This window comes from Streptococcus sp. E24BD (assembly GCF_041807825.1).
In the GTDB taxonomy this organism is placed as follows: Bacteria; Bacillota; Bacilli; order Lactobacillales; family Streptococcaceae; genus Streptococcus; species Streptococcus entericus.
This window is the reverse complement of the sequence record NZ_JBGTZB010000014.1, coordinates 1-53,704: the sequence shown is the minus strand read 5'-3', so window position 1 is coordinate 53,704 and position 53,704 is coordinate 1. Positions and strand designations below refer to the sequence as shown.

The 53,704-nt window shown below is 45.7% G+C and carries 51 protein-coding genes and 1 pseudogene; 34 read left to right on the top strand and 18 right to left on the bottom strand.

Annotated features, from left to right (window positions below; all coding sequences use genetic code 11):
* The first annotated feature begins 190 nt into the window (after window positions 1-190).
* The 5 genes and pseudogenes from ACERC5_RS05005 (at window position 191) to ACERC5_RS04985 (ending at window position 8,313) form a co-directional block, all read left to right on the top strand.
* Window positions 191-1,094: pseudogene (locus tag ACERC5_RS05005) on the top strand (alpha/beta hydrolase).
* Complete coding sequence (locus ACERC5_RS05000; protein WP_373660314.1) at window positions 1,036-1,473, top strand: hypothetical protein; 438 nt, start codon at window positions 1,036-1,038, stop codon at window positions 1,471-1,473. The pseudogene ACERC5_RS05005 and the gene ACERC5_RS05000 overlap by 59 nt, the downstream one beginning before the upstream one ends.
* An 18-nt stretch (window positions 1,474-1,491) precedes the next feature.
* Window positions 1,492-2,475 carry a polysaccharide deacetylase family protein gene (locus tag ACERC5_RS04995; RefSeq protein ID WP_373658835.1) on the top strand — a complete coding sequence of 328 codons (984 nt, stop codon included), beginning with the start codon at window positions 1,492-1,494 and terminating at the stop codon, window positions 2,473-2,475.
* A gap of 58 nt (window positions 2,476-2,533) precedes the next feature.
* Entirely contained in the window at window positions 2,534-3,079 is a 546-nt protein-coding gene (locus tag ACERC5_RS04990) for a class I SAM-dependent methyltransferase (RefSeq protein ID WP_373658836.1), read from the top strand.
* 158 nt (window positions 3,080-3,237) lie between these two features.
* Window positions 3,238-8,313 (top strand): discoidin domain-containing protein, encoded by a 5,076-nt coding sequence (locus ACERC5_RS04985; protein WP_373658837.1) that lies wholly within the window; start codon window positions 3,238-3,240, stop codon window positions 8,311-8,313.
* Window positions 8,314-8,414: 101 nt separating this feature from the next.
* Here the strand turns inward: ACERC5_RS04985 and ACERC5_RS04980 are convergent, their stop codons facing one another.
* The gene (locus ACERC5_RS04980) at window positions 8,415-9,242 is read right to left on the bottom strand and encodes an exodeoxyribonuclease III (protein WP_373658838.1); all 828 of its coding nucleotides are present in this window, start codon (window positions 9,240-9,242) and stop codon (window positions 8,415-8,417) included.
* A 220-nt stretch (window positions 9,243-9,462) separates the two neighbouring features.
* On the opposite strand from ACERC5_RS04980, the gene ACERC5_RS04975 reads away from it, so the two are divergent.
* From ACERC5_RS04975 to ACERC5_RS04950, 6 genes are all read left to right on the top strand, one after another.
* Complete coding sequence (locus tag ACERC5_RS04975) at window positions 9,463-10,449, top strand: hydroxyacid dehydrogenase (RefSeq protein WP_373658839.1); 987 nt, start codon at window positions 9,463-9,465, stop codon at window positions 10,447-10,449.
* Entirely contained in the window at window positions 10,442-11,833 is a 1,392-nt protein-coding gene (locus ACERC5_RS04970; protein ID WP_373660313.1) for an SLC13 family permease, read from the top strand. Before ACERC5_RS04975 ends, ACERC5_RS04970 begins: the two co-directional genes overlap by 8 nt.
* Window positions 11,834-11,961: 128 nt before the next feature.
* Complete coding sequence (locus ACERC5_RS04965) at window positions 11,962-12,600, top strand: hemolysin III family protein (protein ID WP_373658841.1); 639 nt, start codon at window positions 11,962-11,964, stop codon at window positions 12,598-12,600.
* Between the two features lie 443 nt (window positions 12,601-13,043).
* Window positions 13,044-13,499 carry a CtsR family transcriptional regulator gene (locus ACERC5_RS04960; RefSeq protein ID WP_018367710.1) on the top strand — a complete coding sequence of 152 codons (456 nt, stop codon included), beginning with the start codon at window positions 13,044-13,046 and terminating at the stop codon, window positions 13,497-13,499.
* Between the two features lie 3 nt (window positions 13,500-13,502).
* Complete coding sequence (locus ACERC5_RS04955; RefSeq protein WP_373658842.1) at window positions 13,503-15,947, top strand: ATP-dependent Clp protease ATP-binding subunit; 2,445 nt, start codon at window positions 13,503-13,505, stop codon at window positions 15,945-15,947.
* 142 nt (window positions 15,948-16,089) lie between these two features.
* On the top strand, window positions 16,090-16,926 hold the full coding sequence (locus ACERC5_RS04950) for a PrsW family glutamic-type intramembrane protease (RefSeq protein WP_373660312.1): 837 nt from the start codon (window positions 16,090-16,092) through the stop codon (window positions 16,924-16,926).
* A gap of 94 nt (window positions 16,927-17,020) precedes the next feature.
* Here ACERC5_RS04950 and dusB read toward each other — a convergent pair whose 3' ends face one another.
* Both dusB and hslO read right to left on the bottom strand, forming a co-directional pair.
* Window positions 17,021-18,013 carry a tRNA dihydrouridine synthase DusB gene (dusB, locus tag ACERC5_RS04945; protein WP_373658845.1) on the bottom strand — a complete coding sequence of 331 codons (993 nt, stop codon included), beginning with the start codon at window positions 18,011-18,013 and terminating at the stop codon, window positions 17,021-17,023.
* Window positions 18,000-18,872 (bottom strand): Hsp33 family molecular chaperone HslO, encoded by an 873-nt coding sequence (gene hslO, locus ACERC5_RS04940; RefSeq protein ID WP_373658846.1) that lies wholly within the window; start codon window positions 18,870-18,872, stop codon window positions 18,000-18,002. Before hslO ends, dusB begins: the two co-directional genes overlap by 14 nt.
* Window positions 18,873-19,016: 144 nt before the next feature.
* Here hslO and ACERC5_RS04935 point away from each other — a divergent pair, with 144 nt between their 5' ends.
* The 4 genes from ACERC5_RS04935 (at window position 19,017) to ACERC5_RS04920 (ending at window position 22,882) form a co-directional block, all read left to right on the top strand.
* Window positions 19,017-19,907, top strand: coding sequence for an SPFH domain-containing protein (locus tag ACERC5_RS04935; protein WP_373658847.1), 891 nt, complete (start codon window positions 19,017-19,019; stop codon window positions 19,905-19,907).
* Window positions 19,908-20,003: 96 nt separating this feature from the next.
* Window positions 20,004-20,303 carry a hypothetical protein gene (locus tag ACERC5_RS04930; RefSeq protein WP_373660310.1) on the top strand — a complete coding sequence of 100 codons (300 nt, stop codon included), beginning with the start codon at window positions 20,004-20,006 and terminating at the stop codon, window positions 20,301-20,303.
* A 100-nt stretch (window positions 20,304-20,403) separates the two neighbouring features.
* Entirely contained in the window at window positions 20,404-22,233 is a 1,830-nt protein-coding gene (locus ACERC5_RS04925; RefSeq protein WP_373660309.1) for an SH3 domain-containing protein, read from the top strand.
* A gap of 25 nt (window positions 22,234-22,258) precedes the next feature.
* Window positions 22,259-22,882, top strand: coding sequence for a DUF6287 domain-containing protein (locus ACERC5_RS04920; protein WP_373658851.1), 624 nt, complete (start codon window positions 22,259-22,261; stop codon window positions 22,880-22,882).
* Between the two features lie 79 nt (window positions 22,883-22,961).
* Here the strand turns inward: ACERC5_RS04920 and ACERC5_RS04915 are convergent, their stop codons facing one another.
* The 10 genes from ACERC5_RS04915 to ACERC5_RS04870 all read right to left on the bottom strand — a co-directional run bounded on the left by ACERC5_RS04915 (window position 22,962) and on the right by ACERC5_RS04870 (window position 29,687).
* Entirely contained in the window at window positions 22,962-23,726 is a 765-nt protein-coding gene (locus tag ACERC5_RS04915) for an alpha/beta fold hydrolase (protein WP_373660308.1), read from the bottom strand.
* A gap of 45 nt (window positions 23,727-23,771) precedes the next feature.
* On the bottom strand, window positions 23,772-24,020 hold the full coding sequence (locus ACERC5_RS04910) for a CsbD family protein (protein WP_373658854.1): 249 nt from the start codon (window positions 24,018-24,020) through the stop codon (window positions 23,772-23,774).
* 470 nt (window positions 24,021-24,490) lie between these two features.
* Window positions 24,491-24,733, bottom strand: a complete 243-nt coding sequence (locus tag ACERC5_RS04905) for an HNH endonuclease (RefSeq protein ID WP_373658855.1) — start codon at window positions 24,731-24,733, stop codon at window positions 24,491-24,493.
* Window positions 24,734-25,066: 333 nt separating this feature from the next.
* The gene (locus ACERC5_RS04900) at window positions 25,067-26,050 is read right to left on the bottom strand and encodes a hypothetical protein (protein ID WP_373658856.1); all 984 of its coding nucleotides are present in this window, start codon (window positions 26,048-26,050) and stop codon (window positions 25,067-25,069) included.
* A 1-nt stretch (window position 26,051) separates the two neighbouring features.
* Window positions 26,052-26,432, bottom strand: a complete 381-nt coding sequence (locus ACERC5_RS04895) for a hypothetical protein (RefSeq protein ID WP_373658857.1) — start codon at window positions 26,430-26,432, stop codon at window positions 26,052-26,054.
* A gap of 328 nt (window positions 26,433-26,760) precedes the next feature.
* Window positions 26,761-28,338 (bottom strand): phage/plasmid primase, P4 family, encoded by a 1,578-nt coding sequence (locus tag ACERC5_RS04890; protein WP_373658858.1) that lies wholly within the window; start codon window positions 28,336-28,338, stop codon window positions 26,761-26,763.
* Complete coding sequence (locus ACERC5_RS04885) at window positions 28,335-28,841, bottom strand: hypothetical protein (protein ID WP_373658859.1); 507 nt, start codon at window positions 28,839-28,841, stop codon at window positions 28,335-28,337. Before ACERC5_RS04885 ends, ACERC5_RS04890 begins: the two co-directional genes overlap by 4 nt.
* A gap of 148 nt (window positions 28,842-28,989) precedes the next feature.
* On the bottom strand, window positions 28,990-29,277 hold the full coding sequence (locus tag ACERC5_RS04880) for a hypothetical protein (RefSeq protein WP_018368051.1): 288 nt from the start codon (window positions 29,275-29,277) through the stop codon (window positions 28,990-28,992).
* Window positions 29,268-29,435 carry a hypothetical protein gene (locus ACERC5_RS04875; RefSeq protein WP_018368052.1) on the bottom strand — a complete coding sequence of 56 codons (168 nt, stop codon included), beginning with the start codon at window positions 29,433-29,435 and terminating at the stop codon, window positions 29,268-29,270. Before ACERC5_RS04875 ends, ACERC5_RS04880 begins: the two co-directional genes overlap by 10 nt.
* Before the next feature lie 81 nt (window positions 29,436-29,516).
* The gene (locus ACERC5_RS04870) at window positions 29,517-29,687 is read right to left on the bottom strand and encodes a transcriptional regulator (protein WP_373658860.1); all 171 of its coding nucleotides are present in this window, start codon (window positions 29,685-29,687) and stop codon (window positions 29,517-29,519) included.
* A 221-nt stretch (window positions 29,688-29,908) separates the two neighbouring features.
* Here ACERC5_RS04870 and ACERC5_RS04865 point away from each other — a divergent pair, with 221 nt between their 5' ends.
* Window positions 29,909-30,427 carry a helix-turn-helix transcriptional regulator gene (locus ACERC5_RS04865; protein ID WP_373658861.1) on the top strand — a complete coding sequence of 173 codons (519 nt, stop codon included), beginning with the start codon at window positions 29,909-29,911 and terminating at the stop codon, window positions 30,425-30,427.
* Between the two features lie 621 nt (window positions 30,428-31,048).
* Window positions 31,049-32,221: a tyrosine-type recombinase/integrase gene (locus ACERC5_RS04860; protein ID WP_373658862.1), complete on the top strand. Its 1,173-nt coding sequence runs from the start codon at window positions 31,049-31,051 to the stop codon at window positions 32,219-32,221.
* A 468-nt stretch (window positions 32,222-32,689) separates the two neighbouring features.
* Here the strand turns inward: ACERC5_RS04860 and ACERC5_RS04855 are convergent, their stop codons facing one another.
* A complete protein-coding gene (locus tag ACERC5_RS04855) occupies window positions 32,690-33,055 on the bottom strand; it encodes a hypothetical protein (protein WP_373660307.1) in 366 nt (121 codons plus the stop codon).
* A gap of 175 nt (window positions 33,056-33,230) precedes the next feature.
* Window positions 33,231-35,561, bottom strand: a complete 2,331-nt coding sequence (gene pflB, locus ACERC5_RS04850; protein WP_373658864.1) for a formate C-acetyltransferase — start codon at window positions 35,559-35,561, stop codon at window positions 33,231-33,233.
* A 207-nt stretch (window positions 35,562-35,768) separates the two neighbouring features.
* Between pflB and dinB the strand changes: the two genes are divergently transcribed.
* Window positions 35,769-36,872 (top strand): DNA polymerase IV, encoded by a 1,104-nt coding sequence (gene dinB, locus ACERC5_RS04845; RefSeq protein WP_373660305.1) that lies wholly within the window; start codon window positions 35,769-35,771, stop codon window positions 36,870-36,872.
* Window positions 36,873-37,209: 337 nt separating this feature from the next.
* On the opposite strand, the gene ACERC5_RS04840 is transcribed toward dinB, so the two are convergent.
* From ACERC5_RS04840 to rnhC, 3 genes are all read right to left on the bottom strand, one after another.
* On the bottom strand, window positions 37,210-39,687 hold the full coding sequence (locus ACERC5_RS04840; RefSeq protein WP_373660304.1) for an ATP-dependent RecD-like DNA helicase: 2,478 nt from the start codon (window positions 39,685-39,687) through the stop codon (window positions 37,210-37,212).
* Window positions 39,688-39,770: 83 nt separating this feature from the next.
* The gene (gene lepB / locus ACERC5_RS04835) at window positions 39,771-40,364 is read right to left on the bottom strand and encodes a signal peptidase I (RefSeq protein WP_373658867.1); all 594 of its coding nucleotides are present in this window, start codon (window positions 40,362-40,364) and stop codon (window positions 39,771-39,773) included.
* Between the two features lie 7 nt (window positions 40,365-40,371).
* Window positions 40,372-41,319 carry a ribonuclease HIII gene (rnhC, locus tag ACERC5_RS04830; protein WP_373658868.1) on the bottom strand — a complete coding sequence of 316 codons (948 nt, stop codon included), beginning with the start codon at window positions 41,317-41,319 and terminating at the stop codon, window positions 40,372-40,374.
* Window positions 41,320-41,983: 664 nt separating this feature from the next.
* Between rnhC and ACERC5_RS04825 the strand changes: the two genes are divergently transcribed.
* From ACERC5_RS04825 to ACERC5_RS04750, 16 genes are all read left to right on the top strand, one after another.
* The gene (locus tag ACERC5_RS04825) at window positions 41,984-43,438 is read left to right on the top strand and encodes an aminotransferase class I/II-fold pyridoxal phosphate-dependent enzyme (RefSeq protein WP_373660303.1); all 1,455 of its coding nucleotides are present in this window, start codon (window positions 41,984-41,986) and stop codon (window positions 43,436-43,438) included.
* A 122-nt stretch (window positions 43,439-43,560) separates the two neighbouring features.
* A complete protein-coding gene (locus ACERC5_RS04820; protein ID WP_373658870.1) occupies window positions 43,561-43,980 on the top strand; it encodes a T6SS immunity protein Tdi1 domain-containing protein in 420 nt (139 codons plus the stop codon).
* Window positions 43,981-44,193: 213 nt separating this feature from the next.
* A complete protein-coding gene (gene speE / locus ACERC5_RS04815) occupies window positions 44,194-45,054 on the top strand; it encodes a polyamine aminopropyltransferase (RefSeq protein ID WP_373658871.1) in 861 nt (286 codons plus the stop codon).
* A complete protein-coding gene (locus ACERC5_RS04810) occupies window positions 45,051-46,310 on the top strand; it encodes a saccharopine dehydrogenase family protein (protein WP_373658872.1) in 1,260 nt (419 codons plus the stop codon). Before speE ends, ACERC5_RS04810 begins: the two co-directional genes overlap by 4 nt.
* Window positions 46,310-47,437 (top strand): carboxynorspermidine decarboxylase, encoded by a 1,128-nt coding sequence (gene nspC, locus ACERC5_RS04805; protein WP_373660302.1) that lies wholly within the window; start codon window positions 46,310-46,312, stop codon window positions 47,435-47,437. Before ACERC5_RS04810 ends, nspC begins: the two co-directional genes overlap by 1 nt.
* Before the next feature lie 40 nt (window positions 47,438-47,477).
* Window positions 47,478-47,690 (top strand): DUF6572 domain-containing protein, encoded by a 213-nt coding sequence (locus tag ACERC5_RS04800; RefSeq protein ID WP_373658873.1) that lies wholly within the window; start codon window positions 47,478-47,480, stop codon window positions 47,688-47,690.
* Between the two features lie 14 nt (window positions 47,691-47,704).
* Window positions 47,705-48,805, top strand: coding sequence for an agmatine deiminase (gene aguA, locus ACERC5_RS04795; protein WP_373660301.1), 1,101 nt, complete (start codon window positions 47,705-47,707; stop codon window positions 48,803-48,805).
* A complete protein-coding gene (locus ACERC5_RS04790; protein WP_373660300.1) occupies window positions 48,798-49,163 on the top strand; it encodes a GNAT family N-acetyltransferase in 366 nt (121 codons plus the stop codon). Before aguA ends, ACERC5_RS04790 begins: the two co-directional genes overlap by 8 nt.
* Window positions 49,164-49,181: 18 nt before the next feature.
* Entirely contained in the window at window positions 49,182-50,057 is an 876-nt protein-coding gene (aguB, locus tag ACERC5_RS04785) for an N-carbamoylputrescine amidase (protein WP_373660299.1), read from the top strand.
* Between the two features lie 12 nt (window positions 50,058-50,069).
* Window positions 50,070-50,303, top strand: coding sequence for a GlsB/YeaQ/YmgE family stress response membrane protein (locus tag ACERC5_RS04780; protein ID WP_373658878.1), 234 nt, complete (start codon window positions 50,070-50,072; stop codon window positions 50,301-50,303).
* A 166-nt stretch (window positions 50,304-50,469) separates the two neighbouring features.
* Entirely contained in the window at window positions 50,470-51,096 is a 627-nt protein-coding gene (locus tag ACERC5_RS04775; protein ID WP_373660298.1) for a GntR family transcriptional regulator, read from the top strand.
* A gap of 350 nt (window positions 51,097-51,446) precedes the next feature.
* Window positions 51,447-52,019 carry an alkaline shock response membrane anchor protein AmaP gene (gene amaP / locus ACERC5_RS04770; protein WP_373660297.1) on the top strand — a complete coding sequence of 191 codons (573 nt, stop codon included), beginning with the start codon at window positions 51,447-51,449 and terminating at the stop codon, window positions 52,017-52,019.
* 9 nt (window positions 52,020-52,028) lie between these two features.
* Window positions 52,029-52,229 carry a DUF2273 domain-containing protein gene (locus ACERC5_RS04765; protein WP_373658882.1) on the top strand — a complete coding sequence of 67 codons (201 nt, stop codon included), beginning with the start codon at window positions 52,029-52,031 and terminating at the stop codon, window positions 52,227-52,229.
* A gap of 14 nt (window positions 52,230-52,243) precedes the next feature.
* The gene (locus ACERC5_RS04760) at window positions 52,244-52,768 is read left to right on the top strand and encodes an Asp23/Gls24 family envelope stress response protein (RefSeq protein WP_373660296.1); all 525 of its coding nucleotides are present in this window, start codon (window positions 52,244-52,246) and stop codon (window positions 52,766-52,768) included.
* Between the two features lie 23 nt (window positions 52,769-52,791).
* A complete protein-coding gene (locus ACERC5_RS04755) occupies window positions 52,792-52,983 on the top strand; it encodes a CsbD family protein (protein WP_018367743.1) in 192 nt (63 codons plus the stop codon).
* Window positions 52,984-53,004: 21 nt separating this feature from the next.
* The gene (locus ACERC5_RS04750) at window positions 53,005-53,553 is read left to right on the top strand and encodes an Asp23/Gls24 family envelope stress response protein (protein ID WP_373658884.1); all 549 of its coding nucleotides are present in this window, start codon (window positions 53,005-53,007) and stop codon (window positions 53,551-53,553) included.
* Window positions 53,554-53,704 lie beyond the last annotated feature (151 nt).

The window sequence follows — 53,704 nt, the reverse complement described above, 5'->3', positions numbered from 1 at the left end:
TCCACTGGTGGAACCATCATCGCATTCACGGTAGTCTCGATTACCAAACACCTATGGTTAAGCGAGTTATCGCTTAACAAAAACACTTTATAAAAATTGTACAGAAAAGGGGTGCCTTTTCAGGCTTTTTCTTGTTATTCTACCATATCGGTGGTACATTTGTACAGTCAAAACTAGAAAGGACGCTCTTATGAACTATCTTTACCTCATCGACAGCCTCATCCTCACCCTCAGCCTCGGGCTGTATGTCCTTTTCCACCAGCCTGCGACTATCGTTCCATTCCTGCTAGCCCTCCTCACCTACCGCTTCCTGCGTAGCCAAGCCCTCTGGCAAAAAGGATTCAGCCTGGCAAGTTCCCTTGCTCTAGTCATCGATTGGTGGAGCGACCGCTACCCTCTCGCCATGCTGGCAGCGACCTTGACAGGCGTGACAGGCCTGAGCCTTGTCCTCTCTCATCTTTTGAAAAATGGCAGAGCTCCTCAAACCGTTTGGGGCAAGGTCAGACGTGGTTTAGCTAGCCTTGCTCTACTAGGTCTTGTAGTTGGTCACCTCTTTTTAACCTACAATGTCATCAACCCAGACGTCATGACCCGCCAAGCTCCGCTATTGTTCAGCGAAAAAACACCCCCAAAAGAAGCCGACCTCCAGCGCACCGAAAAGCTATCAAAGGGCAGAATCAACTACTCCAACCTAACCTATCCATCTCATCTGCCCAACAACACCATGGACATTTACACCACACCACAAGCTAAGGTAACGCTGGTCTACATCCACGGCGGCGGCTACGCTACTGGCGACAAGTGGAACCGTGAGAATTACCTCTTTCGCTATGTCAAGGATGGCTACAACGTGGTCAATATCAACTACCAGCTCTCACTACCCTGACGGTCTCACACAAGTCGACCAAGCACTGGCTGATGTCGTCGCACAGGCGGCCACCTATAGTATTGATCCCGATAGCATCATCTTGTCAGGCGATTCGGCTGGTGGGCAACTGGCAGGACAGTTAGCACTTGTCTTGACGAATAAAGACTATGCCAAAGCCATTGGCTTTACGCCCAAAACTCATTCCCAAAGCCTATATTGGTGCTAGCTCTTGGTCAGATATTCAAGTGGGCTTAGAGACTGGTTGGGCAATCTTTGATTGGTTCATTCAACCACTTGCCCGTTCCCACTTCCAAGTGCTGGATGTGGAGCAGGCAGCTATTGCCGAAGAAGCCTCAATCGTTAAGCATGTGGATGCCAACTTTCCAGCCAGCTTTATCAGCGATGGCAACACAGGCAGTTTCACCACTGCCAATTTGGCGCTGGTTGACCGCTTGAAGGCACTTGGAGTGAGGGTTGAGAGCCAGTTTTACGACAAAAAAGACATCGAACTCCACCACATCTTTGAGCTGGACATTAAAAACCCTTACGCTCAAGAGGTCTATGCCAAGCATTTAGCCTTTTTGGACAAGGTCTTAAGCAACTAATCTGAAAGGACAACTCACATGAAAAAATATCTCTCACCAGCTTTACAAACCTTAGCAATCCTTATCGTCTTCCTCCTGCTACTAACTGCTGCTCTGTTGACCGAGCACCCTTGGTGGAGCTTGACAGGTTTGAGCCTACTCGGTGTCGTTTCTCTCTATCAGGTCTATCACCCATTTTGGACGAAAAGCCTGACTCTTTTGTCGCTGACCATTTTAGCTCTTGGACTATTTGCCCTCGGCAGACCTTATAAAGACCATAGCCCGATGAATGACGTCACCGAGGTTGTTCTTGATGGACTAGCTGTTAAGACCCAAATGACCAGCCCTATCGGTCAGACAAAAATCCCTGTCTTGGTCTACCACAAGGTTGTTGAACAACCAGCTGCAGATGATCCTTTTGAGTATCCTCTATCGCTCTTTGAGGCACAAATGACCCACCTCAAAAAAGAAGGCTACACGACGCTGAGTCTAGCAGACTACAAGAACATCTTGTTAGGCAATCAACCCGCACCAGATAAACCCATTTTACTAACCTTTGATGACATCACCGCAGACTTTTATGACAATGTCTTGCCTATCCTCACTGCAAATGAACAAACAGCGACCCTCTTTGCCGTCAGTGATTGGGTGGATAAACCAAACTACCTAACCAAAGAGCAACTGCTAGATATTGAACAAGCAGGCTTTGCTATCCAAAACCATACCAAAAGTCACCCACGCCTCAGCCAGTTAAGCCTATTAGACCAAGAGCAGGAACTTATAACAGCTAAAAACAGGCTTAAAGATTTCCTGAAACAGGACATCACCACCATCGCCACTCCTTATGGCAATCACAATGCAGATACCCTGACTGTTGCTAAGTCCTTACAAACAGATTTGGTCTTCACTGGTCAAACAGGCATTCCCTCATCAAAACTGTCTGATCCCTATCAATTACCACGGATAAGTCTTTTGCAGAGCCACAGTTTTGAGGAGTTTTTGGATTTTTTGTTAAACCACTAGAAGATTAGCTAAAAATAAGGTAAAATGAATCGATAGTTCAATGTATTTGGAGGAAAAAATGATCCAACGACCAATTCATCTGTCGCACGAATTTTTAGCAGAGGTTTTAGATAAGGATGCGGTAGCAGTTGACGCTACTATGGGTAATGGTAATGATACTGCTTTTCTGGCTGGTTTGGCTGGTCAGGTCTATGCCTTTGATGTGCAGGAGTTAGCCTTAGTCAAGACTCAAGAGCGCTTGGCTAGTCTTGGCTTGACCAATGTACGCCTTATCCATGCAGGCCATGAGCAAGTTGACCAATACGTAACCAGCTTGAGGGCAGCTATTTTCAATCTAGGCTATCTACCTAGTGCGGACAAGTCAGTTATTACACAACCTGAAACAACGATTAGTGCTTTGGGAAAAATTCTTGACCGCCTAGAGGTTGGAGGTAGAGTATCGATAATGATTTACTACGGTCACGAGGGTGGGGAGATGGAAAAAGACAGTGTTCTTGCCTTTGTTAAGCAGTTAGATCAGACGGTGTTTACCGCTATGCTTTACCAACCGCTGAATCAAAAAAATCATCCGCCCTTTTTAGTCATGATTGACCGCCTGAAGTGAGGCTATCAACGATAGAGGACATGCCACTTGATAGAGTAGGCATGTTTTTTGTTGGGAAATTCAATATATAATCAGTTGACTTTTTGCTTGGTAAGCTTTATAATAATGGTGTATACGTTTACAATATCTATATTATCATCAAAAGGAGCAAGTGTGAGATGAAAGCTAAACATCGGTTATTTGATGAACGGCAGCGTTATGGTATCAGAAAATTAGCTGTCGGGACAGGTTCTATACTGATCGGCTCTTTCTTGCTGGGGGTCAACACTGCCTTTGCTCAAGAGCAAGCGACCAGTGAAACCACAACTAATTTAGGAGCCGTAGCAGTTGATGAGTATAATCAACTAGCTGAACCCTCTCTGTCAACATCGACGCGACTAGCTAATTTGGAGGAGGGAGAACCTCTTGTTGAAGATTTAATTCACCATAAACAAGGGCAGGTCATGAGTTCAGGTGTTGATTTGAATGATCTGGAGCGTTTTTCCCACGATTATGCTTTTGACCACAATCCTGAGACACGTTATGCTGCACCTAAGATGAAAGAACAGGGGAGTTCAGCAACTGACCCACAGACTCCGCAGTGGGTGCAGATTGATTTGGGGCAGAAAGCTAAGTTGATCTCAGGGCGTGTTGATTTCTATCGTCTCGTTTATTCAACTGATTATGAGGTTTTAACAGCAAGCCAGTCGGATGCGCAGGAGGCTGATTGGCGGCAGGTCGTGCATCGGACTGCTCTGGCTGACTACGGTCCTGCAGATCAGAGTGATTACTTTACTCTAGAAACACCACAAGACCTCGATCGCCATGTCCGTATCCGTTTCAATCGTGTGAATGCAGGAGCCAGTGGCTATGCTGTTTCGGTCAAAGATATTCGTCTTAACGGTTACTTGCTTGCTAATAGCACCACTGAACCAGAAAAACCAGCGACAGCTATTGCCCTAAACCGTCCAGTAACCGCATCGGGAGTGGAGGCAGGGACGAACACGTCACCTGAGCAGGCGTTTGATGGGGATGCTAGTACACGTTGGGCAGGCTTGCCGATGAAGCAATCTAACCGTCCAGACGATATGCAGACACCTCAATGGCTACAGCTTGATTTAGGATCAGATGGCAAGCTAGCTGCTATAGAAATTGATTTTTTTCGTAAGGTTTATGCGACAGACTATAGTCTCCTCACCTCTGCCACAGGTCAAGAGGGGAGCTTTAGAGAGCTTCATCGGTCGACCAATCTAGCTGCCAGTGCTACGGCTGCCGATTTGACAGACCGCCTAGTATTTGAGCAACCTTTAGCGGTCAATCGCTATCTTCGTTTCCAGTTCAATCGGATCAATCACCATGCTGGTGGCAATTCGGTGTCGGTCAAGGATATCCGCGTCAATGGTTGGTTGGCAGAAGACGCTAAAGAACCTGTTGATCCTGTCACCAAGCTAGAAGCAGCTCATCTGATTGTTCGTGATGGGCGTGTGGTGCTGGTTGGGGCAGATACCGATGACGAGTATAGCTATGAGGTTATCGGCTCTGCTAATCAATATGTCGTGGATAACCAAGGACGTTTGGCTACCTACCGCCTCAATGATATGGACGTGGTCATGGTTGTCGCTGCTAGGCATCAAACGACGGGTGAGTTGGTCATCCCATCTAAAATGAATAAGACCATTCATATCCCTGCTAGCCATCAAGAAACAGTGACAGGAACAAATGCTAAGCCTTTGCTAGCTTTGGACATTCAGGAGTTTTTACCTGGCGAAGGGATTCTGACCCTAGACGAACAATCAACCTTATATGTCGCTGATGGCTTGGCTAAGCAGGCAGCCTTGTTTAATAAGGACCTGCAAACGATTCTGGGCTACCAATTGTCTTCAGCACCAGCAGACCAGGCGACAATTAGTTTCACACTTACGGATGAGTATGACCTAAAAGACGAGGGCTACTTGATGCGGATTGGGGACAAGGTTGACGTTTTTGCCAAAGACGCCAAGGCTTTCAACTATGCCGCCGTGACCCTTGCTCAGATGTTACAGGCGCAAGGGCACTTGACCAAGGGTGTTTATCGCGATTATCCTAATTATGCCATCCGTGGCATGTTGCTTGATGTGGCTCGGATTCCCATGCGACAGGACTTTTTAGAGGAAGTTTCCCACCTCTTTCGCTGGTATAAACTCAATGAATTGCACCTGCATATCAATGATAACCAGTGGCCGGATGGGTCGCGCTCAAGTGCTGAAGCATGGGCTAAGACGGAAGCTGCCCATCGCTTGGAATCTACCGCATTTCCAAGCCTTAACAAGTCAGCGTTTAAGCATGACCGTTATGAGGGAGAGTACGATTTTTACCGTGATACCTATGGCAATCCTGCCTATTCTTTGGAGGAATTCAAGAAATTCCAAGCTCAAAATGGCGTAGCTGGGATCAACACACTGGTGGAGTTCGACACACCAGGGCATTCGGCGGTGTATTCACTCTATGCCTTGAACAATCCTGACCAGATTGATTATCTTGGTCAACCCATTCACCACCCGAATGATTTAGAAGCGCTAGCCATTAACGAACAAGTGTATCCGGAAGAAACGGCTCGCGCTAAGCGTTTTGTGCGAGAATTATTGAACAGTTATCTGGATGCAGGTATTTTTACCTATGACCATATTCATCTCGGTGTTGATGAATATTGGCAAAAAAACGGTAATAAAGAAGCCTTTAGAACCTATCTAAATGAGCTGAATGAATTAGCAAGAGAGCATGGTAAAACACTCAGAACTTGGGGAGCGTTGAGCATTTTCCAAGGAAATACCCCAGTCTCCAAAGACATTATCTTTGATGAGTGGGCTCAGTACGAATCAGTGAGTGTTGACCGTATCAATGAAGGTTTTAGAGTGGTCAATGTGCCACAGCCCTTCACCTATGTCACACCCGGGCGTAATCATAAAGACATCATCAACGAGCAGTATGTGTTCGACCACTGGAAGCCTTACGTGTTTAATTTGGATGTTGCCAGTCACCAGCGCCAGGCATTGGAGGGCGAGCCCTTACTTTTAGGAGCCAAGGGAGCGATGTGGGGCGATGAACATGCTGAAGGGATTGAGGAGAGCGATTTATACTACCGTTTGGAAAAATCTCTCGCTATGATTGGTTTTAAGACTTGGAATGGGAAATCACCTCGGAGTTTTTTGGAGTATCAGAAAGCCCTTGAAGCCACACGCCTCCGCAACAATTACCTGCCTTACCAGACAAAGACAGAAGTTCTGTTAAATATTGATGCGACCTATGCTCAGGATAATCAGGTCAGTGATTTGTCAACCAACGGCTTGGGGATTCGCTCTGAAGGTCGGACGGCTATCGTTGAACTTGATGGCGAAAAATGGCTAAAATTTGACGGAGACAATCATCTGGTGACTGATGTGCAGACCTTGGGCTTGCCTTACACCCTTGAGATGACCTTTAAACCGACTAATGTTGACAAGGGGAGTTTGCTTTTATCAGAAGATGGGGCTTTGTTCCTCAACGCCAAAGGTCGAACACAAGCAGGTGAAGTTGCTGAAGGTTTCAATCTTAATCGCTATTTTTATTCACAACACATCGCACCAAAACTGGAGAGCGGTAAGGTCTACAAACTGACCTTAACAGGGACCAGAGAAGTGCTCAATGTTTACTTGAACGATGAGCAGATTGCCTCTTTTAGTCATACAGAAGGGTTGCCTCTAGGCACGCGTGGGAACTTTAGAACCTCATTTAACCTCCCAATCAAGGAAATCGGCAAGGGATTTGAGGGTTACATCAAAACTATCACGGTTTATAATCGAACTCAGGAAGCAACTGAAGTTGGCAATGAACATCTGGAACGGGTCAATGTTGCCTTGCACAAGCCTGTCTATGATTACCGTCATCAGTCAGCTTTTTGGAACCAGCACATCAAACCTTACCATCGTGGTCGCTTGACCGATGGTGACACAGACGGTCCAGAAGGGCGCTGGCAGTCATCGAATCATGACCATGATTACTTTATCGTTGATTTAGGTGAACAAACTGATTTTGATACTGTACAGGTAGTATTTGATGCTTCTAGAGCGGCAACTGCCTTTAACATCGCCGTGTCAGATGACATGACTAATTTTAGGGACGTTAAGCAAGTTACCCAAAACACGACGACAATGGTCACGCTTGACCTTGGACCTCAGAAAGCTCGTTATGTGAAGTTTGCATCTGTCACCAGAAAACCTGGCACTAACGAAGTAGGTATCAAGGAATTCAGAGTTTATCAACCACGAACAGTTGATAAATCAGCCTTAGCTCAGCTATTAGCCACTAAAGAAATTACGATTGAAAACGATACTTGGTTGTATGCAACAAATGTGCTCGCCAATAAGTTTGCGACTGTTCAGGACGTTAGCGACGCCTTGGCCTTGGTGGAGAAGTTGAAAGACCGTACAGCAGAAGATGACGATTCAACAGTAGCCCCTGAGACCCCAGAGGATGCAGGCAAACAAGATGAAACTCCAGCACCAGATTCGTCAGATGGTGCTGATACACCTGACGTGTCCGCTCCGACCTCACCAGAAGATTCATCGGACAGTGGTGCTGGTTCAGATAGCGCAAGTGAATCAGCTGATACGCCAGCTAACTCGGTGGACAACGGTTCTGGTTCAGAGGATGCAGGCGAACAAACTGAAACTCCAGCACCAGATTCTCCTGATATGTCTGCCCCGACTTCACCAGAAGATTCATCGGAAAGTGGAACTGATTCAGGTAGCGCAGGCGAATCAACTAATGCGCCAGCTGACTCGGTAGACGATGGCTCTGATTTAGACGGTTCAAGTGAACATGCTGAAACTCCTACTCCAGATTCGTCAGATGGTGCTGCTTTACTTAATGTTGGCATAGCTCAGCGCTTGATGAATGCTGATAGAACAAGGCCATCAGAACATAATCTGACAAGCAGTCTCTCTCTGTCTGGAGAATTTGCTACAAAAAGTGATGAAAATAGTCAAATATCAGCTGCTTTCCCACAGTCAAGGAATGTAGAAACAGCGCAAGCAATTACTCAAAATCACCAAGCGAGTGAACGTGCCAAAAATCCAATAACTACAGAATCTAAGAAAATGAAGAGCGCAAATTCCTCTCCTAAAGCGTCAGCAACTCAAGCAGAAACCAGTGATTTTCCCGCTTTACTCGTTTTAGGTGCTGGCGGTATGCTTGCGGCACTCGGACTACTGAGCGTCAGACGTCGCGGTACAAAGTAGGTAAGAAATATCAAGGATGACTTGCACCGTTGCCTAGTGCAGACTAAAGAACAAAACACCCTTCAGCCTTATTGCTGAGGGGTGTTGATGGTGTTGCTACTTTACCACTTAATCTCCATGACAATTGGAGTGTGGTCTTGGCGAGTACCAGAGTCAATCATATCAGACTTAGTGACCTTGCCAGCGATGCGGTTGCTGACAAGCCAGTAGTCGATTCTCCAGCCTGTGTTGTTGATTTTGCTGGTGCGGCTGCGCTGTGCCCACCAAGTGTAGGCGCCTGTCACATCACCGTGGAGGTGGCGGAAGGTATCTGTGAAACCTGTTGCCAGCAGATTGGTAAAGCCAGCACGCTCTTCATCAGTAAAGCCGGGTGACTGGCGGTTGCTGGCGGGGTTGGCAAGGTCGATTTCCTTGTGGGCAACATTGTAATCCCCTGTGGCAAGGACGGGTTTGATAGCATCCAGCTTAGCGAGGTAGTCAGCGTATCTTTCGTCCCAGATTTGGCGGTCAGCCAGGCGACGGAGACCATCGCCAGCATTTGGGGTGTAGACTTGCGTGACAAAACAGTCATCAAACTCAAGGGTGATGATGCGCCCTTCGCTGTCCATGGTGGTTGGTGAGCCAATTTCTGGGTAGGTCACGACTGGATTTAAGTCCTTGCGGTAGAGAAACATCGTCCCTGCGTACCCCTTACGAGCTGGTTCGCAAGAAGAACGCCAGACGATGGCATGGTCTGGGAAATAGCTTTCAAGGACCTCTAAGTGTTTTTTGGTCGGTCCCTTGTCGGATAATTTGGTCTCCTGAATAGCGATGATATCAGCATTTTCAGCGACGAGCGTGTCTATCACCGCTCGAGACAGCAGAGCCCGTGGGCTGTCAGATGTCAGGGCGGCGTTGAGGGAATCAATGTTCCAAGAAATCAGTTTCATGAAATGTCCTTTTCTAAATTAGAAGTTCCTTTCTATTATATCAAAAAAATAAAAAAATGAGCATAACGCCTGCTTACAGTTGTTGTGTTTATCATAAAAACAAGAAATTCTAGTAGTTGTTAACCTGATGTCATAATTTTTCCATGATTGAGAAAGCGGTCGCTTAACAGTTGTGTTTGTGATATAATTATTTTGTAAAAAAGATGAAAAGGAGTTTCAAATGACGAAAATTTTGTTAAGTGAACCAATTAGTTCTAAAGCTGAGCAGTTGCTTGTTGATAAGGGATTCGAAGTGGTAACCTCACCAGCAACAGATATTGTGACAATGGCTGAACAGATTGTCGATGCCGATGCAGTTATTCTGCGATCTAGTCCCATGCCTGCAAGCGTTATTGAAGCTAGTAAGCAACTCAAGCTCATTTCTCGTCATGCGACGGGAATCAACAATATTGACCTGGCCAGTGCTAATCAGCAGGGTGTTTTGGTTGCCAAGGTTAATGGTGCCAATGCCTACTCAGTGGCAGAATACCACCTGACCATGATTTTGGCATTGTCTCGTCGGATTTATAAGTCTGATCAGCATTTCCGTGCAGGTAAGATGACTGGCGATGGCGTATCGCTGATTGGTCTGGCTAATACCTACGGTCTCAATGGTTCTGAAATCCGTGGTAAACGCTTGGTGATTTTAGGTTACGGAGCTATCGGACGTGAGTTGAGCAAGATTGCACAGGCTCTAGGGATGTCAATTGTGGCTTACGACCCATTTGTCAAGGAAGCCGATATTGAGATTTCAACGGATTTAAAAACCCTTTATAAAGAAGCTGATTTTATCTCCATCTGCATGCCTCTGACACCTGAAACGCACGACTTTATCAGTACCAAAGAGCTGGGTTGGATGAAAGAGACTGCTTACCTCATCAACGCTGGACGTGGCGGCATTGTCAACGAAATTGCCCTTGCTAAGGCTTTAGAAGATGGCGAAATCGCCGGTGCTGCTTTGGACGTGTTTGAAGTTGAACCGCCACTGCCAGATAACCCTATTTTAACAGCACCGAACGTACTTCTCACTTCCCACATTGCAGGGACAACAGTAGAAGCGACGGAAGCTCTTTCCTTTGGAGCTGTACAAAATGTCATCGACTTCTTTAACGGGACTATTCCAGCGTCAGCTGTTAACCCAGAAGTAATAGGAGGAACGTATGAATAAGAAATTAATAACAGGTATCTTAGGAATTTTAGCAGGAATTCTGGTCGTCTTTTTACCAGCTCCAGAAGGGTTGAGCAGGGAAGCTATGTTGGTTTTAGGAACGGTTGTGACGGCCAATGTCTTTTGGATTGCAGACTTGATTCCAAACTTTGCAACAGGTCTCATCATGATTTCCCTCTGGGCAGGTCTTGGTATTGTTCAGTTCAATGAAGCTTTTGGTGTTTTTTCAGGTTCAGCCTGGTGGATTGTTATCGGAGGTCTAGGCATTGGCTCTGTGGCAACGAAAACAGGTCTGGTTAAGCGGGTGGCCTTGAACATCATGCGGTTTTTCCCGCTAAACTATGGCGGTCAAAGTTTGGCACTCTTTGTGGCTGGAACTGCAGTAGCACCAGCTATTCCATCAACCAATGCCAAGGGAGCCATTGCAGCCCCAATCTCTCGCAGTATCAGTGAATCTCTCGGCTATGAAGAAGGCAGTGATCAGAGTGCAGGGATTTTCATGTCCATGGTCTGGGGCTTCTTGGTATCAGGAGCGGTTTTCCTTAGTGCAACGTCGATTAACTACGCCATCAAAGGCTTATTGCCAGAAAATGTTCAAGCTCAGTTGGCTTGGGCTGACTGGTTCAAGGTGGCTATTCCATGGGCTCTTGTGAGCATGGTTGGCGGTTATTTTGCCCTACAATTCCTTTATAAACCCAAAAATGAGCAAACCATGTCCAAGGAGACAATCCTTAAGCAAATTGCTGATTTGGGACCGATGAGCCGTGAGGAGAAAATCACTGCAATTGTGCTAGCTATCACCTTGATTTTCTGGGTGTTGGAACGTCAACTTGGGATTTCAGCTTCTATTTCAGCTATTATCAGCTTGAGCGTTCTCGTTGGGTTTGGCGTCATGAAACCTGCCGAATTTAAAAATTCAATTGGCTGGGATGTGGCAATTTTTATCGGAACAGCGATGAGTTTAGGAACGGTACTTGGCTTGGTCGGTGTCAGCGAATGGCTCAAGGTTAACTTGAGTGGTGTGATTACACCGCTCTTGGACAATCCCTTCCTAACAGTCGTTGTCTTAGCCTTGATTATCTATGCGGCTAAGTTTATCTTGGTGTCTTTGATTACTTCAAGTACCATTTTCCTCTTAATCCTCATTCCATTCTTTGAGGGTTTGTCTTACAATCCAGTTATTCTGGTCTTTATCGTAGCGACAAGTATCAACATCTGGTTCTTGCCTTACATGAACCCACCTTACTTGACAACGTCAGCCGCTGTTAATAATAAGATGGCTCTCAACAAACACGCCATGGTAACCTCTGTTGTTTATATGATTTTAAATATCTTAGGTCTGCTCATCAGCCTTCCCTACTGGCAGATGATCGGCTTGATATAAGACATAAAAGTTAGGCTCCGGTCTAACTTTTTAACATAGTTACCATAAATGTCCCAGCTGATAGTAAAATTCTCTCTTTGCTCAGCTATTATGGTAAAATAAAATGAACACAATAAAGAGGAGGTCGTATGAATTTATCGCAACGCCTGACGTTCGGTGAGGAGCTGGCTAATGCTATTAGCCATGGTGTCATGTTTTTACTGCTTTTGGGCTTATCGCCTTGGGTGGCCGTTCATACCTACCTCAAAGGAGGCGTCACCTTAGCTTTTGGTGCCAGTGTTTTTATCGTTGCTCTCAGCCTCATGTTTCTCTCCTCGACCCTCTACCACAGCATGGCCTACGACTCGCCACACAAACGAGTTTTCCGCATCCTCGATCATTCCAGCATTTTTATCGCCATTGCAGGCTCCTACACCCCAGTCCTTTTGATGGCTTTGGAGAAATGGCAGAGCTGGCTCATGGTGGGGTTACAGTGGTTTTTGGTCATCGGTGGGATTTTGTATAAGGTGTTAGGCAAAAATCGCATTCCAAAACTCAGCCTTATCATTTATTTGGTCATGGGCTGGCAAGCAGTCTTCTTTCTACCTCAGATTATCCGTGCAACTAACGCGGTCTTTCTCAGCTTGATCGTCGCAGGTGGCCTGATGTACACGATAGGGGCGTATTTTTACAGTAAGAAAAATATGCCCTACCATCATCTGATTTGGCACCTCTTTATTAACGCCGCCTCTATCTGCCATATCATTGCTATTGTGGGCTACCTATAAACTCATGTGAAAGGATGATAATGTGAAAAAACGAGTTCTATTGCTAACGTTACTTTGCCTTTTTTGCTACCTCAGCTTGCGCCTTTTTCCATCACTAGAAGAAGCTTTACACGACTTTTTGGGTTGGTACTGACGACTTGGTGGTCTATAGCCCTTCGGGAGCAATCCAGAGGGCTTTTTGCGTGTTCTAAACGCAGTTGGTATTTTTTAGGAAGCCCTTGTCCAAAGGTCGTAAACTCATCTTGTCTATCGAAAAATTTATTACTCCATTCGTGTGCTAAAATAGACTAAAGTGGTTTCGATAGCAGTTGAAAAGCCTTATCTGATGCAGTTTGTAGCTTGTGGTGGCGCAAATCGGTCATTCTATGGTATAATGGTCAAAGATAGTCAGATGAAATCAGGTCTTACATGAAGCACCTGATTTCCAAAGAAAGGGTGTTGGCATGCCACTAAAAAACACATCGGATCATATTGAAGAATACATAAAAGAAATTTTAGAGAGAACAGGAATGGCTGAAATCAAGCGTTCCCATATAGCGGATACCTTCCGCGTGGTGCCTAGTCAGATCAACTATGTTCTTAAAACACGCTTTACGGAGAGTCGAGGATACTTGGTCGAAAGTAAGCGAGGCGGCGGAGGTTATATTCGGATTGCGCGGCTGACCTTCTCAGACCAGCACCATTTGCTCTGCAATTTAATGGAAAGCATTGGAGACCAGCTCAGTGAGCAGATTTTTGCTGAGTTGTTGGACTATTTAAGTGATGAAAACCTCATCACACGACGAGAAGGCCAGCTTGTTCTCAGTTTAGCAACAGACGACCTGTTAGGCACTGAAGGACCACGTCTACGCGCAGAAATGTTGCGCCGTCTGCTCCAACGCTTAGATAGAAAAGGATAGGTTATGGATTACTCATTAAAATTAAAGGAAATTCTTGATTTTGCCCAATATCAGGCAACACGGTATAAGAGCCAGTCTATTGAAAGTTGGCATTTATTGTTAGCCATGGTGGTGATTCCTGATTCTGTAGCAAGTTTAGCGTTCGCAGAATTTGACGACGTTGTTTCCTATAAGGAATTTGAAGCCGTGGCCCTACATGTTTTAGAGAAACAACCTGAATTGAGACGCCCCAAAAGTGCCAAACACCTATTGCCCTTATCCAAAGGCAGTCGCCTTCTTTTTCAAGATGCGGAACAAATTGCTACCTTGGTTAATGATAAGGAAATCGGTAGTCAGCACCTGCTATTTGCCATGTTGCTTAACAAAGACCTCTTGCCCTACCAAATTTTAGAGGCTGTTGGCTTTGTTTCTGGAAATAGCAAGACATCTGGTTTACGCCTATCAGCCCTTAGAAATGTTTTAGCAGGTCATTCTGGACTGACCAAGGACCAAGTGAAAGAGATTTACGACCTCAAGCATGGGCGTAAAGCTAAGATGAGCCAGTTTCATATGATGGGCGGAGCCATGACAACTCCTGTCGGGGATTTGGAAGATTACACCCGAGATTTGACTGAGGAGGTTAGACGTGGGAACCTTGACCCAATCATCTGTCGTGATGAGGAAATCACTCGAATGATTAAGGTGCTGAGCAGAAAGACCAAAAATAATCCTGTTTTGGTGGGAGAAGCAGGTGTCGGAAAGACAGCTCTTGCTTACGGTTTAGCGCAGCGGATTGTCCACGGAGAAGTACCTTATGAGCTACTGGGTAAACGTGTGCTGGAGCTTGATATGATGAGTGTTATTGCTGGCACTCGTTTTCGTGGTGATTTTGAGGAGCGAATGGAAAAAATCATTGAGGAAATTGAGACAGCAGGCGATATTATTCTCTTCATTGATGAGCTGCATACCATTATGGGGTCAGGTTCAGGCATTGACAGCACACTTGATACCGCTAACATTTTGAAACCTGCTCTATCTCGTGGCACTCTGCATTTGGTTGGGGCAACGACACTCAATGAGTACCAAAAACACATTGAAAAGGATGCCGCTATTGCACGCCGTTTTGCGAAAATTATTGTTGATGAGCCTAGTTTGGCTGATAGCTTGGCTATTCTCAAAGGAATCCGTGAGAGTTATGAGCGCTATCACCGTGTAACAATCAGTGATGAAGCTCTGGAGACTGCTGTGAAATATGCGAAGCGGTATTTAACCAGCAAGCAGCTCCCTGATTCAGCCATTGATTTGTTAGATGAAGCGAGTGCTATGGTGCAGCAGATGGTCCAGCAAGAGGAACAGCCCCTTTTGTCTGTGGCTGATGAAGCCCTTATAGCAGGTGACTTTAAGCAGTTGAAGGCAGCCTTAGCTGAGGTCAAAGAGCCAGTACGCCCTACTCAGGTCACGACAGAAGATATTCTGCTGACCCTCAGCAAACTATCTGGGATCCCTGTTAGCAAGATGACACAGGCGGATAGCCAGAAATACTTGCAGTTAGAGCAAGAGTTGCATAAGCGCGTGATCGGTCAAGATGAAGCCGTATCAGCGATCAGCCGTGCTATCCGTCGCAATCAGTCAGGGATTAGGCTTGGCAAACGCCCAATTGGCTCCTTTATGTTCCTCGGTCCAACTGGTGTCGGCAAGACTGAGCTTGCCAAGGCCTTGGCTGAAGTTCTGTTTGATGATGAGCAGGCTCTGATTCGTTTTGACATGAGCGAGTACATGGAGAAATTTGCAGCTAGTCGCCTAAACGGTGCGCCTCCTGGCTACGTCGGTTATGATGAAGGCGGTGAATTGACTGAAAAGGTACGCAACAAGCCCTATGCTGTCCTTCTCTTTGACGAAATTGAAAAAGCACACCCAGATGTGTTCAACATGTTCCTACAGATTTTGGATGATGGTCAGCTAACCGATACTAAGGGACGAAAAGTTGATTTTTCAAATACCTTAATCATTATGACTTCAAACCTCGGAGCGACAGCTTTGCGTGACGATAAGACAGTTGGTTTTGGGGCAAAATCAATGGCACATAACCATCACGCCATGGCACAGCGGATTGCTGAAGAAGTGAAAAAAGCTTATCGCCCAGAATTTCTCAATCGGATTGATGAGCAACTGGTCTTCCACAGCTTAACCGAAGATGATATGCAAGCCATCGTCAAGATTATGGTAAAACCACTCGTTAACCATCTGGCAGAACAGGGGATAACACTCAAAATCCAGAAATCAGCCCTGTCGCACTTGGCGACTGCGGGTTATGATGCCACATTGGGTGCTCGTCCCTTGCGTCGAACCTTGCAAACCAAGGTGGAGGACAAGTTGGCAGAACTCCTCTTGTCAGGTGACCTAGTTGCAGGCAATACGCTCAAAATTAGCTACACAAACGAGAAACTAAAATTTATAGTGACGGCATAAAAAGAGAACAGCTACTTATTATACAGGTAGCTGTTCTTTTTTGATTGTCGTGATGAGTTGTTGGTGTCATGAAGGCCATTAAGGTTTCTTTAAGACGATTGCCTTACAATGACAATACAAAAACATAAAACGGAGGAACATCATGAAAAAACTATTGAGCATTTTTTTGCTGCTGATTGTTGGTCTTGGGCTGGTCTATGAAGCATTTATTGTTATCAGTATTGGGTTAAACGGGTCGCAGATTGTTCAACTCCTTAGCGCATGGGGGATTCTATTCATTGCCTATGCCCTGCCTTTGATAGTTTTGGCAAGGCATTATTTGAAAAAACATCATCAGCCCGCTTGGATTTTGCCGATTGCTATCTTGGTAGGTGCAGGAGCAATTGGTTCCCTGTCAGGATTACTCAATTTTCAATTGATTGCGGTGCTTAAGCAGCTTTTAGGCAACAATACCGTATTAGATGCTTGGGCAGCAAGTATTGCTCCGCCAATTGTTGAAGAAACGCTGAAAATGGGCGTAGCCCTGCTTGTTATTGTCCTGTTTTCGTTGCGCCATCGGGTGTCGTGGTTGGTAACAGGGTTGGGCGTTGGACTCGGTTTCCAACTGTTAGAGGACCATACTTATTTTATAGGAACTTTTGTGGAAAAATCAGGTTCACCAATCAGTCAGGCAATCTCCCGTCTGGATATGGCTTACGCTTCTCACTGGTTGTTAACTGCTGTGATGACTTTGGGTGTGGCTACATTGATTTTTGACAAAGCTTCTCGGCGTTCGGTTCTGCCTTATCTGTGGGTCATCGGTCCAAGCTTGCTCCATGCTTTTGGAAATAATCCATTTACAGACGAGCATAAATGGTTACTAGTCATCTTTGTTCTTCTAGGTTGGGCATTGTTGTGGACAACGCGAAAACAAGCTGAGGGGTGGAAAAGTAGTCTTTCTCCGAAAAAGCAAAGCCCATCACTTTTTGGTCTCTTCTAAGGCCATAGGAACAATAATTTGTGAATAATCAAAAAGGCTGACGTCAATGTCAGCCTCTTTTACTGTTCAAATCTTGTTGGTTAAGCCAGTGACATCACTCCGTAGCAAACCCATCAATAGTTGCAAACAGTGTTTCAACTTGTTCTAAGGTTTCTGCCTTAGCGACGCTACCTCGGATTTTGGCGGCGCCAGATGTGCCACGGAGGTAGTAAGGGGCGAGACCTCGAAATTCGCGAACCGCCACCTTTTCTCCCTTGAGCGCCACCAAACGCTTGAGGTGCTCATAGGCAATGCCCAGTTTTTTCGCAAAAGGTAAATCAGGCAAGACCTCACCAGTCTCGAAATAATGGTTAATCTGGGTGAAGAGGTAAGGGTTATTTAGAGCGCCACGACCAATCATCACTGCATCTGCACCGACCTCGTCAATCATAAACTTAGCTTCATCAACGGAGCGAATATCACCATTACCGATAAAGGGAACTTTGGTGATGGCCTTGGCTACCCGAGCCAGGGTCTCATGGTCGCAGGTTCCGGTGTACATCTGCTTACGGGTTCGACCGTGCATGGCGAGGGCTGACACACCAGCAGACTCAGCTGCAAGGGCATTTTCAACCGCTAGAGAACTATCTGCCCAGCCTGTCCGCATTTTGACCGTCAGTGGGATGTCAATTGCTTTTTTAACCGTACTGATGACAGAGTAAATCTTCTCGGGGTCTTTGAGCCAGATGGCTCCTGCTTCATTTTTCACGATTTTGTTGACAGGGCAGCCCATGTTGATGTCTAACATATCTGCTTTGGTGTGTTTTTGTAAAAACTCAGCTGCTCGAGCGAGACTATCCCCATCACTACCGAAGACTTGGATAGACATGGGGTGCTCATTCTCATCAATGTGGAGCATGTGCAGGGTTTTGGCATTGTTGTAGAGAATCCCTTTATCAGAGACCATCTCCATGACCACTAGCCCTGCACCAAACTCCTTAGCGATGGTGCGGAAAGCGGAGTTGGTTACCCCTGCCATGGGGGCTAAAACAGTACGGTGGGGAATCTCAACGTTCCCAATCATAAAAGAGGAATTAAGTTTGCTCATTAATCAATCTTTCTAGGTCATTTTCAGTAAAGGAGTAGGTGGTCTGGCAGAACTGACAGACAATCTCTGCACCGTGATCCTGCTCTGCCATGTCCCTTAAATCGCTGGTCGAAAGAGTCATCAACACCCCCTCGAAGCGCTCGCGAGAGCAATCGCAAGCAAAGGCAATCGGCTCCTCGCTTAGGCGTTTATAGGGGTCGTCGCCATAAATGGCGGATAGCAGAGCATCGAGTGGTTGGCTACTACTGAGGAGGGTGGAGATGGCTGGCATCTCTTGCAGGCGTTTTTCAAAGCGGGCGATGTCAACTTCCTTGGCACCAGGCAGGACTTGGAGCATGAACCCTCCTGCGACCTTCACCTGGTCCTTATCGTCCAAGAGGACGTTGAGACCGACAGCAGATGGGGTCTGCTCACTTTCTGTCAGGTAGTAGGCAAAATCTTCACCAATTTCACCTGTGATGAGTGGTGTTGTTGAGGTATAAGGGTTGCCTGTCCCATAATCAGTGATGACGATGAAATGCCCCTGTCCCATGAAAGGTCCGACCAAGACCTCGCCAGTAGAGGTCTTTTTAATATCCACTCCGCGATTTTGAATGTAGCCCTTGCCTGTCCCCTTGGTGTCCGCAACGGAGATGATGTGACCAAAAGAACTATCACCGATGACTTTAAGGGTCACCTTGCTGTCTCCTTTTTGGTTGGCTGCTAGAATGAGGTTAGCAATCAAGGCACGCCCTAAGGCAACAGTGGACGATGACATGGTTTGGTGAGCGGTTTGAGCAGCTCTAACGGTTTCGGTGGCGTCCAAGACATAAGCTCGGAAAGCCCCGTTTTCTGCGATTGTTTTTATCAATTTATCCATAAGGACTATTATAGCATACCTTGGTTATTTTGCCACATAGAGACACTTCATCTAAACACTGGCAACCGGTTTTTACTTGCAAATTTTTGTTAAAAAGCGTATACTAAATCTATCATCATAACTAATGAAAAGGAGGACAGTTTGATGCCATTTCAACTCATTTTTCTCATCTTATTCCTATTTTTTGTGATAGGGATTATCGCTAGCACCCTTTATGTGGTGCGCCAGCAGACGGTGGTTATCATCGAGCGCTTTGGTAAATACCAAAAAACAGCAACGTCAGGTATTCACCTGCGTTTACCCTTTGGTATTGACAATATCGCTGCCCGCATCCAGTTGCGTGTCTTGCAAAACGATATGGTGGTGGAAACCAAGACCAACGACAACGTGTTTGTGACCATGAATGTCGCGACCCAGTACCGCGTTGATGAACAAAACGTGATGGACGCCTACTATAAACTCATGCGACCAGAGGAACAAATCAAGTCCTATATCGAGGATGCCCTGCGTTCTTCTGTACCGAAATTAACCTTGGACGAACTCTTTGAGAAAAAAGACGAAATCGCCCTTGAAGTGCAACATCAGGTGGCTGAGGAAATGTCCAGCTACGGCTACATCATCGTCAAAACCCTAATTACCAAGGTTGAGCCAGATGCCGAAGTTAAGCAGTCCATGAACGAAATCAATGCTGCCCAACGTAAACGTGTGGCCGCTCAGGAGCTTGCCAATGCAGACAAGATTAAAATCGTAACTGCTGCTGAGGCAGAGGCTGAAAAAGATCGCCTACACGGGGTCGGTATTGCTGAGCAACGTAAGGCTATCGTGGACGGTTTGGCAGATTCTATTCAAGAACTCAAAGATGCTAACATCAGTTTGACTGAGGAGCAGATTATGTCTATTCTCTTGACCAACCAATATCTGGACACGCTCAATACTTTTGCTAGTTCTGGTAGCCAGACCATTTTTCTACCGAGCACACCTCAAGGGATTGATGACATTCGGACACAGATTTTATCAGCACTGAAAGCGAAATAATGTTTGTCTGAACAGTAGTCCATATTTTTTATCTTGATGTTTTGGGAAATAGCAGAGCGCTAAAATCGTCAGTAACTAAGAAAACAGGAGGTTTCTATGCTTGAGCCAATTCTCTCACAACCTAATAGCCCCTTGTGGTACTGGTATGTGATGTTCATTTTTGGTCCTGCCTTTGTTTTGGGCTGGTGGGGATTGCTGGGTATGTTGCTATTGCACCTCATCATCTTTGCAGGCCTCTATGCCAGTTATCGTAAACGCCAAGCAGGGAAAACTCAGCCTCTCTGGCAACGTTTGTTAAGCCTGTTAGGCTTGATCATTTTGACCAATATCCTCTCTGGGGTACTCGTCTATGGCGGTCTTTGGCTCTACAGAGGGGTGGTGAGTCTATTAAGTTAAGTTAAAACTAGAACTAAAAAATTTCCTTAACATTGATTTTTTTAACGGCCTTTTACGAATAGTTAGGTGTCAACAGAAAAAATCAATAAAAGGAGATGACATGTTCACACATTCTCAACTTAATCGCTTTGCTATCCGCAAGTATGCTGTAGGTGCTTGCTCGGTTTTGGTTGCTAGCTTAACCTTTTTAGGAGCAGCTCATGTTTCAGCTGATGAGCTTTCCTCATCAGCCAATTCGGCAACAATAAGCCTTGTTCAAATCGGAGAGGCTACCACTGACCAGTCGGAGCCTGTAGCTGGTTTAGATATTGCGTCAGCTGGGTCTGCGACGAATGACTCACCACAAACAACTCTTGAAGAGGTCAAAAAAGATGGGCTAGTTGTGACGAATCAGCAGGATACCAAAGAAAGGTCTGAATATCAGACCCCAGTAGTTACCCCATCAACCCAGTCACTAGAAACTGACGCAGCAGCTAGCGTAGCAGAAGTTGCTACGTTAAAAACGAGTGGAACAGTGGCCAATCCAAAAGAGCTGAGCTCTGCTATTGACAAAACGGTTGAGACGATAGACCACAAGAAGGAATTGTCGAAACCAACCGAAACGGTAGCACCAACAGTTCCAGTGACTGAGCAACAGCAAACTCCAGACCAACAGCCTAAACCAGCTCCAGCAAGACAAACCGTTCAGCCGAGTCTGACGCCGTCTAGTCGCACCGCTTTTCGAACATCAACCAGAGCAGCTGGCGCCCTAGGTGATACCTACCCAGCAAAATGGAAGAACTTAGATCCAGATAGCAACATTGATGATTGGGGCATGTATGTGCGCAATTGCACTTCCTTTGTTGCTCATCGCCTCAGTGCGGTCAATAAATTTGAACTACCACGCGCTTATGGCAATGCTGAGGCCTGGGGAAATCGGGCAAGATCAGAAGGTTATCGTGTTGACGAGTCTCCTGTTTTAGGCGCGGTTGCCTGGTCAGCTGCTGCACCTGATAACTGGGGCTACGGGCATGTTGCCTGGGTTGCTGCGGTCAATGGTGACATGGTCACTGTAGAAGAATATAACTACGGTAAACGTTATGCCTACAATAGCCGTACTGTTCACAAAAGCAGTTTTACAGGCTATATCCATTTTAAGGATTTAACCTCAAAAACCAATACACCATCAACCCCAGCACCAGCAGCACCTCAGGCCTCACATAACTTGCCAGCTCAGGGCACCTACACCTTTACCCAGCGTTCAGGTGTCAAGAGTGAACCAAAACAGGCAGCGGCGGATTTGGATTTCTACGAGGTTGGTGAAAAAGCCAACTATGATAAATTGGTTGAGAGCGACCAGAAACTGTGGATTAGTTACCTCAACTATAAAGGTAGCCGTAGTTACGTTGCCATTCGTGATTTGGCACCTGTTATCACGACAGGGACTATTAACGTTCAAAATAAAAACAATCAAACCGGTGATTTTGATGTTCTGATTACCAATGTCAATCATTCTCAAGGCATCAAAGAAGTCAAAGTGCCGATCTGGTCAGATAAGAACGGACAGGACGATATCATCTGGTATGTCGCACAAGCTCAAGGGAATAACACCTATAAGGTTTCTGTGAAAAATAGCCAGCACAAGTCTGACACAGGCACTTATCATATTCATCTCTATTACCAGCAAGCAGATGGGCAATTAAAAGGTGTGGGTGGCACAACAACAGTTGTTGAAAAAGTTGCACCAGCTCCAAGCTTGCCATCCAGTGGCACCTATCGCTTTACCACAACTCAGCCGATTAAAAACCAGCCAAGCCTAGCTTCGGCAACTATTGATCACTACTATGCAGGAGAAACGGTTAACTATGACCGTACGTTGACGGCGGAAGGGCGCCAATGGCTGAGCTATATCAGTCGAAGCGGGGTTCGACGCTATATCCCAATTAACTAAATTATTTATGGAAAGGATGACACTCATGTCTAAAGTAGCAAAAATTTCAAAAACCGTCCTACTATTAGGTCTTCTAACCAGCGTTGCAACCTTGACAGCCTGCGGTAAAAAAGAAGCAACCACCACCACAGCCTCATCAAGTGTCACAAAAACGAGTCAGTTATCTTCAAAAGAAAAATCGACCACCTCACAAGCGACTGAGGTCACCTCTAAAGCTACTGACACTGGTTCAACCACTGCTGAAACGGGTTCTTCAAAAACTTCTGAAACGGCGTCTTCAACTGCAACAACCAGTACCTTTAATCTGGATGCTATCGTGGCTGGAGACTTTAGCTCAATTGCAGGAACTTGGGCAAATGTCAACGGTAAAACAGTTGTGATTGAAGGAGATAAACTGATTTTTGAGACAGAAGGAGAGTCAGATCCTAATCAGTATAATCTGATTGAATCACAAAATCTTAATGAGTCGGGGCGTGTAGGTGCTTCCATTGGCTTCTATAACAACGGCGAGCGTCAAGGAGGGATTGTTTTATCAATCGTTCCAGCAGGTGTTCCTAATATTCTTGGTGAAGTAAGTGACCAAGACCATCTTGAAATGGGACACATGCCGACGACTGCTGATTCTGGGGAACATTTTTTCCGTCAATAAAGATTTGACCTGAGATGCTATCATCACGACATCGACATAAAAGCAGTGGGACATCGTATCCAACTGCTTTTTAGATATTTTAGATAAAGTTTTTATCTGTTAGCCAATGCTTGATTACCCGAAGTGTCTGATTTTGGAATTTCCCGGACTCGTACATGTGGTCAGCTCCCGTGATGGAGACGAGTACAGAGTCTTTATGATTTTTAGCAGTTTTTCGGGCAATAGCAGAGACGGTCATCTTGTCCTCACTACCTGTGATGACAAGTACAGGACAAGAGATTTTATGAAAGTCTACCCGACCAGCTCGGCTATTATCCAGAAAAGGAAAGGCTATTTGAGTATAGACCTTACCAGATTCCGGTACCAAATCCTTGAACAAGTCCTCCTTGATGGCGTCGTCTTGGGCATTGAGGCAGTAGCGGAAGAACTCATCCTTATAAGGTGGCATGGCCTTTTTCCAAAAGCCCCAACGCAGAAAATGCTTGATAAAACAGCGAATCATCGTCGGGTAAAGCGAAAAAATATCTGCAGTTGGAGCAGGTCCCATCAGGATCATCCCAGCGACAGGCGTGCGTTCGGCAACCATCTGAGTGAGTAAGCAACCTAAGGAGTGCCCCAGTAAAAGGGGTGGCTGTTCTAAACTGTTGACAAGGTCAACCAAATCATCTGTATAATCTTGGAGACTGAGAGCACCAACTTTTTCAGCAACCTCGTCATAAGGTAGGTCGTGATAACGTAGGCTTGGCGTGTGGACGCGACATCCAAACCGCTCTAGTTGAGTGGCAAAACGTCCCCAGACCTTCCCAGAGCACCATGTGCCATGAATTAAAACAATGTCTTGCATATCCTATTCCCCATTAAAAAGAGCCTTTATCGGCTCTTTTTATGATTAAAGCTTGTTTTTCAAGCTTTCAACAGCACCTTCGACAGCCTCTTTGGCATCGTTGGCCAAGTCTTTAGACTTCTCAACAGCATCTTCTAAGCCTTTTTTAGCATCTGCTGCAACTTCTTTAGCCTTGCCGACAAGGTTGTCAACAATGCCTTCTGTTTCTAATTTTTTATCGCCAAGAACCTTACCAGCTAATTCTTTGGCTGAGCCAGTCACTTGGTCTAATTTTGCATCTAATTTATCAAACATTTGATAACCTCCTTTAGTTGATAGGTCTATTCTATCAGAAACGTCTTATCATAAAGCAAGATATAGGATATAAACCGCATAAAATCAAGGTTATTAAAATTTAGGTATATAGTTATAGGTCATAAAAGAATAGCCAAAGTTCTTAAAAAGTTCCTAAAACAGACACGCAAAACGCAAGCCACACAAGGAAAAACGTTCCTAAAAAATAAAAAACCAGACAAAAAACGAGTTCAGCAGGCAAGAAACTAGCACGGTGTAAACTGTGCTAGTTTATATTAAATCGTTATCTTTACTTAGTGATAGATTTTAGTAAGAGTAAATAGCCTCCCCCCCTAATGCACGTAAAAGGCATCTTTTTGGTCAGAAAAGTATCCGCCGGTTTTCCGCATTGAGAAAACGCCGAATTTGCTTTGACCGGGGGGGATGTTATATGGCTCACAATCTTGACAATCCTGTCAATTATGCTTGTTTTACCACTCAAATCGCTCGTCTTGCCACTGTCTTTTTTTTCTTTGATATCTATTATGTCTCTTGTTGTGACAGTCGCGACACAGCGTCCTCAGGTTGTCAAGGCTGTATGCCAGATCTGGTCGCTTGTCTAGCTCCTCTATGTGGTCTGCCTCAAGCCGTTTCGTTGTCAGTATGCCATCTTTACGACACCAAACACACTGAAAATGGTCACGCTCTAGCGCCTTAAGCCTTGTCTTTCTCATACGACCCCCATAAAAAAAGAGCAAGCAACTGCTCGCTCACTATTTCATACTATCATTCTAACAGACTAAACACGCAAAAAGGGAAAAAAGGCGCAATAAATGATACTAAAATTCAAGCTATTTAGGCTGGTTTTTTCAGGTTTTTTTAGCATTATTTTATATCTAAAAAATGCAACATATCTTACATTCTGTTTCCTTTTCTAAATAGCTCATAACGCTAGTCCCTGCAAGGCTTCTACTTGATTTTCTAAAAATACAATGCAACACTTTTTCAATATGTTTCCTTTTGGGTTAATATAAAAGAGGGATAACCTCCCTCTTTTATATTAAATTTTACATATCCAGTTCATAAGTGATAACCGTTTCTGTACTGTCAAAAATAGATTTAATTTTATTTTGGACGTATTCTTCAAACGGAAGTCCGTTGATGTTATCTTTGTCATGACCATAGTAGTGTTGTTTTAGAGCTTTTTGATCTTCTTCATGACGTTTACGCTCATAGTATCTTGCCTTGTAGCTGGTTGAGTCTGAACCTTCTTTTTGTGCCTGTTGTTCTACTGCCCGTAACCCCTCCTCGTAATAAAAGTTCTCTCTACCTGTTACCTCAATTTTTAACTGATGCATCAGGCGGCTATAACTCTCTCGTTCTCCTAAATTAGAGTAATACTCTATATTCCTTTTGTCAAATGGTGGCGCTGCAGTGTATATACGATCCAGCCAGGTCTTCAGTGACAGAATACCATGTTCTTTAAAAATTGGCTTGTATTCAGAATATTCAAGAGATGACAGTAGAGTATCTGTAGTTTCATATACTTTATGTAGTATGGATACTTCTGATTCTGGGTAATAGTTTGATAGTTTGTCGCAATGTTCTTCCAGTAATTGACGTATGTCTTTCAACCACTCTTTTGTCTTCTTACCTAGATTTTCAGATATCTTATCTGTTTCTTTGCCTACTTGTTTTCTTAATTCGGAACTTAATCGGCGTTTTTCAGGAGAAGTAATATAATCTTCACCATTGAGGTGGTGAATTTTGTAACGAAAATTAGCAATTAAACGCTCCATTTCACTTGACAAATCCATCAATTCTGCTGTTCTAGTTTCAACTTGTTTCTTTTGTCTTTCGCCTTTTAGTGATGCTAATCTCGGAGCTACCTCTAACAAAATAAAGCCGAAATCTATACTGTTTTTATAACCTACTTTTTTGGGGGTTCCATAGAGTTTTGCCTCGTACTCAAGTTCTCTAGCGAGTAATTTCGTTTCTTCAATCGATGCTTTTGTTTCGTTAGGCTGTTTATATAAATTAAAAATGTTCATGTTATTCCTCTTTCTTTATGAATTTTCTAAATGGGCTGCTCCATTGGTTGCTTTGTTTTTTCTTGTTTTGGCTCTTTTGATGACTAGCTTTGTTAAAATAAGCTTTGTTGCCAATCAAACGCCCTTTATCCTTCATAGCTGCTTTTAATTGCATCAAGTCGGTTCTTTCGATACCTTGTTTTTCACCGCGATTATAAAAATTGCTGTCAAAAGTAACGGTATTATCTTTGTTATGTTGCAACTCCTTATCTATAAAGTCTTTTATTTTGGTTCCGTATTTACTAGACAATTCATTAACGATTGTTGCAGTTTTGTATCCATTGTTAAAAGCTGAACCCCAGATAAAAGGTCTTTTCTTTTTCATTTTGATTTTAGATGTCATATTGTTCTCCTCAGGCGTATCAGTTTTTTGCTACACTTTTCAGCTGATTCACTACGCCCTCACTACGCTTTTTTTGGCAAGCGTAGTAGCTAAAACCCTTGATTTTACTAGGTTTCCGAGCGTTTCACTACACTTACTACACTTGCTTTCTAGTCCCTGTATTTTCTAAAAAAGAGAGGAACGCTTTTCTTTATTTACTACACCCCTTAAATAAGTGTAGTAGGTGTAGTAAATAAGGGTAAAGCCTTGCTGTGTCTGGATTTTTTTCACTACACTTGTTTTTTTAAGCGTAGTAAAAAGCGTAGTGACTGCCTTGGTGTGTAGTGACTTACTTATTCTTTCGCCTATAGCCCCGTTGGCGCTTTGTTCTCGCTGGGGCGTAAGTATTAGGCAAATAGGGCGGCATGTCTTCCTGGGGATAGAACCCCTTGGGCAATTCCGCCCCTGTCGGTAAACTGACAGGGTAAGGGGCTTTTTCCCAGTCATCGGGTAGGTACTTTGGAAAGGCGGTATTTAATCCTTGGCTTGTGTACTGATGACTATGATTGTGGTATTCCGCATACTTGGCAAAGCACCACCAAACAAAATCATTAGGAAAAAAACTGGATTGTGGCTGGTCAAAAAGCTCTTGGGCAAATACTAGCACGGGATCAAGCGCCTGCTGGTAGTCGTCTAACAATTCTTGTGAAATTTTAGGACTGATAAAGTCCCCATAGTCTAGGTCAATCACCAGTTTTAGCACATACTCCAGCACCTCGGAGCGTTTGATATAATCGCTCTTGATGGCTCGGTTAGGTCTACCTGCAAACCGTTTGGTAAACGGTAAAATCACCATACGCCGTCTGATGGCTTGGTAGTCCCCTTTGACCTTTGGGAGTTCGTTAGTCGATTGGATAACCACTGTCTTGATAAAAGTACTATAGGCATCCTTACCCTTTTTCTCAACGCTGACAGTGTCCCCACCTACTAGGCTGAAAAGCTTTGACGTGTCCTTGATGACTGCCCCAGCCTGCACATCGTCACCTATAATCGCCTGTTTACCGATAGCTTGTGCTAGGGTAAAACGATTGTTAAGGTCTAAATCTGTGATTTTGATACTAGCGATGTTCTGCCTGCCTACTAGGTTGATAAAAAGCTCCTGTAGTGTCCCTTTACCAGTTCCACCAGCCCCCACAAACCAAAACATCTTACCCAAACTTTCCCCACGGACAACAGCATTTAACAACTGTAAGGCTAGTTGGTAAAGCTCTTTGTTACCGTCAAATAGGTCAAGTAACCAGTCTTCAAACGCCCAGCCCTTGATAGATGGGCTCTTGGCGATCGGTGTGTAATTAGTGGCAATCTTGCTCGTAAACACTTTTTCAGGTGTATAAGGGAGCAGTTGACGGCTCTTCCTGTTATAGAGACCGTTGCCAACGATGACCAAGTCTGGATTGTCTTCAAGTTTACGATACGGAGCTTTTCTAGTCAGAAAATAAATACAGTCATTGGCTCGCCGCTCGTTGTGGCGGTTTTCGATAACGTAGATAAAATCCCTCAAAAATTCCTTATCATGACGATAAATCCCCTTATCAGGATCATAGAAATAGACCGGCTTGTCCCCTTCATCACTCTCAATTCTGCAAACAGTCAAGAGCTCTGCCATTATCCCAGCAACCAAGGTAGGAGCCAATGGTTTGTCAGCTTCTACCTCAGCCTTGCGACGGTCTTTGCCTTTTGCTATCAATTCTGCAAGCAAATCCTGCCGTTTCTTGTAAGCATAGGCTTTGACCTGTTTCTGCCAGCCCTTAAAGGTTGCCAGTTTTTGCTTGTCAACGTCTTCAGGTTGCCCTCTCACCCTGTCGGGGTCTGTCCTCGTTTTGCTCTGCAGGTTATCTGCCAGCAGTTTTTCCGTTAACTCACTCAAACCCTCACCCCCTTATAGCAACGATTTAGCTCGGTTAAAAAGTAGCGAGCTAGGTCTAGTCGTTTGGTTAGACTGGTAAATACTCCGATAACTTGTTCATAGTCATACCCCGTCATAAACATCACCCGAACCAGATAGGCAACTTCCTGCCTGGTATGGATACCAAAGCAAAGGGCATCTAATAACCAACCAGATAGGGCTAGTCCTATCCCTTGGCGCTTCTCGGCTAGCTGGTGCTGTTCTAGGTCTAGTAGCTCCGTCAGCAGCTGATTGCCTGCATAGGCTGGGGCAAAATCTCTCACCAGCTCTCCTCGCTCTGGGACTTGTTCTGCAACCTCTAGCCAGAGTTTAGTCAGCTTAAATGGCATTAGATAGCAACTCAAGGGCTCGCGATAGATAAAGCAGTAGTAGTCGCCTTGCTGATATACTCTCGTTGGGTTATCCTGTAAAAAACCAAACAAGCCCAAATAGTCACGGTGCAGGGTTAAAATCAAATAACGCATTCCCTCTCCTTTCATCTGGTATATTTGAGCAATAACTTGCTCACGTTTTTCTATCGGACAATGTCCAACCACTGTCCAAAAGGTGTCCAAAAAAGTTCTTGATCGCTATTATTGAGGCGAATGTTCAAATTAACTAACATCGACAACCTCAGCTTCTTTCATCTTCTACCCCCAAAAATTCTAATAACTCGCTAACCTTATAAAAAATAGTCCTCGTGTCCTCAAGCGGTGGATGGTAGGCTTTTAGACCTAGCTTTTCCCACTCTCTGAAAGTCTGCGCTCGCTTGATACCCAGTTCTGCCATGGCATCTTGTCGGCTAATCAAGCCCGTTAACCGTGGTTTGGGTTTGGTCTGCAAGTCCAGAAAACGGCTGATCAACTCAAGAATACCTTTGAATAATTTCTTTTCCCCTTGAGGGCTTAGCTCTAGTTGCATGTTGTCCCCTCCTTATCAGTCATAACATCTTTGACCAACATAGCGAACCGCTCAGGATAAAGTAAACCTCGGTCGTAAGAGATGACAAAGTTTCTGATTTTTTCTAGCTTTCGTAACTCGTTAGCCACCTGTTGGGCTAGTGTTTGCTGATTGCTCATGGTCTTACTCCTTGTCTATCTTCCAATTCCTGTAAGAGCTGGGCAAGCTCCGCCTTATCCTCTGGGGTTACTGTCAGCGTCTTATGCCATAAGACCATCACTAGGGGCAACAAAACCGCCATAATCGCCCTGCTCAATCAGCGATAGGGTCTTATAGGTCGTTCCCAGCTTTTGGGCTAGGTCTTTCATGGTCTGACGGTTCACGGCTCGCTTGATACGAATTCGCTCCGCCATATCGTTAGTGATAAGCATTGATGTCCTCCTTTGTCTTTTGATAAATAGCCAAGCGTGAAAGGTAGTAAGGTTTGAGTGCTTGGACAGAAGTATAGAAAACTATCCTTTTCTCTCCTGCAAGTAACAATATAGCATAGTTTTCTATATCTTGTCAACACCTAAATCCAAAAAAAAATATAATTTTCTATACTTTTTTATGGATCATATGATATAATCAAAATGAGAGGTAGTAACAACTTATGAATAGACTAAAAGAATTGAGAGCTGAAAAAGGGCTAACTCAACAAGAGCTAGCCGATATAGTAGACGTGACAAAGCTAACAATAGCAAATTGGGAAAATGAAAAGCATAAAGTAAAATCCGACAAAGCCCAGCAACTAGCGGATTATTTTGAGGTGAGTGTGGGGTATCTGTTGGGGTATAGTGAAAAAGATGACTTCTACGAAGCATTACATGAAACGATAGCTAAAGAGCCCCTTGTGGCTTTTGTAGAATTTTTGCTTGGCAATGAGTTTTATTTATCAGATAAGCAAATAAAAACTTTCTTGGATTTTTTAGAAGCAACTAGTGACTTAAACTATAAATCAGGACTGACAAAATCCGAATTTTTAATCCATTTTAACTATACAGGTAATAGGGATATTTTAGGACGATACGATGAAGCTTATATTCTAAAACAGTACAATCTTATTGAGCAGATATTAAGCGAACAGTATTCTTACCCTCTGCCAACACAAAAAGACCAGCCCATCGGCTAGCCTTTAGTAGGCGGTAACCGTAGCATAACCCTTGACAATTCCATAAAAACCTGTCATAATGAGGGGGTAAGACAAAACGGCTTGCCATACGGCAACGCTAAAAAGCCCCCGACGGTCCTAACGTCAGGGGTTTTTCTTATGCTAGACGGTGCTAGCCTTCGATGCTATCGCTTAAACCACTTATCCAACCAATAACTGATAACATAATCAATCAAGGCAGATAGAATGGCAAGAGCGACAAATGACAAAACGGCTTTAACCATACTCCCTTACCTCCTTTCCAGGCGGTATAGGTCAACGCCGTCATCATTATAACACAAGTCGCCACCCTCTACAAGCCCATAGCAGCCCCGTAGCACGATTTTAGCCCTTGCCCTATGAAATTTACCGACTGACCCAAAATAAACGAAAATAGGGACGGTCTCGTCAATACTAGGGGCATTCTAGGAAAAAAGAAAAGCCTAACCGCTAAATCATTGTTTTAATAACAGAAAAAGCCAGCTCTCGCTGACTCCTTGTGAAATATTAACCTGAATATATTATACCAGATTTTCACCCTGACTTCAATCTAAAACCTTTGATAACGGCTTGCCTGCTGATAGTTAGAAAAGAGGTTAGACAATGAAAATCACAACGTACACTAAAAAAGACGGATCGACCGTCTACCGTACCAGCATTTATCTAGGCATTGACCAGATAACGGGCAGGAAAATCAAAACCACGGTATCAGCACGTACCAAAAGGGAGCTACAGCAAAAAGCAAGGGAGAAAGAGAGAGACTTCATCGCAAAAGGTTCCACAACCCATCAGAAAGCTGTCAAGGTATCGACCTATGCCGAACTAGTCACCCTCTGGCAAGAAACCAATTATCCCACTTTTAAGCCAAATACCATCAGACGCTACAATATGGAAATCAAGCGGTACCTACTCCCAGCCTTTGGGGCAATCAAGCTCAGTCAGCTAAACCGCTCCTATATCCAGAAAGTTGTCAACGACTGGGCAAGAGCCTACAACACACAGCTATCAGGCGGCTATAAACTCTATAACGAACTTCACAGCCTGAACAAGACCATACTAGCTTTTGGGGTCGCTCTGGATGCCGTGCCAAGCAATCCCTGCCACGATATCATTGTCCCCAAACGCAAACCAACGCCAGATGTGAAAAAGCATTTTGACAACAAGGAACTCAGCAATCTGCTTGACTACCTAGACAAGCTACCTCCAACTTATCAAAATACTTATAAATCGACCTTATACAAGTTTCTCCTAGCGACAGGGTGCCGTATCGGTGAGGCGCTAGCCCTCGAATGGTCAGATATCGACCTAGATGTAGGAACCGTCAGCATTTCAAAAAACTTGCAGGAGCAAGGAACTGTCAGCACCACTAAAACCCGACAGGGCAACCGTACCATTAGCATAGACCGCAAGACAGCGCTCATGTTACGGCTCTACAAGGCAAGACAAGCCAAAAAATTAAAAGAAATGGGCAATCAAGGTATTCAAGTCGTTTTTAGTACCTGCCTAGTGCCTTATCCAGATGTGAACAGGGCAAGGGAAAGATTAAAAAAAGACTTGGAACAACTGGGGATCCATGGTCGCTCCTTCCACGCTTTCCGCCACACGCACGCTAGTCTCTTGCTGAACGCTGGTATCCCCTATAAAGACCTATCAAACCGTCTAGGGCATGCTAATATAGCTGTTACCATGGATACCTATAGCCACCTCTCACCAGACAAAGAAAAAGAGGCGGTAACGTACTTTGAAAAATCGCTATCGGTTCTCAAAAGTTCCTAAAAAGTTCCTAAATTTTATTTTTTAAGCCCTCACTCCCTTAGAAACGCTGATATTAAAGGCTTTCGACCAAACATGCAGGGATAGGCGTTTTATACCACAGCTTCGTAAATTATGAAAACGTTTTGTTTAATAACAAACTAATGCTCGCCTAATTTAACAGGTGATTAACCTCTGGTTATTGTCTGACTTCCAGACAGCTCAGATAGATAGCTGTAGGTCGGTTGATATGGCAGGTTGCGAGAAGAAAGCTCGTCATCGTTATGTGTGTCGCTCCACTGAGCTATTTGTTGGTCAACCTGCTGTGCAAGTCATGACTTAAGGCGAGACCTATGAGTTTTGATTGGCATTAAGGCGTTACTGAACATGTAGGGCAATTCTATGCCTTTCAAAAACGATATTTTATTTGGTAACAATCAAAAAATCAAGAGGCTAGGACTTTTATCCCAGCCTCATTGAGGTGTACAGCCATTAGTTTAAATTGGCGGTCAGAAATTCTAGTAATTGGGTGATGTCAGCTCGCCAGTCATTATGATAGACAGTAATTTGTTTCCGATTGCTGAATTTAGCGATGTAGGCATGAGATCGGATAGCGTACTTTTTGGAAAAAGCCTTGTAGGATCGCGCATTGACACCTTTGACGTTAAGGTACAAGATGGGAGCAGAAGCAGTCTCTGCTTCATGAAGTTGAGCCATTGCCAACTGAGCATCAACGTTATCATCACGACCGATAAAAAGGTAAAAGGTTTCTCTAGCTCGTATCTTAGCCTTCACAGTGTCTAGGTTGACCTCTTGGATGGGCTGATGGCTTGGTGAGGTGTCAATGGTTTGAGCCATAGCTGAGCTGAACCAGCCAGCTAACCCAAGTAAACTAATAAAGAGTAGTAGTATTTTTTCATTTGTTTGTCCTCCTAATAGAATATTCGTAAATGGAGGAGGAAATTTTGTCTTTGCTCTGCCATTTTCCTAAAACATCAAAAAATCCCAGCTTGAGCTGAGATTTTTTAGTTGATTACAACCCTAAGAGTTCTTTAGCATGGTCATCCATTGACAAGACTTCGTGGAAGACACGTTGGGTGAGCTCAGTTTTTTGCTCTTTGGTCAGGTACTTGGTGTTAACACAGTAGCCTGAGATACGAACGATAACGTCTTCACCACGCATGATGCTGTCGTAGACATCTTGTAAGTCCATAACGTTCAAGTTAACGTGCTGACCACCCTCTTCAAAGTAGGCGTCAAGGATAGTCACCAGGTTACCAACTTGCTCATCAAAGGTCTTACCAAGCGCTTTTGGAGATACCTGAGTAGTTAGTGAGATACCATCGTTAGCGTGTGAGAAGTCAAGTTTCTTGAGGGAGTTGAGGTTTTGCAACCAGCCACCACGAGATTTAGATGTTGGGTTAGCACCTGGTGGGAAGAATTCTACTTTAGATGTGTTCACTGAGCCATCTTCGTTGAGGAATACACCACGGTGAACTGGTGAGTTACCAGTTTGTTTAGAGTAAGCCACGTTTGAGGTGATGGTCAAGATTGACACAGCTGCCTCAGCATTTTTGTAGAGTTTGTGACGAGCCAAGCGAGTGTAGAAGGCTTCCATCAACCATTTTGCGATGTCATCTACACGGTCATCGTCCTCACCGTAGCGTGGGAAGTCGCCGTTCACTTCGTAGTCATAGATGAAGCCAGTTTCATCACGGATTGGTTTTACTTCAGCATATTTGATAGCAGACAGGGAATCAACAGTGTTGGCAAAGCCACAGATACCGAAGCCCATGTTAGCGCGCAGGTGAGTTGGCAAGAAGGCCATTTGCACGGCTTCGTAGTTGTACTTGTCAGTCATGTAGTGGATGATGTTCATGGCATCCACGTAAGTGTCTGTCAACCAGTCAAGAGCTTTTTCAAAGTTAGCGATAACTTCATCGTACTCAAAGATTTCTGAGTTGTTTGGCTCAACCACATCAAAGACCTTGTAGTCTTTATGCACATCGTCGTAACCGTTGTTCCAAGATGAGAGCAGAGCTTTCAACACGTTTACACGGGCACCGAAGTACTGGATGTTGTGGCGTTTTTCTTCACTTTCTGGGTCAAGTGGTGACACACAGCAAGAGATACAGCTCATTTCACCGTAACCGTCTTTAGCCATGGTGGTCACACCCTCATACTGGATAGAAGAGTGTTTGTGGCTCATGGCCATACAGTAGCGACGGAAGGCGTATGGCAACTGGTCTGACCAGAGAACGGTCAAGTTTGGCTCTGGTGAGTTACCGATGTTGTCGAGAGTGTGCAAGAAGCGGTAATCCATCTTAGTGACACGGTGACGACCGTCGTTACCCATACCAGCCATAGAAGTGGTCAAGAAGGTTGGGTCACCTGAGTAGATTTCGTCGAAGGCTTTGGTACGAGCAAATTTTACCGTACGAAGTTTAAGAACGAAATCGTCAACGAATTCTTGAATTTCGCTTTCGGTGTAAGTACCGCGAGCCAAGTCACGCTCAGAATAAATGTCAAGAACGATTGGCACACGACCGAGAGAAGTTGCTGCACCGTTAATGACACGGCAGACAGCCATGAAGGCGATGTTGACCCATTGGATAGCTTCTTTGGTGTCAAAAGCAGGGCGACGCACGTCAAGACCGTAAAGGTCACCGAGTTTCACCACGTCTTGCAAGGCTTGGTACTGGAGGTTAATTTCTTCACGAAGACGAGTTGATTCTTCATCGATTTCTGTGATGGCGTTCCAGTCGTTAACTTTTTCTTGCATGAGGTAGTCTGCACCGTAGAGGGCAAGACGAGCATACATACCGATGATACGACCACGAGAGTAAGCATCTGGCAGACCTGATACGTGGTGGCTGTGACGGGCACGACGAATGTCAGCAGTGTAAGCGCGGAAGATACCGTCGTTTACTGTTGTCGCATGCTTGGTGTAAATCTCATGAAGAAGTGGGTCAGGCGTGTAACCATTCTCAATCAGAGTGGTTTCAGCCATGCGGATACCACCGCGTGGCATGAAGTTAAGTTTGAAGAGTTCATCGTTTTGGATACCGAAAATCAACTCGTTATCTTTATCGATGAAACCTGCAGGAATACCTGCGATGGAAGTAGCACGGTCGATATCCATTGGGAAACGAGTATCTTCGTAGTGTGCTTTGGTTTCTTCGATGATTTTTTTGATTTTCAAAGAACGCTCAGTCACAGGAGCAAGGAAGCTCTCGTCACCATCGTAAGGGTTGTAGTTAGCTTGAACAAAACGAGTAACGCTTGCTTTGTCACGCCAGTCAGTTCCCTTAAAGCCTTCCCAGGCTTTTTCAAAAACATCAGTGTTTGTTGTTACTTTTGCCATGTCGGTCTCCTTTTGTGTTATATTGACAAGTTTATTATATCACAACGCAAGCGTTATCAGCAAGAGAAAACAAGGATTGTGAAGAAGTTCTTTAATAATACAGTTCCAATCAGAAGTCTAACTGTACTATAAAATTGTTTTATTTGCAGAAAATCCTAGAAATCGTATAATAGTAAAGAGAACGAACGTGCCTAGAAAGGAGCAGCCATGTTGATTTTTCCACTCATCAATGACACCTCACGCAAGATTATCCACATTGATATGGATGCTTTTTTTGCGGCGGTGGAAGTGCGGGACAACCCTAGCCTGCGTGGCAAGCCTGTGATCATCGGTGCTGACCCTCGAGAAACAGGTGGACGTGGGGTGGTCTCGACCTGCTCCTACGAGGCTAGGACCTTTGGTGTCCGCTCTGCTATGTCCAGTAAAGAAGCCTATGACCGTTGCCCTCAAGCGGTCTTCATCTCTGGTAATTACAGCAAGTATCAGGAGGTTGGGCGTCAGGTGCGGGAGATTTTTGCCCGTTACACGGACAAGATTGAGCCCATGAGCATCGATGAGGCTTATCTGGATGTGACGGCTAATAAGCTGGGCATCGCATCGGCTGTTAAGATTGCCAAGATGATTCAGTACGACGTTTGGCATGAGTTGCAGCTCACCTGCTCGGCTGGCGTGTCTTACAATAAATTTCTGGCCAAATTAGCCAGTGATTTTCAAAAGCCAGCTGGCTTGACCTTGATTTTGCCTGAGGAGGCAGAAGGGTTTCTAGCTGATTTGCCCATTGAAAAATTTCATGGGGTTGGCAAGAAAACGGTTGAACGTCTGCATGAGATGGGAGTCTTTACAGGCAAGGATTTACAAGGGTTGTCAGAGATGGTTCTCATTGATCAGTTTGGGCGGTTTGGCTATGACCTCTATCGCAAGGCCAGAGGCATTTCCAACAGTCCGGTCAGAACCGACCGTGTTCGCAAGTCCATCGGCAGTGAGCGGACCTATGCCAAGCTCCTTTACGCTGACGAGGATATCAAAGTTGAAATCAGCAAAAATGCTAAGCGTGTGGCGGCTACTCTAGCCAAACATGGCAAACAAGGCAGAACCATCGTCCTCAAGGTGCGTTACGCAGACTTTTCCACGTTAACCAAACGCCGCACCCTAGATGAGGCGACGGCTCATTTTGAGGTGATTGAAAAAATCGCTTATGACATTTTTGATGAATTGGCGGAAAATACCTCAGGGATAAGGCTCCTGGGAGTGACTGTAACAGGCTTGGAAATAGGAACCCAAGCTTTGGAACTATTAGACGATAAAGACTAATCCCACAGCGCTTGCCGTGGGATTTGGTGTGATAGAACAAGATTAGTATGGTTAGAAATGTGAAGCTCTTAAGGGCATGCGACAGAACAGAAATCTGCTAACCGATGATAATAGAATGAAGGAACGTGTTGGTTGTAGAGATAAGTGTTGTAGATTTCGTGGGCAATCGCAGAGCGAGATATGTTGCTCGGGTTTCTGAGATGACATAGGCTTGGTCACCTTGTTCTTTTCTGGATAGGACAGCCTGTGAAGACTTGTGACAGAGGTGATTTAATCACTTTTTTTCATACTGGTTCAGGTCTCTTTTGATGGCTCATAGTTGGTAACGCCTCTTTAGTTACTTTCCAAAGAAATGCTCAATATCTGCTTCCGTCACCCCAATCATAGGGTCTATGGTCAGGAGGTTTTGCCGATTCAGGGTATAGGTTTCTAGTGTGCTGGGTGGGCTTGTTTCAAGTGTAGTGCTTTTTTTCGCTGGATGAGTGGTCTGAGGGTCTGTCACAGGGCTTGGTACTGATTGCAGCGTTTCAGTACCAGCAGTTGTCTGGTTTAGGGTGTCGGTCAGCTTGTCGGTGGTCTTGTCTGTCTCTGCTTGTTCTGCTCGGCTATTTTCCCCTAAAAAGCGCTCAACCAAGTAGGTGGCTCGCAGGCTCCCTTGAGTGCGCACAGCCTGATTGAAGGCTGCCACCTCACCCAACATGACCAGCTTGCTCTTGGCGCGTGTGATGGCCGTGTAGAGCAGGTTGCGCTGGAGCATGCGGCTGGCTCCTCGGGTAATCGGCAGGATCACAACAGGAAATTCACTGCCCTGAGACCTGTGGATGCTCATGGCGTAGGCCAGGGTGATTTTGCCCCAGTCCTTGCGGGGGTAGGTGACCTCGTTGCCCTCAAAGGCTATGGTCAGCTCGTCCTGCTTGCTATCGGTGTATTTGTCCAACTCCAGCTGAGAGATAACACCGATGTCGCCATTGAACACATTGCTTTCAGGGTCATTGACCAGGTGCAAGACCTTGTCGCCCTCCCGAAAGAGGGTCTCGTTAAAGGCAAACTCCAGCTGGTCATCTTTAGGATTGATCAGGTTCTGAAGTAGTTGATTGAGCACGGTGATACCAGCTGGTCCTCGATACATGGGAGCTAGTACTTGGATGTCTTGGGGAGCGATGCCGCTCCTCATGGCAGAGCTGACAATCTTGGTCACCATATCTGGGATAAACTGGGCTTGGGCTTCAAAGTAGGAACGGTCAGCCTTTTTCTGTGTAAAGTCTGCAGGCAAGCTGCCAGCCTTCATCTGACTGGCTAGGGTGACGATGGTTGAGTCATCAGACTGGCGGAAGATTTTGGTCAGAGCGACTTGGGAGAGGTTATCGACCTTGAGGAGGTCAGCCAGTACCTGACCAGGACCGACCGATGGCAGCTGGTCACTGTCGCCCACGATAATCAGCTGGGTATTGGAAGAGATGGCTGCAAAGAGTTGGTTGGCTAACCAAGTATCCACCATCGAAAACTCATCCACGATGACCAAGTCAGCGTCCAAATAATCATCTAAGGTCTGGTAGTCCCCTTCAGTGGTCAAACCCAGATGCCGATGAATGGTCGCAGCTGGCAACCCTGTTAACTCGGTCATCCGTCTAGCGGCTCGGCCAGTCGGTGCTGCCAGCACAATCGGCAGATCTCGGGTCTCCATATTTAGCCCGTGAAGTTTGCCATAGGCGGATAAGATGCCGTTGATGACGGTCGTCTTACCTGTTCCAGGGCCACCGGTTAGGATAAAGACCTTGCTGTTGAGGGCTTGGGCGATGGCGTCTTTTTGCGTCTGATCGTAGCTGATACCTAGCTCGTCTTGAACCCTAACGATAGTATCATCTAGCTCCTCATCGGCAATCGGCTCACCGAGATGATTGTCCAAGAGTCGTGTCAGATGGCGGTGGATGCCCTGTTCCGCAAAGTAGAGGCTGTTGTCAAAAATCTTAGTCTCAATTTGCTGAACCTTGTCCTCAATGATGAGGTCCGATAACTCTTGGGCGACTTGAGCAGGGTCAATTTCCACCTGACGCGCGTCTTCGAGTAGGTAGAGGGCGCGCTCCAGTAACTGCTTGTCCTCCATGTAGGTGTCCCCTGTCTCCAGACAGCCCTCCAAGAGGCTGTGAAAGAGTGCTGCCCGAAACCGTTGCGGCGACTGGCTATCAATCCCCAGCTGTTCTGCCAGCTGGTCAGCTGTCTTAAAACCGATGCCCTGAATGTCCTCGACCAGTTGATAGGGATTTTCCTGAACGAGGCTCAGGCTCTTGTCCTTGTATTTGTCGATAATTTGAAGGGCAAAGCGGATGGAGAGACCATATTCAGCCAGTTTGGAAAGGATCTGCTCTGTTCCATAATTGACTTTCAGGGTGGCTAGAAATCCTTCGCGTTTGACCTTGGACAGACCTGTGATGGTCGTTAGGTGCTCGGGGGCCTCTAAAATCCGGTCGATGGTGTCTTCATCACCGTAAGTGGCTACGATTTTTTCGGCAATTTTCTTACCGATACCCTTGAATTGGTCAGAGGAGAAGTACTTGACTAGTCCAGATGCCGATGGTTTGGCGCGCTCGTAGCGGGTCACCGCCAACTGTTCTCCGTAACGGGGGTGCTGGGTGAGATTACCCCAGAAAGTATACTGCTCTCCCTCTACAACTTCAGCGATAGTGCCGGTCACGATAATCTCGACATCATCAAAATAGCTATCGGTCTCCTCAATAGTCAGTAGAATAATCTTGAAAAAATTACTGGCATTTTCAAAAATCACCCGTTCAATAGTACCTGAAAAATAAGTTTCCATACTTGTCCTTGTTTTGCTTTTTTTCTATTATAGCACAAAAGAAAATCAGATGATGGGGCTCATCATCTGACATTCTACTTACTCTAATCAATTGTCCCTAAACTGTTAAATGGCCAGAATCGGAACATCACTTCACCGATGATATTCTCCCGCTTAAAAGTGCCGACATGGCGACTGTCTTTTGAAACGATCCGATCGTCACCGATAAGGAAATACTCGCCTTCAGGTACAGTTACCGTAAAATCGGCATTGCCTGTAGCATCAGCAGTGAAACTCGGTGATGCGAGGGCTAACTCTTGAAAGAGTTTGCTGTAGGCATAGGTACTCTGTAGCTTGTCTCCTTGGAATTTTGCCATGAATTCAGCCAGATAGGGCTCGTTCGTCTCAATCCCGTTGATGGTTAAGACGTCGTTATGGTAGCTAATAGTGTCTCCAGGCATGCCAACAACGCGTTTGACGATTCGCTTGGTTTCGCCATTTGCTTCTTCTTGAGCAACAACAATATCAAAGCGATCAATCGGTGTGACCTTTAGGACGAAAAGGCGATCACCGTGGGCAAGGGTTGGATCCATGGAATGCCCATCAACTTGGACATTGACAAAAATAAAGAGCCAAGCCAAGAGCATCAGGGTCATGGTGAGGATAAAGCTTCCCCATTCTTTTATAAAGTTTTTCATTGATAGTTCACCTTTTCTTTAACAAATCGTATGCTTTTTGTGTATTTTTGAAATGCCATTTGGCTACTTGTGTCAAGCCTTCCTGACCAAACCGAGCTAAAATCTGGCTGGCAATCTTGTCGGAAGCTGTGCCTGCGCCACTGGGCAACGTTAAGCCAATTTGTTGACTCAAGCTGTCCAGATTATCCAGAAACAGTTTGCGGGCGATGATTGAACTCACTGCCACAGCCAGATATTGACTTTCTGCTTTTTGAATGAGGCTGATGGGCTGGTGGAACTGGTTAACCTCCTGCTGCAGGTACTTGCGGTAGTTGTTCTCGCTGGTAAAAGCATCAATGACGATAGCTTCTGGCTCACTCACTTCCTGCAAGAGCAGGAAAATTACCTGATTGTGGAGGGCGACCTTGACGGAGACGGCGTTATGCCTGAGCCCTTCACCGACCACTTGGTTGTATTTTTTCGGGGTCAATAGCAGAGCTTTGTGGGGGATTTTTTCTTCCAACAAGGGAGCGATTTGCCTGATTTTTTGGTCGGTCAGGGTCTTTGAGTCCCCAACACCCAGTTGCTTTAGCCAAGCATGATTACTAGGAGTGACGTGGCTAGCCACAACTGCTAGACCGCCAAAGTAAGACCCGTTCCCCACCTCGTCAGACCCAATCAAACTGAGCTGATTGCTGGGTTGACCAGTAGCGGTCGGTCTGGTTGAGCTGCTACTGGCTGAGTGTTTGCTTGAGGCCTGCTCAGCCATTTCCACAAAGCCCAAATCCGCTGCCACTGCCTGTGCCTGACTACCTTGAATAAGGAGTTTTCCTGAGGCGTAGAGGGTTAGAGTGCAGCCCTTGAGTTTAGCAACTGTCAGGGCGTGGGCGTTTTGATGAGCCACCGCGTAGGGGGTAAGGATGTGCTGTGCTGTTATTAGAGCCGTCGGTGCAAGCTCAAAAACCAGATGTGTCATGTTTCTATTGTATCATAAAGTTGCCTAGCTTGCTGGCTTGAAAATGATGATTTTAAAACTTTTTTTAGCGTTCGGGAATTGCTGATTTATAATTTTTTTAGTGACAGATTCTTGTTTTTTCACTCGAAACATGTTACACTAATCAAGACTAGAAGTTTAGCAGAAATGTTTTCTAGCAAATAATGCCCTTTATAAGCCGACGGACAGGCGGGGCAGTAGCCGAAGCGTGGTCGATGTGACCACATTATTGATTGAGGTCGAACGTCTGTTCACTGTCGAGCTAGTGCTTGAGCTCCTCATTTGAGTGTCACTCGTCGTTAAACTTTTTTGCCATACGCTCAGTATGGTTGCAAAAGTTTACCTAGATTGATATCACATGAGCAGCTCATCTGACAAACTCGCCGATGTGACCATCCGTTCTAAAGCTCGATTTTATAAGTTGATGACTGACCTTGCTTCAGTCACTATAAGCAGCTGTGGGGGTAAGCCCACAATCATCTTGTGAAACGGTCAATAAAGTACGTGATATTTGCATTGAGAGTAGGAAACACTAGGCACATAAACTCAAGATAAAAACCAACGTCATAAACCCAATGGACAGGATGAGTGTATCCTGTTCTTTTTTTGTTTCACGCTATTCGCTTAACCTTGGAAAGGAGTTGTCATGACCCCATTAAATCAGAACCAAGCCCCCATTTATCAGGGGCTGGTCAATTTGCGCAAGAAGCGTATCGTTCCTTTTGACGTGCCAGGACACAAGCGTGGTCGCGGTAACCCAGAACTGGTGGAGCTCTTGGGGGAGAAGTGTGTTGGCATTGATGTCAACTCCATGAAGCCCTTGGATAATCTGGGTCACCCTGTTTCCATCATCCGTGAGGCTGAGGAGTTGGCTGCCGAGGCCTTTGGTGCGGCGCATGCCTTTCTCATGATTGGCGGCACGACCTCATCGGTGCAGAGCATGATTCTTGCCACCTGCAAGGCTGGCGACAAGATTATCTTGCCGCGCAACGTCCATAAGTCTGCCATCAACGCTCTGGTGCTCTGTGGCGCCATTCCCATCTATGTAGAGATGAGCGTCCAACCTCAGATTGGCATTGCCTTAGCTTTGGAGACCGACCGCTTGGCGGCGGCCATAGCAGAGCATCCTGATGCGGTTGCCGTGCTCGTCAACAACCCGACCTACTACGGCATTTGTTCAGATTTGAGAGCTTTGACGGAGCTGGCGCATGCGCATGGCATGACCGTCTTGGTTGATGAAGCTCACGGTGCTCATCTGGGCTTTACAGATCACCTGCCCTTGTCTGCTATGGAAGCAGGGGCTGATATGGCGGCTGTGTCCATGCACAAATCTGGCGGCAGCCTGACCCAATCGTCGCTCCTTTTGGTCGGTGAGGGTGTTAATGCGGAATACGTCCGCCAAATCATCAACCTAACCCAGTCGACCTCAGCTTCCTACTTGCTCCTGTCCAGTTTGGATATTTCCCGTCGTAATCTCGCCTTGCGTGGGCAGGCTTCCTTTGAGCGTGTGATTGAGATGGCGGAGTATGCCAGACGGGAGATTAACGCTATCGGTGGCTACTATGCCTATGGCAAGGAGTTGATTGATGGGGTGACTGTTCATGATTTTGACGTGACCAAGCTGTCCGTTTATACACAAGGTATCGGTCTGACAGGGATTGAGGTTTATGACCTGCTCCGAGATGAGTATGACATTCAGATTGAGTTTGGGGATATTGGCAATATTCTGGCTTACATTTCCATTGGTGATCGCCTGCAAGACATCGAGCGTCTGGTAGGGGCGTTAGCCGACATCAAGCGGCTGTATGCGCGGGATGGGAGCGACCTGATCGCTGGGGAATACATCCAGCCCCAGCTCGTGCTATCTCCCCAAGAAGCCTTCTACGCCAAGCGCAAGCGTCTTCCACTAGCGGCTGCTGTCGGCCAGGTCTGTGGTGAGTTTGTCATGTGCTACCCGCCAGGCATTCCCCTCCTTGCCCCAGGTGAGCGGGTGACCCAGGACATCGTGGACTACATCCAGTTTGCCAAGGAGCGCGGTTGCTCGCTCCAGGGAACCGAAGACCCTGATGTGGAGATGATTAATGTGATTGGGGAAGGGTGAAATAAATGCTCAAAGATTTTAGAAAAATATCAGATATGCCCACAGAGGTGATTGAAAAATATGGTCCTCAAGTACCCGAAGAACTCGTTTAAATGTGGAGAGGGCATAGATTAGGAACTTTTTTGAATGATTACCTCAAAATTATCAACCCAGATGACTATAAAGAATTTGTCAAGGAAACGTATTGTCGAGGTGAGTCGTCACTCCCAATTTTTATAACTGCGTTTGGAGACATCATTATTCTAGAAGAAAATAAATATTTGAGACTAATTCGATATAAAGAGGGTGATTTTGTATCTATTCCGGAAAATATGTATTACTTTTTAGAGGATTTAGAGGATGAAGAACTTTTAGAAGATTATTTCGAAATTCCTCTGTATGAAGAAGCGATTACTCGATTTGGTTCTCTGAGCTATGACCAGTGTTTTGGTTTTGTCCCCTTATTAGGATTGGGTGGCAAAAAACATGTCGATAATCTGGATAAGGTGAAAATTAGAGAACACCTGCATCTCATTGTTGAACTTGTGGGGGGCGTGTTCTAACTCTGAGTAGGCAGATGCTAAGGTCTGAGCTTGAAAAATATCAAGCGAAGATACTTGCTGTTACAAATAGAAAAAGTTTTAGAAAGGAACTGAACACGGGACTACTTTTCTAGGAAAAATGATAAATCTTTCCTTGATGCCAAGCATCAGCGTCAGATTTCCTATTTTTCTACGAAAAGTTTCGGCGAGCCGAACCGTCCCTTTGTATCTTATATGGAAATGTGGTTTTCTGAAATCCATACGCCGGATGCGAAGTTATCCATTCGTACGAGTCAGCAGCTTTATGCTGGTCAGAGCGAGTTTCAGGACATTGCGGTGTTGGATTCTCCTGCTTTCGGGCGGATTTTGACCTTGAATGGTAAGATTTTGTTTTCGGATGCAGATGATTTTGTTTACAATGAAATGGTGGCCCATGTGCCCATGGCTGTCCATCCCAATCCTAAGAAAATCTTGATTTTGGGTGGGGGTGATGGTGGTGTGGCTCAGGTACTTAGCCTCTATCCTGATATTGAAGCCATTGATGTGGTTGAACCTGACGAGATGTTGGTTGAGGTGTGTCGGGAGTATTTTCCTGACTATGCCAAGGGGCTGGATGACCCACGGGTGTCGGTCTACTTGCAGGATGGACTACGGTTCTTACGCAACTGCGAGAATGAGTACGACATCATCATCAACGACGCGACCGATCCCTTTGGGCACACGGAAGGGCTCTTTACCAAGGAGTTTTATGGCAATAGCTTCCGCGCCCTCAAGGATGACGGGATTATGATTTACCAGCATGGGAGCCCATTTTTTGACGAGGATGAATCGGCCTGCCGCAGCATGCACCGTAAGGCGACTCAGTCCTTCCCCATCAGTCGGGTTTATCAAGCCCATATCCCGACCAGTCCAGCGGGTTACTGGCTCTTTGGCTTTGCGTCCAAGGTCTATCACCCTGTCCATGATTTTGACAAGGAGCGCTGGAAATCGCGCCAGCTTTTTACCGAATATTATGCGGCTAATCTGCACGTGGGTGCCTTTATGTTGCCCCGCTATGTGGAAGATATTTTAGAAGAAGAGGAGAATAAAAAATGAGTCGTTTGTTAGTTATTGGTTGTGGGGGTGTTGCCCAAGTGGCCATCAGTAAAATCTGTCAAGCTGAGGACACCTTTACCGAGATTATGATTGCCAGTCGCACCAAATCCAAGTGTGATGACCTCAAGGAGAAACTGGCAGGTAAGACCAACGTTAAAATTGAAACCGCCAGTCTGGATGCGGACAAGGTGGACGAAGTGATTGCCCTGATTGAGAGTTACCAGCCTAAGGCTGTCCTCAACGTTGCCCTGCCTTATCAGGATTTGACCATTATGGATGCCTGCTTGGCGACGGGGGTTCACTACATCGACACCGCTAACTACGAGGCGGAGAACACCGAAGACCCTGAGTGGCGGGCGATTTATGAAAAGCGTTGCGAGGAAGAGGGCTTCACAGCCTACTTTGACTACTCGTGGCAGTGGGCTTATCAGGACAAATTCAAGGAAGCTGGCTTGACGGCACTTCTTGGTTCTGGCTTTGATCCTGGGGTGACCAGCGTGTTCACCGCTTACGCCCTCAAGCACTATTTTGATGAAATTCATTACATCGACATCTTGGACTGCAATGGCGGTGACCATGGTTATCCCTTTGCTACCAACTTTAACCCTGAAATCAACCTGCGTGAAGTGTCAGCTCCAGGCTCCTACTGGGAAAACGGCAAGTGGGTGGAAGTGGAAGCCATGTCCATCAAACGCGAATACGACTTCCCAGAAGTTGGGCTCAAGGACATGTACCTGCTCCACCACGAGGAAATCGAGTCACTGGCGCGCTTTATCCCAAATGTCAAACGCATTCGCTTCTTTATGACCTTTGGGCAGTCTTACCTGACCCACATGAAATGTTTGGAAAATGTTGGCCTGCTTCGCACCGACACCATCAATTTTAACGGTCAGGAGATTGTGCCTATCCAGTTCCTCAAGGCTCTCTTGCCTGACCCAGCCAGCCTTGGTCCTCGGACAGTTGGGAAGACCAACATCGGTTGTATCTTTACAGGCATCAAGGACGGGGTGGAGAAGACCATCTACATCTACAATGTCTGTGACCACCAAGAGTGCTACAAGGAAGTTGGTTCTCAGGCCATTTCTTACACGACTGGGGTGCCTGCCATGATTGGAACCAAATTGGTCATGGACGGGACTTGGCAGCAGCCTGGGGTCTTCAACCTAGAACAGTTGGATCCAGATCCGTTTATGGACTTGCTCAACCAGTATGGTCTGCCGTGGGTGGTTGTTGAAAATCCGAAAGTGGTTGACTAATGAAAATTGAGCAAATTCCCACCCCTGCCTATATTGTTGACCTGAAAAAACTCAAAGCCAATGCTCTGCTATTGTCCCAAATCCAAGAGGAGACGGGCTGTAAAATCCTGCTGGCGCAGAAGGCCTACTCGCTCTATGCTACCTACCCCCTGCTGGCTCAGTATCTGGCGGGGACGACGGCTAGTGGGCTCTATGAGGCACGCTTGGGGCGCGAGGAGTTCGCGGGCGAGGCGCATGTTTTTGCCCCTGCCTTTAAGGACAGCGAGATTGATGAGCTGCTGTCGGTATCTGACCATATCGTCTTTAACTCGGAGCGGCAGCTGCGTAAGCACTACACTAAGGCGCGTGCGGCTGGGGTTTCCATCGGGCTTCGGATTAACCCAGAGTGTTCGACCCAAGATGAGCAGGCCCTCTACGACCCCTGTGCCTTTGGCTCTCGCTTTGGGGTGACGCTGGACAAGTTCAGCCCTGACCTGATTGAGTTGGTGGATGGGCTACATTTCCACACCCTTTGCGAGCAAAATTCGGACGATCTGGCAACGACCTTGCAGGCGGTGGAGGCTAAGTTCGGTGCTTATCTCCATCAGGTCAAATGGGTGAACTTTGGCGGTGGTCACCACATCACCCGTGAAGACTACGATCTTGACCTGCTCAAGTCCTGCATTCGCCATATTCAGGAGACCTATGGTGTCGAGGTGTATTTAGAGCCTGGTGAAGCGGTGGCGCTTCAGGCAGGCTATTTGGCGACAGAGGTGTTGGACATTGTGGAAAACGGCATCGAGACCTTGGTGCTGGACGCCTCTGCCACCTGCCATATGCCTGACGTGTTGGAAATGCCTTATCGCCCACCCCTGCGTGGCGGTGACCAGCCCAACGTCAAGGCCCACACCTACCGCTTGTCTTCCAACACCTGCTTGACAGGGGACATCATTGGGGATTACTCCTTTGATGCGCCTGTCGCCATCGGCGACCGCCTCTACTTTGAGGATATGGCCATCTATTCCTTTGTCAAGAACAATACCTTCAACGGCATCGGTCTGCCTAGCCTCTACACCATGGACAAGGACGGTGACTGCCAGCTGATCAAAGCCTTTGGCTATGAAGACTTTAAGATGCGGTTGGGTTAGGAGTAGGAGCCAACCATGACACTCGACGAACACGACAAAATTGACGGTATGGGCATTGCTGACGATAACCCTGTCTTTCATCGCATCAGGTCAATTCAAAGAAACTTACCCTGATCATGCTATTCAGGCGATTAGCTTGTTGGTTTATGCCAAAGAAACGGTGCCACAAGAAGGACTGGACTTTTTAGGCAGGGTTAATCAACAACTGCAAGCCTTCCCTGACTACCAATTCAGTATTCAATTATATTCTTAACTAAGGGAGACCCCATGAGCACACCTAAAACCCTAGGCTATCGTATGCCTGCCGAGTATGAGACCCACCAAGGGACGCTCATGATTTGGCCCATCCGCCCTGGCTCCTGGCCTTACAATGGTCAGGCTGCCAAGGCGACCTTTACCCAGATTATCCGCCAGCTGGCGACCGAGGAGACCGTCTACCTACTTGTGGACGCCCAGCATCTGTCTGAGGCCAGAGCTGCCTTGGGCGATGCCGTGACCTATTTGGATCTGCCGACCAACGACGCTTGGGCGCGGGACACAGGTCCGACGGTTTTGGTCAATAGCCGAGCAGAGCGCCTGGCTGTCGACTGGAGCTTTAACGCTTGGGGTGGGGAGTTTGACGGGCTTTATCAGGATTATGCAGATGACGACAAGGTTGCCAGTCGTTTTGCGGACGCCTTGGGTCTGCCTGTCTACTCCGCCAAGCCCTTCGTCCTTGAAGGCGGTGCGATTCACAGCGACGGTGAGGGAACGATTCTCGTCACGGAGAGCTGCTTACTCAGCCCAGGACGAAACCCTCACCTGACAAAAGAGCAAATCGAACAACATCTTCTGACTTATCTAGGTGCGGACAAGGTCATCTGGTTGCCTAACGGCATTTACCAAGACGAGACCAACGAGCATGTTGACAACATCTGTGCCTTTGTCGGACCAGCAGAGCTGGTGCTGGCCTGGACAGATGATGAGACTGACCCTCAGTACGCTTTGTCCAAAGCCAACTGGGACTACCTTCAAACCGTGACCGATGCCAAGAGCAGACCATTCACCGTGCACAAGCTCCTTATCCCCAAGGAAACGGTCTGTGTCAAAGAAGATGACCTAGCAGGCTATGTTTACGAGGAGGGCGAGCAGGAGCGAACGGCAGGGGAGCGGTTGGCTGCCAGCTATGTCAACTTCTACATCAGCAACCAATCCATCTTTCTGCCCGTTTTTGATGACCCCCATGACCAGTTGGCTATCGACTTGTTAGCTCAGCTATTTCCCACACGAACCATTCGACCAATCCCTGCCAGAAGCCTGCTCCTCGGTGGTGGCAACATCCACTGCCTGACCCAGCAGATTCCTGCTGGTGGAGGTGCCGATGATTAGGGTGAGACGTGGAGAACCTGCTGATGCAGTAGCCCTTTCGGCGTTGTACCAGCAAGAGGGCTGGTTGACCTTTAAGGATAAGGTCAATCAACTGATGACTCATTCTGCCTATCTGGTGCTTTTTGCCGATGAGACCGTGATTGGTTTTGTTCGTTATTTGACCGATCAGCTGGTCACAACCTTTGTTTGTGAATGCCTCGTGTCTGAAACTTATCGGGGTAAGGGTTACGGCAGTCTTTTACTTGATGAGTTGCAAGCAGCTTATCCAACAACGAGATTAGAACTAATTTCCCAAGCAGACAGCTTTTATGACAATAATAGATTTAGAGCGGTTGGCACAGGTTTTCGCCGACCGTGATTAGAGAGAAGGACCCCCATGAGAAACGTAACCGTTGCTGCTATTCAGATGCAGTGCCAAGAAGCGGTAGCAGCTAACCTAGCCACTGCCGAGCGTCTGGTGCGTCAGGCTGCCAGCCAAGGCGCCCAGATTATCCTCTTGCCAGAGCTCTTTGAGCGCCCGTATTTCTGTCAAGAGCGTCAGTATGATTTTTATGATTATGCCAAGTCCGTTGAGGACAACGATGCCATTCAGCATTTCAAGCCTATTGCTCGTGAGTTGGGTGTGGTTTTGCCCATCAGTTTCTATGAAAAAGATGGCAATTCCCTTTACAACTCTGTCGCCGTGATTGATGCAGACGGAGAGGTTCTGGGGGTTTACCGCAAGACCCATATCCCAGATGACCACTACTACCAGGAGAAATTTTACTTCACGCCAGGTAACACAGGCTTCAAGGTCTGGGAGACCAAATACGCCAAGATTGGCATCGGCATTTGTTGGGATCAGTGGTTCCCAGAAACGGCTCGTTGCTTGGCCTTGAATGGGGCGGAGCTCCTCTTTTACCCGACGGCTATTGGCTCTGAACCTATTTTAGGAACAGATAGCACAGGGCACTGGAAGCGCGCCATGCAGGGACACGCTGCAGCCAATATCCTGCCAGTCATCGCTGCCAACCGCGTCGGTCTGGAGGAAGTCCTCCCTCAGGAGGCCAACGGCGGACAGAGTTCCCAGCTTAATTTCTACGGCACTTCCTTTTTGACTGATGAGACAGGCGACCTGCTCCAAGAAGCCGATAAGACTAGCGAGATGGTTCTCTTAGCGACCTATGACTTGGACAAGGGGCGCCGTGAGCGTCTGGACTGGGGGCTTTTCCGTGACCGCAGACCACACATGTACACACGCATTGCAGAATAGGAGAAATAAGATATGATTTGGAAACTGATTGTTGGGGCTTTGATTGGCTTTATTGGTGGCGCTTTGACGAAAAAAGGAGGACAGGGTTGTCTTGCTAATATCTTAGCTGGTATCGCAGGGTCTTATGTTGGTCATGCTTTGCTGGGTGACTGGGGGCCATCTTTGGCTGGAATGGCACTGGTGCCTTCTATTATCGGAGCGGCTTTAGTCACTATTGTTGTGGCGCATTTTCTTGGTCGCGATTAAAAATTTGCCTAGTGATTAGATAGGAAGTGGTCACTTTGGGTCTAGTCAGATAGCTGAGAGGCAGCTCTGCTATGTTAGAAAGAATAACCTTGTAAAGTAAAGCGATACCATTTTTATCGAAAGTATGCTATAATGGTTATAAAGATAAAGAGGAGGACGTGGAGTTATGCCTAAAGTTGAAAACATTGTGACCTCAAAATACCAAAAGGTTGCCCTTGAAATCGCAGGGCGCATCGCCGATGGCAAGTATCAAGTCGGTGATAAACTCAAGTCACGTTCGACCATTGCGAGCAACTTTGGCGTCTCTCCTGAAACGGCTAGAAAAGCCATCAATGTTTTAGTCGACCTCGGCATTTTGGAGGTCCGTCAGGGCAGTGGGTCAACGGTTATTTCTCAGGAAAAGGCAGAAGAGTTCATCACTCAGTTTGATTCTGAAAATAATATTAAGACCCTGTCCAAGGACATTATTGCGACCATCAATTACCAGAAAAAGGCCATGGATAGTATGAAACAGATGATTCATGCCTTTATGAATCAGACTTCTTTGGCAAAAAAACACTACCCGTTTCGTCCTTATGAACTAACAGTTACAGGAACGAGTAAGCTTGGGCAAAGTCTGGCAGATCTTAATCTTTGGCATCAGACAGGAGCGACCATTATTGCGATTCAGCATGAGGAGAACCTCATCTTATCGCCTGGGCCTTATGAAACGATTCAGGCTGAGGATATTCTCTATGTGGTTGGTGATGACCAGGTTTTAGCTAGAGTTGATACCTTTTTCAACCAAGATTAGACAGGGGAAAGTGCTTGTTAAGTGTTGAAAAATTTACAGTGAATAACACGTCTATTTTCTCTTGTTTTCAAGCAAGGGAAATTTTTTTGTGAAAAAGCGATAAAAAACGCTTGCAATTTAGTTTCATTTATGGTAAACTGACAATATAAAGATGTATAGAGGTATACAACTTTGTGTGGTCACTTTGCTTTGTCAAAATGAACGGACAAGCAAAAAAGACCTTAATTAAGATGTTTCTAAGAAAACGGGGAATTCCTTGGGGTGTGTTCATTACCTCGCGTTCTAGCCATCTATCAAACGTTCTGCCTATCCCTTATATAGCAGTCGTTACACAAAAAATAGGAGGAAAGATGTCAAAACTTACCAAACTGATAAGCGTTGTACTTGGTATTGTGTTGTTGACGCTCTTGTTGCCACTGTTGGTAACGAGTGCCCTCGATGCAAATGTGCCACCACAGCTGCTAGCTTTGAGAGACTTGTCGGGCATTCAATTCCCTTTTAGACAACTCATTGCGACCTATACGTTTTGGGTTGCTTTATCCCTCATTATCGTGATTTTAATCGGTATTTTAGTGATTATTATCTTCCCGCGTTTGCAAACAGAGTTACCATTCGCTAAAAAAGATGGTCAATTAGTGCTGAGCAGGTCAGCCATCGACGGTCTGGTCAAATCTGTTGTGCAGGAGCATGGCTTGATGAAAGACTTTGTGGTTAAGACCAAGCTTTACAAACGTCGTTTTAAGGTTAAGGTTACAGGTGATGTCGTTCCCAAATATGACGTCGTCAACCGCACTAATCGCTTAAAATCAGCTATTGAACGAACCTTGCGTGATTTTGTCGGTGTGGAACAGCCGATTGACCTAACTGTTGTTGTCAAACAAGTTGATAAAACAGGATCAAGCAAGCAGAGTCGTGTGATTTAAGGAGGTTTTATGGATTTTATTCGTGAGTACAAATATGCTATCACTGGAGCTATCATCGCGCTCCTGCTGATGCTGATTATCCTCAGCTTCGGATTTTTCAAAACCCTCTTGTTGGTGATGATTGTAGCACTAGGTGCGATTATCGGTCACCAGTTTAAGGACACTGGTATTTTAGAGAAATACCTTATCAAATTAAGAAATAAATTATAAAAGGAGATGGACGGATGACAACTACCGTAACCCCTGTAACCCCAGTTGCTTTAGCTGGTGAGTTAACTTATGAAAATAAAGTTATCGAAAAAATCGTTGGTTATGCCTTGGAACATATTGATGGTCTCTTAGCCATTGACGGTGGCTTCTTTGCCAATTTGAAAAACAAGGTTGTTTCAACTGACAATGTCACAGACGGCATCAATGTTGAGGTTGGTACCAAGCAAGTCGCTGTTGATTTGAAGGTGATTGTTGAATACCAAAAACACGTTGGGACAATTTTTGAAAACATCAAGCGCGTTATTGTCGAAGAAGTTGGCAAAATGACAGACCTTGAAGTGGTTGAAGTCAATGTAACCGTTGTTGACATTAAGACAAGAGCCCAGCACGAAGCTGATTCCATTACTGTTCAGGATCGTCTAGAAAACGCCGCAAGTACGACCGGAGAATTTGCGAGCAAGCAAGCTGTTCATGTCAAGTCAGCTGTATCTGGCACAGTAACTACAATTAAAGAGAACACAGAACCACGTGTGGTTTAATAAAAATAGAGAGGTTTATCATCATGACACAAGAAAAATTTGACGCAAAACTAGACCAAGTTGCAGGCGGTATTAAAGAGGCTGCTGGTAAAGTCACAGGAGACAAACAGTTAGAGGCTGAAGGAACGGCTGAAAAACTTGGTGGAAAAATCAAGGAAGGCATTGAAGATGCCAAAGCAACTGTTAAAGGGGCTATTGATAGCCTCCTAAAATAAAGGCAAACAAAGGAGAAATAGATGACAAATCAAGCAAATAAACCAGCAGAAACTACTGTAGTAAAACCAATTAAAACAAGTTTGACCTATGAAAACAAGGTGATTGAGAAGATTGTTGGTCATGCTTTAGAAACCGTTGATGGCTTGTTGGCTGTTAGTGGAGGCTTCTTCACTGACTTAAAAAACAAGACCTTCAACGCTGAAAAGGTCACTGATGGTGTCAATGTTGAAGTTGGTACAAAAGAAGTTGCGGTTGACCTTGACATTATTGTTGAATACCAAAAAGATATTCCTGCCATCGCGGAACAAATCAAGGAAGTTGTTAGCCGTGAAGTGGAACGGATGACCAAGTTAGTCTTGGTTGAGCTTAATGTTAACGTTGTTGATGTTAAGACACGTGCTGAACATGTTGCCGATTCAATCACCGCACAAGACAGGGTTGAATATGCGGCACAGTCAGCAAGTGACTTTGCATCTGAACAAGCAGAGAAAGCTCGTGTGGCCTTCTCAAATGGTATTGATACCGCCAAAGAAACAATCAGTGACGCGACAGAAGCTCGTGTAAACTAATGTTTAAGAGTTAAGAAAGAGAAAAGATGAATCGGTTACACTAAACTAGACAGAATTTATAAAGTGTTCTACACTAAAGAAAACAGGAGAACTCTATGTCTAGAAAAATCCGTCGTCAATTTAGTGATGACTTTAAGCAACAAATTGTTGA

Excerpts from the sequence above, each read along its gene's own strand:
- ACERC5_RS05000 (WP_373660314.1), top strand. The coding sequence starts at position 1,036 with ATGCCAAAGCCATTGGCTTTACGCCCAAAACTCATTCCCAAAGCCTAT.
- ACERC5_RS04995 (WP_373658835.1), top strand. The coding sequence starts at position 1,492 with ATGAAAAAATATCTCTCACCAGCTTTACAAACCTTAGCAATCCTTATC.
- ACERC5_RS04990 (WP_373658836.1), top strand. The coding sequence starts at position 2,534 with ATGATCCAACGACCAATTCATCTGTCGCACGAATTTTTAGCAGAGGTT.
- ACERC5_RS04985 (WP_373658837.1), top strand. The coding sequence starts at position 3,238 with ATGAAAGCTAAACATCGGTTATTTGATGAACGGCAGCGTTATGGTATC.
- ACERC5_RS04980 (WP_373658838.1), bottom strand. The coding sequence starts at position 9,242 with ATGAAACTGATTTCTTGGAACATTGATTCCCTCAACGCCGCCCTGACA.
- ACERC5_RS04975 (WP_373658839.1), top strand. The coding sequence starts at position 9,463 with ATGACGAAAATTTTGTTAAGTGAACCAATTAGTTCTAAAGCTGAGCAG.
- ACERC5_RS04970 (WP_373660313.1), top strand. The coding sequence starts at position 10,442 with ATGAATAAGAAATTAATAACAGGTATCTTAGGAATTTTAGCAGGAATT.
- ACERC5_RS04965 (WP_373658841.1), top strand. The coding sequence starts at position 11,962 with ATGAATTTATCGCAACGCCTGACGTTCGGTGAGGAGCTGGCTAATGCT.
- ACERC5_RS04960 (WP_018367710.1), top strand. The coding sequence starts at position 13,044 with ATGCCACTAAAAAACACATCGGATCATATTGAAGAATACATAAAAGAA.
- ACERC5_RS04955 (WP_373658842.1), top strand. The coding sequence starts at position 13,503 with ATGGATTACTCATTAAAATTAAAGGAAATTCTTGATTTTGCCCAATAT.
- ACERC5_RS04950 (WP_373660312.1), top strand. The coding sequence starts at position 16,090 with ATGAAAAAACTATTGAGCATTTTTTTGCTGCTGATTGTTGGTCTTGGG.
- dusB (WP_373658845.1), bottom strand. The coding sequence starts at position 18,013 with ATGAGCAAACTTAATTCCTCTTTTATGATTGGGAACGTTGAGATTCCC.
- hslO (WP_373658846.1), bottom strand. The coding sequence starts at position 18,872 with ATGGATAAATTGATAAAAACAATCGCAGAAAACGGGGCTTTCCGAGCT.
- ACERC5_RS04935 (WP_373658847.1), top strand. The coding sequence starts at position 19,017 with ATGCCATTTCAACTCATTTTTCTCATCTTATTCCTATTTTTTGTGATA.
- ACERC5_RS04930 (WP_373660310.1), top strand. The coding sequence starts at position 20,004 with ATGCTTGAGCCAATTCTCTCACAACCTAATAGCCCCTTGTGGTACTGG.
- ACERC5_RS04925 (WP_373660309.1), top strand. The coding sequence starts at position 20,404 with ATGTTCACACATTCTCAACTTAATCGCTTTGCTATCCGCAAGTATGCT.
- ACERC5_RS04920 (WP_373658851.1), top strand. The coding sequence starts at position 22,259 with ATGTCTAAAGTAGCAAAAATTTCAAAAACCGTCCTACTATTAGGTCTT.
- ACERC5_RS04915 (WP_373660308.1), bottom strand. The coding sequence starts at position 23,726 with ATGCAAGACATTGTTTTAATTCATGGCACATGGTGCTCTGGGAAGGTC.
- ACERC5_RS04910 (WP_373658854.1), bottom strand. The coding sequence starts at position 24,020 with ATGTTTGATAAATTAGATGCAAAATTAGACCAAGTGACTGGCTCAGCC.
- ACERC5_RS04905 (WP_373658855.1), bottom strand. The coding sequence starts at position 24,733 with ATGAGAAAGACAAGGCTTAAGGCGCTAGAGCGTGACCATTTTCAGTGT.
- ACERC5_RS04900 (WP_373658856.1), bottom strand. The coding sequence starts at position 26,050 with ATGAACATTTTTAATTTATATAAACAGCCTAACGAAACAAAAGCATCG.
- ACERC5_RS04895 (WP_373658857.1), bottom strand. The coding sequence starts at position 26,432 with ATGACATCTAAAATCAAAATGAAAAAGAAAAGACCTTTTATCTGGGGT.
- ACERC5_RS04885 (WP_373658859.1), bottom strand. The coding sequence starts at position 28,841 with ATGCGTTATTTGATTTTAACCCTGCACCGTGACTATTTGGGCTTGTTT.
- ACERC5_RS04880 (WP_018368051.1), bottom strand. The coding sequence starts at position 29,277 with ATGCAACTAGAGCTAAGCCCTCAAGGGGAAAAGAAATTATTCAAAGGT.
- ACERC5_RS04875 (WP_018368052.1), bottom strand. The coding sequence starts at position 29,435 with ATGAGCAATCAGCAAACACTAGCCCAACAGGTGGCTAACGAGTTACGA.
- ACERC5_RS04870 (WP_373658860.1), bottom strand. The coding sequence starts at position 29,687 with ATGCTTATCACTAACGATATGGCGGAGCGAATTCGTATCAAGCGAGCC.
- ACERC5_RS04865 (WP_373658861.1), top strand. The coding sequence starts at position 29,909 with ATGAATAGACTAAAAGAATTGAGAGCTGAAAAAGGGCTAACTCAACAA.
- ACERC5_RS04860 (WP_373658862.1), top strand. The coding sequence starts at position 31,049 with ATGAAAATCACAACGTACACTAAAAAAGACGGATCGACCGTCTACCGT.
- ACERC5_RS04855 (WP_373660307.1), bottom strand. The coding sequence starts at position 33,055 with ATGGCTCAAACCATTGACACCTCACCAAGCCATCAGCCCATCCAAGAG.
- pflB (WP_373658864.1), bottom strand. The coding sequence starts at position 35,561 with ATGGCAAAAGTAACAACAAACACTGATGTTTTTGAAAAAGCCTGGGAA.
- dinB (WP_373660305.1), top strand. The coding sequence starts at position 35,769 with ATGTTGATTTTTCCACTCATCAATGACACCTCACGCAAGATTATCCAC.
- ACERC5_RS04840 (WP_373660304.1), bottom strand. The coding sequence starts at position 39,687 with ATGGAAACTTATTTTTCAGGTACTATTGAACGGGTGATTTTTGAAAAT.
- lepB (WP_373658867.1), bottom strand. The coding sequence starts at position 40,364 with ATGAAAAACTTTATAAAAGAATGGGGAAGCTTTATCCTCACCATGACC.
- rnhC (WP_373658868.1), bottom strand. The coding sequence starts at position 41,319 with ATGACACATCTGGTTTTTGAGCTTGCACCGACGGCTCTAATAACAGCA.
- ACERC5_RS04825 (WP_373660303.1), top strand. The coding sequence starts at position 41,984 with ATGACCCCATTAAATCAGAACCAAGCCCCCATTTATCAGGGGCTGGTC.
- speE (WP_373658871.1), top strand. The coding sequence starts at position 44,194 with ATGGAAATGTGGTTTTCTGAAATCCATACGCCGGATGCGAAGTTATCC.
- ACERC5_RS04810 (WP_373658872.1), top strand. The coding sequence starts at position 45,051 with ATGAGTCGTTTGTTAGTTATTGGTTGTGGGGGTGTTGCCCAAGTGGCC.
- nspC (WP_373660302.1), top strand. The coding sequence starts at position 46,310 with ATGAAAATTGAGCAAATTCCCACCCCTGCCTATATTGTTGACCTGAAA.
- aguA (WP_373660301.1), top strand. The coding sequence starts at position 47,705 with ATGAGCACACCTAAAACCCTAGGCTATCGTATGCCTGCCGAGTATGAG.
- ACERC5_RS04790 (WP_373660300.1), top strand. The coding sequence starts at position 48,798 with ATGATTAGGGTGAGACGTGGAGAACCTGCTGATGCAGTAGCCCTTTCG.
- aguB (WP_373660299.1), top strand. The coding sequence starts at position 49,182 with ATGAGAAACGTAACCGTTGCTGCTATTCAGATGCAGTGCCAAGAAGCG.
- ACERC5_RS04780 (WP_373658878.1), top strand. The coding sequence starts at position 50,070 with ATGATTTGGAAACTGATTGTTGGGGCTTTGATTGGCTTTATTGGTGGC.
- ACERC5_RS04775 (WP_373660298.1), top strand. The coding sequence starts at position 50,470 with ATGCCTAAAGTTGAAAACATTGTGACCTCAAAATACCAAAAGGTTGCC.
- amaP (WP_373660297.1), top strand. The coding sequence starts at position 51,447 with ATGTCAAAACTTACCAAACTGATAAGCGTTGTACTTGGTATTGTGTTG.
- ACERC5_RS04765 (WP_373658882.1), top strand. The coding sequence starts at position 52,029 with ATGGATTTTATTCGTGAGTACAAATATGCTATCACTGGAGCTATCATC.
- ACERC5_RS04760 (WP_373660296.1), top strand. The coding sequence starts at position 52,244 with ATGACAACTACCGTAACCCCTGTAACCCCAGTTGCTTTAGCTGGTGAG.
- ACERC5_RS04755 (WP_018367743.1), top strand. The coding sequence starts at position 52,792 with ATGACACAAGAAAAATTTGACGCAAAACTAGACCAAGTTGCAGGCGGT.
- ACERC5_RS04750 (WP_373658884.1), top strand. The coding sequence starts at position 53,005 with ATGACAAATCAAGCAAATAAACCAGCAGAAACTACTGTAGTAAAACCA.